General features: G+C 63.1%; 51 protein-coding genes, 1 tRNA gene and 1 pseudogene (1 of these 53 running past the window's edge). 28 read left to right on the top strand and 25 right to left on the bottom strand.

The window, feature by feature from the left end; all coding sequences use genetic code 11:
- Positions 1-326, top strand: the final stretch of a protein-coding gene (locus P9255_RS05065) for an acyl-CoA dehydrogenase family protein (RefSeq protein WP_309765827.1). 850 nt of this gene lie to the left of the window's left edge; only the last 326 of its 1,176 coding nucleotides appear in the window; the start codon falls outside the window, past its left edge; it ends in the stop codon at positions 324-326.
- A gap of 93 nt (positions 327-419) precedes the next feature.
- On the opposite strand, the gene catC is transcribed toward P9255_RS05065, so the two are convergent.
- The 3 genes from catC to P9255_RS05050 all read right to left on the bottom strand — a co-directional run bounded on the left by catC (position 420) and on the right by P9255_RS05050 (position 2,882).
- Entirely contained in the window at positions 420-698 is a 279-nt protein-coding gene (gene catC / locus P9255_RS05060) for a muconolactone Delta-isomerase (protein ID WP_309765826.1), read from the bottom strand.
- Between the two features lie 27 nt (positions 699-725).
- Complete coding sequence (locus P9255_RS05055; RefSeq protein ID WP_309765825.1) at positions 726-1,853, bottom strand: muconate/chloromuconate family cycloisomerase; 1,128 nt, start codon at positions 1,851-1,853, stop codon at positions 726-728.
- Positions 1,854-1,958: 105 nt separating this feature from the next.
- Complete coding sequence (locus P9255_RS05050; RefSeq protein WP_309765824.1) at positions 1,959-2,882, bottom strand: LysR family transcriptional regulator; 924 nt, start codon at positions 2,880-2,882, stop codon at positions 1,959-1,961.
- Between the two features lie 173 nt (positions 2,883-3,055).
- Here P9255_RS05050 and catA point away from each other — a divergent pair, with 173 nt between their 5' ends.
- The 7 genes from catA to dld all read left to right on the top strand — a co-directional run bounded on the left by catA (position 3,056) and on the right by dld (position 10,567).
- Positions 3,056-3,991 carry a catechol 1,2-dioxygenase gene (gene catA, locus P9255_RS05045; RefSeq protein ID WP_309766765.1) on the top strand — a complete coding sequence of 312 codons (936 nt, stop codon included), beginning with the start codon at positions 3,056-3,058 and terminating at the stop codon, positions 3,989-3,991.
- 82 nt (positions 3,992-4,073) lie between these two features.
- Entirely contained in the window at positions 4,074-5,432 is a 1,359-nt protein-coding gene (locus P9255_RS05040; protein WP_309789212.1) for a Rieske 2Fe-2S domain-containing protein, read from the top strand.
- Entirely contained in the window at positions 5,429-5,917 is a 489-nt protein-coding gene (gene benB / locus P9255_RS05035; RefSeq protein ID WP_309765822.1) for a benzoate 1,2-dioxygenase small subunit, read from the top strand. Before P9255_RS05040 ends, benB begins: the two co-directional genes overlap by 4 nt.
- Before the next feature lie 38 nt (positions 5,918-5,955).
- Positions 5,956-6,987, top strand: coding sequence for a benzoate 1,2-dioxygenase electron transfer component BenC (benC, locus tag P9255_RS05030; protein WP_309765821.1), 1,032 nt, complete (start codon positions 5,956-5,958; stop codon positions 6,985-6,987).
- A complete protein-coding gene (gene benD / locus P9255_RS05025) occupies positions 6,974-7,750 on the top strand; it encodes a benzoate diol dehydrogenase BenD (protein WP_309765820.1) in 777 nt (258 codons plus the stop codon). The genes benC and benD overlap by 14 nt, the downstream gene beginning before the upstream one ends.
- Positions 7,751-7,783: 33 nt before the next feature.
- A complete protein-coding gene (locus P9255_RS05020) occupies positions 7,784-8,185 on the top strand; it encodes a RidA family protein (RefSeq protein ID WP_309765819.1) in 402 nt (133 codons plus the stop codon).
- A gap of 645 nt (positions 8,186-8,830) precedes the next feature.
- Complete coding sequence (gene dld / locus P9255_RS05015; protein ID WP_309789211.1) at positions 8,831-10,567, top strand: D-lactate dehydrogenase; 1,737 nt, start codon at positions 8,831-8,833, stop codon at positions 10,565-10,567.
- A gap of 25 nt (positions 10,568-10,592) precedes the next feature.
- Here the strand turns inward: dld and P9255_RS05010 are convergent, their stop codons facing one another.
- Positions 10,593-11,255 carry an HAD family phosphatase gene (locus P9255_RS05010; protein ID WP_309765817.1) on the bottom strand — a complete coding sequence of 221 codons (663 nt, stop codon included), beginning with the start codon at positions 11,253-11,255 and terminating at the stop codon, positions 10,593-10,595.
- A 292-nt stretch (positions 11,256-11,547) separates the two neighbouring features.
- On the opposite strand from P9255_RS05010, the gene P9255_RS05005 reads away from it, so the two are divergent.
- Both P9255_RS05005 and ilvD read left to right on the top strand, forming a co-directional pair.
- Complete coding sequence (locus P9255_RS05005) at positions 11,548-12,819, top strand: MFS transporter (protein WP_309766764.1); 1,272 nt, start codon at positions 11,548-11,550, stop codon at positions 12,817-12,819.
- Between the two features lie 163 nt (positions 12,820-12,982).
- On the top strand, positions 12,983-14,842 hold the full coding sequence (gene ilvD / locus P9255_RS05000; protein WP_309765816.1) for a dihydroxy-acid dehydratase: 1,860 nt from the start codon (positions 12,983-12,985) through the stop codon (positions 14,840-14,842).
- A gap of 245 nt (positions 14,843-15,087) precedes the next feature.
- Here the strand turns inward: ilvD and P9255_RS04995 are convergent, their stop codons facing one another.
- The 3 genes from P9255_RS04995 to P9255_RS04985 are packed head-to-tail and all read right to left on the bottom strand — an operon-like array spanning position 15,088 to position 17,676.
- Positions 15,088-15,732 (bottom strand): response regulator transcription factor, encoded by a 645-nt coding sequence (locus tag P9255_RS04995; RefSeq protein WP_309765815.1) that lies wholly within the window; start codon positions 15,730-15,732, stop codon positions 15,088-15,090.
- Entirely contained in the window at positions 15,713-17,251 is a 1,539-nt protein-coding gene (locus P9255_RS04990; RefSeq protein WP_309765814.1) for an ATP-binding protein, read from the bottom strand. The genes P9255_RS04995 and P9255_RS04990 overlap by 20 nt, the downstream gene beginning before the upstream one ends.
- 38 nt (positions 17,252-17,289) lie before the next feature.
- Positions 17,290-17,676: a response regulator gene (locus P9255_RS04985; RefSeq protein ID WP_309765813.1), complete on the bottom strand. Its 387-nt coding sequence runs from the start codon at positions 17,674-17,676 to the stop codon at positions 17,290-17,292.
- Positions 17,677-18,106: 430 nt separating this feature from the next.
- Here P9255_RS04985 and P9255_RS04980 point away from each other — a divergent pair, with 430 nt between their 5' ends.
- The 4 genes from P9255_RS04980 to P9255_RS04965 all read left to right on the top strand — a co-directional run bounded on the left by P9255_RS04980 (position 18,107) and on the right by P9255_RS04965 (position 21,555).
- Complete coding sequence (locus tag P9255_RS04980) at positions 18,107-18,442, top strand: DUF4148 domain-containing protein (RefSeq protein WP_309765812.1); 336 nt, start codon at positions 18,107-18,109, stop codon at positions 18,440-18,442.
- 70 nt (positions 18,443-18,512) lie between these two features.
- Complete coding sequence (locus tag P9255_RS04975) at positions 18,513-19,298, top strand: alpha/beta hydrolase (RefSeq protein ID WP_309765811.1); 786 nt, start codon at positions 18,513-18,515, stop codon at positions 19,296-19,298.
- Positions 19,299-19,532: 234 nt separating this feature from the next.
- Positions 19,533-20,639 carry a hypothetical protein gene (locus tag P9255_RS04970; RefSeq protein ID WP_309765810.1) on the top strand — a complete coding sequence of 369 codons (1,107 nt, stop codon included), beginning with the start codon at positions 19,533-19,535 and terminating at the stop codon, positions 20,637-20,639.
- Between the two features lie 466 nt (positions 20,640-21,105).
- Entirely contained in the window at positions 21,106-21,555 is a 450-nt protein-coding gene (locus tag P9255_RS04965; protein ID WP_309765809.1) for a monooxygenase family protein, read from the top strand.
- Positions 21,556-21,645: 90 nt separating this feature from the next.
- Here P9255_RS04965 and P9255_RS04960 read toward each other — a convergent pair whose 3' ends face one another.
- Entirely contained in the window at positions 21,646-22,629 is a 984-nt protein-coding gene (locus tag P9255_RS04960) for an FUSC family protein (protein WP_309789210.1), read from the bottom strand.
- A gap of 709 nt (positions 22,630-23,338) precedes the next feature.
- Between P9255_RS04960 and P9255_RS04955 the strand changes: the two genes are divergently transcribed.
- The 6 genes from P9255_RS04955 to P9255_RS04930 all read left to right on the top strand — a co-directional run bounded on the left by P9255_RS04955 (position 23,339) and on the right by P9255_RS04930 (position 29,360).
- Positions 23,339-24,430 carry an ABC transporter ATP-binding protein gene (locus tag P9255_RS04955; RefSeq protein ID WP_309765807.1) on the top strand — a complete coding sequence of 364 codons (1,092 nt, stop codon included), beginning with the start codon at positions 23,339-23,341 and terminating at the stop codon, positions 24,428-24,430.
- Entirely contained in the window at positions 24,417-25,541 is a 1,125-nt protein-coding gene (locus P9255_RS04950) for an ABC transporter ATP-binding protein (protein ID WP_309765806.1), read from the top strand. The genes P9255_RS04955 and P9255_RS04950 overlap by 14 nt, the downstream gene beginning before the upstream one ends.
- Positions 25,538-26,434: a sugar ABC transporter permease gene (locus P9255_RS04945; protein ID WP_309765805.1), complete on the top strand. Its 897-nt coding sequence runs from the start codon at positions 25,538-25,540 to the stop codon at positions 26,432-26,434. The genes P9255_RS04950 and P9255_RS04945 overlap by 4 nt, the downstream gene beginning before the upstream one ends.
- Entirely contained in the window at positions 26,424-27,236 is an 813-nt protein-coding gene (locus tag P9255_RS04940) for a carbohydrate ABC transporter permease (RefSeq protein WP_309789209.1), read from the top strand. Before P9255_RS04945 ends, P9255_RS04940 begins: the two co-directional genes overlap by 11 nt.
- Positions 27,236-27,517 carry a DUF2160 domain-containing protein gene (locus P9255_RS04935; protein WP_309765803.1) on the top strand — a complete coding sequence of 94 codons (282 nt, stop codon included), beginning with the start codon at positions 27,236-27,238 and terminating at the stop codon, positions 27,515-27,517. The genes P9255_RS04940 and P9255_RS04935 overlap by 1 nt, the downstream gene beginning before the upstream one ends.
- A gap of 103 nt (positions 27,518-27,620) precedes the next feature.
- On the top strand, positions 27,621-29,360 hold the full coding sequence (locus P9255_RS04930) for an ABC transporter substrate-binding protein (RefSeq protein WP_309789208.1): 1,740 nt from the start codon (positions 27,621-27,623) through the stop codon (positions 29,358-29,360).
- Positions 29,361-29,495: 135 nt separating this feature from the next.
- Here P9255_RS04930 and P9255_RS04925 read toward each other — a convergent pair whose 3' ends face one another.
- From P9255_RS04925 to P9255_RS04915, 3 genes are all read right to left on the bottom strand, one after another.
- Positions 29,496-30,050, bottom strand: coding sequence for a hypothetical protein (locus P9255_RS04925; RefSeq protein WP_309765801.1), 555 nt, complete (start codon positions 30,048-30,050; stop codon positions 29,496-29,498).
- A 30-nt stretch (positions 30,051-30,080) separates the two neighbouring features.
- Positions 30,081-30,689, bottom strand: coding sequence for a hypothetical protein (locus tag P9255_RS04920; RefSeq protein ID WP_309789207.1), 609 nt, complete (start codon positions 30,687-30,689; stop codon positions 30,081-30,083).
- Positions 30,690-30,755: 66 nt separating this feature from the next.
- A complete protein-coding gene (locus P9255_RS04915) occupies positions 30,756-31,385 on the bottom strand; it encodes a hypothetical protein (RefSeq protein WP_309765799.1) in 630 nt (209 codons plus the stop codon).
- A gap of 370 nt (positions 31,386-31,755) precedes the next feature.
- Here P9255_RS04915 and P9255_RS04910 point away from each other — a divergent pair, with 370 nt between their 5' ends.
- The 4 genes from P9255_RS04910 (at position 31,756) to P9255_RS04900 (ending at position 35,745) form a co-directional block, all read left to right on the top strand.
- Complete coding sequence (locus P9255_RS04910; protein ID WP_309765798.1) at positions 31,756-32,760, top strand: NADP-dependent oxidoreductase; 1,005 nt, start codon at positions 31,756-31,758, stop codon at positions 32,758-32,760.
- A gap of 1,019 nt (positions 32,761-33,779) precedes the next feature.
- Entirely contained in the window at positions 33,780-34,703 is a 924-nt protein-coding gene (locus P9255_RS04905) for an NAD(P)/FAD-dependent oxidoreductase (protein ID WP_309765796.1), read from the top strand.
- Positions 34,704-35,029: 326 nt separating this feature from the next.
- Positions 35,030-35,290 (top strand): DUF4148 domain-containing protein, encoded by a 261-nt coding sequence (locus P9255_RS27270; protein ID WP_404980255.1) that lies wholly within the window; start codon positions 35,030-35,032, stop codon positions 35,288-35,290.
- A gap of 227 nt (positions 35,291-35,517) precedes the next feature.
- Positions 35,518-35,745, top strand: a complete 228-nt coding sequence (locus tag P9255_RS04900; RefSeq protein ID WP_309765795.1) for a hypothetical protein — start codon at positions 35,518-35,520, stop codon at positions 35,743-35,745.
- A 215-nt stretch (positions 35,746-35,960) separates the two neighbouring features.
- Here the strand turns inward: P9255_RS04900 and P9255_RS04895 are convergent.
- The 9 genes from P9255_RS04895 to fdnG form a co-directional block, all read right to left on the bottom strand.
- Positions 35,961-36,056 (bottom strand) — tRNA-Sec (locus P9255_RS04895).
- 109 nt (positions 36,057-36,165) lie between these two features.
- Positions 36,166-36,789, bottom strand: a complete 624-nt coding sequence (locus P9255_RS04890) for a DedA family protein (RefSeq protein ID WP_309765794.1) — start codon at positions 36,787-36,789, stop codon at positions 36,166-36,168.
- Positions 36,790-36,823: 34 nt separating this feature from the next.
- Complete coding sequence (locus P9255_RS04885; RefSeq protein ID WP_309765793.1) at positions 36,824-38,827, bottom strand: VTT domain-containing protein; 2,004 nt, start codon at positions 38,825-38,827, stop codon at positions 36,824-36,826.
- Between the two features lie 38 nt (positions 38,828-38,865).
- The gene (gene selB / locus P9255_RS04880; RefSeq protein WP_309765792.1) at positions 38,866-40,794 is read right to left on the bottom strand and encodes a selenocysteine-specific translation elongation factor; all 1,929 of its coding nucleotides are present in this window, start codon (positions 40,792-40,794) and stop codon (positions 38,866-38,868) included.
- Entirely contained in the window at positions 40,791-42,230 is a 1,440-nt protein-coding gene (gene selA, locus P9255_RS04875; RefSeq protein ID WP_309765791.1) for an L-seryl-tRNA(Sec) selenium transferase, read from the bottom strand. Before selA ends, selB begins: the two co-directional genes overlap by 4 nt.
- Positions 42,227-43,228, bottom strand: a complete 1,002-nt coding sequence (gene fdhE, locus P9255_RS04870) for a formate dehydrogenase accessory protein FdhE (RefSeq protein ID WP_309765790.1) — start codon at positions 43,226-43,228, stop codon at positions 42,227-42,229. Before fdhE ends, selA begins: the two co-directional genes overlap by 4 nt.
- Positions 43,229-43,436: 208 nt before the next feature.
- Positions 43,437-44,087, bottom strand: a complete 651-nt coding sequence (locus P9255_RS04865) for a formate dehydrogenase subunit gamma (RefSeq protein ID WP_309765789.1) — start codon at positions 44,085-44,087, stop codon at positions 43,437-43,439.
- Positions 44,074-45,006 (bottom strand): formate dehydrogenase subunit beta, encoded by a 933-nt coding sequence (gene fdxH, locus P9255_RS04860; protein ID WP_309765788.1) that lies wholly within the window; start codon positions 45,004-45,006, stop codon positions 44,074-44,076. Before fdxH ends, P9255_RS04865 begins: the two co-directional genes overlap by 14 nt.
- A 9-nt stretch (positions 45,007-45,015) precedes the next feature.
- Positions 45,016-48,084, bottom strand: a complete 3,069-nt coding sequence (gene fdnG / locus P9255_RS04855; RefSeq protein ID WP_309765787.1) for a formate dehydrogenase-N subunit alpha — start codon at positions 48,082-48,084, stop codon at positions 45,016-45,018.
- 307 nt (positions 48,085-48,391) lie between these two features.
- Between fdnG and P9255_RS04850 the strand changes: the two genes are divergently transcribed.
- Positions 48,392-49,654, top strand: coding sequence for a YihY/virulence factor BrkB family protein (locus P9255_RS04850; protein ID WP_309765786.1), 1,263 nt, complete (start codon positions 48,392-48,394; stop codon positions 49,652-49,654).
- 51 nt (positions 49,655-49,705) lie between these two features.
- Here P9255_RS04850 and P9255_RS04845 read toward each other — a convergent pair whose 3' ends face one another.
- Positions 49,706-49,930 carry a hypothetical protein gene (locus tag P9255_RS04845; protein WP_309789206.1) on the bottom strand — a complete coding sequence of 75 codons (225 nt, stop codon included), beginning with the start codon at positions 49,928-49,930 and terminating at the stop codon, positions 49,706-49,708.
- Between the two features lie 16 nt (positions 49,931-49,946).
- Here P9255_RS04845 and P9255_RS04840 point away from each other — a divergent pair, with 16 nt between their 5' ends.
- Together P9255_RS04840 and P9255_RS04835 are read left to right on the top strand one after the other, a co-directional pair.
- On the top strand, positions 49,947-51,113 hold the full coding sequence (locus P9255_RS04840; RefSeq protein ID WP_309789205.1) for a porin: 1,167 nt from the start codon (positions 49,947-49,949) through the stop codon (positions 51,111-51,113).
- 208 nt (positions 51,114-51,321) lie between these two features.
- Positions 51,322-52,295 (top strand): annotated as a pseudogene (locus P9255_RS04835) (glycerophosphodiester phosphodiesterase family protein).
- A 6-nt stretch (positions 52,296-52,301) separates the two neighbouring features.
- On the opposite strand, the gene P9255_RS04830 reads toward P9255_RS04835, so the two are convergent.
- Positions 52,302-53,174, bottom strand: a complete 873-nt coding sequence (locus P9255_RS04830) for a proteasome-type protease (protein ID WP_309765784.1) — start codon at positions 53,172-53,174, stop codon at positions 52,302-52,304.
- 183 nt (positions 53,175-53,357) lie between these two features.
- Between P9255_RS04830 and P9255_RS04825 the strand changes: the two genes are divergently transcribed.
- Positions 53,358-54,917, top strand: a complete 1,560-nt coding sequence (locus tag P9255_RS04825) for an exonuclease domain-containing protein (RefSeq protein WP_309765783.1) — start codon at positions 53,358-53,360, stop codon at positions 54,915-54,917.
- A 540-nt stretch (positions 54,918-55,457) separates the two neighbouring features.
- Here P9255_RS04825 and P9255_RS04820 read toward each other — a convergent pair.
- From P9255_RS04820 to P9255_RS04810, 3 genes are read right to left on the bottom strand one after another with little or no spacing between them, the layout of a single operon-like run.
- Positions 55,458-55,970 carry a hypothetical protein gene (locus P9255_RS04820; protein ID WP_309765782.1) on the bottom strand — a complete coding sequence of 171 codons (513 nt, stop codon included), beginning with the start codon at positions 55,968-55,970 and terminating at the stop codon, positions 55,458-55,460.
- Positions 55,971-55,998: 28 nt separating this feature from the next.
- On the bottom strand, positions 55,999-56,547 hold the full coding sequence (locus P9255_RS04815; protein WP_309765781.1) for a hypothetical protein: 549 nt from the start codon (positions 56,545-56,547) through the stop codon (positions 55,999-56,001).
- On the bottom strand, positions 56,544-57,152 hold the full coding sequence (locus P9255_RS04810) for a hypothetical protein (protein WP_309765780.1): 609 nt from the start codon (positions 57,150-57,152) through the stop codon (positions 56,544-56,546). Before P9255_RS04810 ends, P9255_RS04815 begins: the two co-directional genes overlap by 4 nt.
- Between the last annotated feature and the right edge of the window lie 519 nt (positions 57,153-57,671).

Genomic DNA, 57,671 nt, shown 5'->3' with positions numbered 1-57,671 from the left:
AAGGCGCACGCTTGCTCACCGAACGCGCGATGCAGTCTTTCGATGAGGCATGGCAGCGCGGCCTCGCCCTCACCGAAAGCGAACGCGGCGAAGTGGCCGTGGCGGTGGCTGCGTCGAAGGTCGCGGCGGCGCGCGCGGGGCTGGAAGTCGCGAGCCGCATGTTCGACGTGACCGGCGCGCGTTCGACCACGGCGGCGCTGAGCCTCGATCGCTTCTGGCGCAACGTGCGCGTGCATACGCTGCACGATCCCATCGACTACAAGGTGCGCGAGCTCGGCGATTGGGCGCTGAATGGGCGCGTGCCGAAGCCGTCGTTCTACTCGTGATCGCCGGGCTGAACGCGTAGCGATGTACAGCCGAAACCCACAGTCGATGAGTGGGTCAGGTCTCGTTCTGACTCATGGGAAGATTCAGCGCCTTCAGCGAATCGACGAGGGATGATGGGCGAGCGGCGTGACCTGCATCGTCATATACGGGAACAACGGCAAAGCCGACAACACGGTATGCAGTTCGTCGTGCGAGTCAACATCGAACACACTGTAATTCGCGTACTCGCCGACGACCCGATGCAACTGCTGCCACTTCCCTGCCCGCTGCAACGCTTGCGAATAAGCCTTCTCGCGCGCCTTGATTTCCTCGGCCTGCGCAGGCGGCATGTCGTGCGGCAGACGGACGTCCATTCTGACGAGATAAAGCATGTTTTCTCCTCGAGGTAGCACGGTGACTCATGCACGCTTGTCGCGACGATAGAACGCGAGCTTGTCTTCATCGATTTGCAGGCCCAGCCCCGGACCTTCGGGAAGCTGAAGATCGAAGTCGCGATACTGCGGACGAACCGTCACGATGTCATCTTTCAGCAGCAGCGGGCCGAATAGCTCGGTGCCCCACGCCAGTTGCGGGAGTGCGCTGAAACCATGCGCGGATGCGATGGAACCCACGCTGCCTTCGAGCATCGTGCCGCCGTAGAGCAATACGCCCGCTGCATCGGCAACGGCCGCCGTGCGCAGCATGCCGTAGATGCCGCCGGACTTCGCGATCTTCAGCGCGAATACATCGGCGCAGGCTTCCCGCACGAGGTCGAGCGCGTCCTCGGGACCGGTGATGCCCTCGTCCGCCATGATCGGAACGGTGAAACGCGCCGCGAGCCGCGCAAGCGCTCCGCGATGTTCGCGCGGCGTGGGCTGCTCGATCAGGTCGATACCCGCGGCCTCCAGCGCTGCGATACCGAGCGCGGCATCGACCTCGTTCCAGGCCTGATTGACATCGACCGTGACCCGTGCGCGATCCCCCAGTGCGGCTTTGATCTTCGACACGTGCGCCACGTCGTCGCGCACGCTGCGGCGGCCGATCTTCAGCTTGAAGGTATCGTGCCGGCGCTCCGCCAGAAGCACTTCGGCTTCCTCGATGTCGCGGGCGGTATCTCCGCTCGCGAGCGTCCAGAGAACGGGAAGCGTCTTGCGGACCGCACCGCCGAGCAGCGCCGATACGGGCACGCCGAGGCGCTTTCCTTGCGCATCGAGCAACGCGGTCTCGATACCGGACTTGGCGAACCGGTTGCCACGCGCGACCTTGTTCAGCACGAGCATGGCTGCGTTGATGTTGGTCGCGTCCTGTCCGATCAGCGCCGGCGCGAGGTAAGTGTCGATCGTGAGCTTGATGCCTTCGGGACTCTCTTCGCCATACGACAACCCACCGATGGTGGTCGCTTCGCCGATGCCCTCGATGCCATCGCTCGATCGCAGGCGGATGATGACCATCGTTTGCTGCTGCATCGTCGTCATGGAGAGCTTGTGGGCGCGAATGGTCGGAAGATCGACCAGGATCGCTTCGACAGCCGTGATTTGAGCGTTCATACCTGAAATGGCGGAGTCAATGGAGTTGCGCCAGTATTGCGTGGGCATTCACGGCCTGTCCAAGACCATTGACGTCTGATGCGATACCCGCGAGGTATGGCTGGCTCACTGCCCCTTTTCCGTGCGCGCCGTAAAAGGGATTTGCGCTTCCTCGTAGAGCCGATAGATGAGTTCGAGCATCTCCCGCAGGTCGCGCGATTCGTCCATTGCGCGCATGCTCATGATGATCGGCGACACCAGCGTGGGGTCATCGAGCTCTTTATAGCTGACGTCGTCGCGCTTGAGTCCATAGACGCTGCTCGGCACAATAGAAATGCCCTCGCCCGCGGCCACGAGGCCCAGAGCAATCTGAATCTCGCGCACTTCATAAATCTTGCGCGGCTCGAGTCCCCGGTCCTTGAAGGCGGCAAGCACCTGGTCCGCATAACTCGGGCGAGGCGTTTTCGGATAGACGATCAGCGTCTCATTGATGAGATCGCGCAACGCGCACACCGGCCTGGACAGCGCAAGCGGATGGCCTACCGGAAACGCGACGATCATCTTTTCTTCTCTTAGCACCACGCGCCGGATATTGGCGTCTTCAAGCCGAAGGCGGCCAAAGCCGACATCGATTCGCCCGTCCTTGAGGGCTCGCATCTGATCCATCGTCGATAACTCATGCAGACTGAGTTCGACTGTCGGGTTCTCGTCGCGAAAGCGCCGGATGATCTTCGGCAACAGGCCATAGAGCGTAGATGCGACGAAACCGACGGACATGCTGCGCTCGATATTGCCGACTCGCCTCGTCATCGATTCGAGTTCGGCCGTCTGCGCCAGCAATTGCACTGCATGCGCGTAGAAGAACTTGCCTGTCTCCGTGAGCTTGAGCGGCCGCGAGTTTCTTTCGAAGAGCTGCACGCCCAGGATTTCTTCGAGCTGCTGTATTTGCCGGCTGAGCGGCGGCTGCGCGATGTGCAGCCGCTGGGCCGCGCGCGTGAAGTTTCTCTCCTCGGCCACTGCCACAAAGTAACGAAGATGCCGCAGCTCCATACGATACCTCCGGGATATGGCCCGATACTAAATCAGTGTTGGACCGGGCTGTTTGCCGTCCTTTATTCTGCCTTCACGCTTTGTTTCGAGCCCCGACTATACCTTACGAGCATATCGGCATTCGCTTGAAACGAGGGTTAACCCCAGCAAAAGACAGAGACACAGGAGCAGACATGACTGCAAGGGTATTCGACTCGAAAGAAGTGCAGGACCTGTTGAAGGCCGCCGCCAATTTGGGAAGTCAGAACGGCAATGCTCGCGTCAAGCAGATCACGCATCGCTTGCTTAGCGATCTTTTCAAGGCCATCGATGATCTCGACATTACGCCCGACGAAATCTGGGCCGGCGTTCATTACTTCAACAAACTCGGCAAGGACGGCGAGGCCGCGCTTCTCGCGGCCGGCCTCGGCCTCGAAAAGTATCTCGACATTCGCATGGATGCAGCGGACCGCGAGGCCGACATTCACGGCGGCACGCCGCGCACGATCGAAGGTCCGCTGTATGTCGCAGGCGCGCCGGTTCGTGATGGCGTCTCGAAGATCGACATCAACACTGACGGAGACGCGGGTCCGCTCATCATCCGTGGGACGGTGACGGGTCCGGACGGCAAGCCCCTTGCCGATGCGATCGTGGAATGCTGGCACGCCAATTCGAAGGGCTTCTATTCCCATTTCGATCCGACCGGCGCACAGGATGACTTCAACCTTCGCGGCGCGGTGAAGACCGGCGCCAACGGCAAGTATCAATTCCGCACGCTGATGCCGGTTGGTTACGGTTGCCCGCCGCAAGGCGCGACGCAGCAACTGCTCGACGCGATGGCTCGCCACGGCAATCGCCCGGCGCACGTGCATTTCTTCGTGACGAGCGGCAAGACCCGCAAGCTGACCACGCAAATCAACATCGAAGGCGACCCGCTGATCTGGGATGACTTCGCGTATGCGACCCGCGAAGAACTCGTGCCGCATGTGGTCGATAAGACGGGTGGTATCGCACTTGGTCTTAAATCGGATGCGTATAAAGAAATTCAATTCGACATCGCATTGACTTCCCTTGTGCAAGGCAAGGATAACCAGTTGGTCAATCGCCCGCGCGTCGCCGCCGCAGCATAAGGGCGCATCGCAAGACTTCTCGCACGACCTCTTCAAACCGATGCAAGGGCTTCGCTACGAAGCCCGCATAGGGAGACGGCTCATGTCCGCAACATTCGATAAAGCCCGACAGCTCGACGACCTGCTCGCCAATGCCGTGCAGGACGACACGGAAAACGGCGTTTTCCGTTGCCGCCGCGATATCTTCACGAACCCGGATCTGTACGAACTCGAAATGAAGCACATCTTCGAGAAGAACTGGGTGTATCTCGCGCACGAAAGCCAGGTCCCGAACAACAACGATTACTACACCACGTGGATCGGCCGTCAGCCGATCGTCATCACGCGTGACAAGACCGGTGAACTGCATGCGGTCATCAATGCCTGTGCTCATAAAGGCGCAATGCTTTGCCGCCGCAAGCATGGCAATAAGGGCAGCTTCACGTGCCCTTTCCACGGCTGGACCTTCTCGAACGCAGGCAAGCTGCTCAAGGTGAAGGATGAAAAGACCACTGAGTATCCGGTGCAGTTCAACAAGCAAGGCTCGCACGACCTGAAGAAAGTCGCGCGCTTCGAGAACTATCGCGGTTTTCTGTTCGGCAGCCTGAGCGACGACGTGATGCCGCTCGAAGACTATCTCGGCGAAACGAAGATCATCATCGACCAGATCGTTTCACAAGCGCCGGATGGCCTCGAAGTGCTGCGCGGCAGCTCGTCATACATCTACGACGGCAACTGGAAGATGCAGATGGAAAACGGTTGCGACGGCTATCACGTCAGCACCGTCCACTGGAACTACTCGGCGACGATGGGACGCCGCAAGGTCGAAGGCACGAAGGCCGTGGATGCGAACGGCTGGAGCAAATCCGTCGCGGGCGTCTATGGCTTCGAGCACGGACATATCCTGCTGTGGACGAACACGATGAATCCGGAAGTGCGGCCAGTCTATGAGCATCGTGATGAAATCGCGGCACGCGTGGGCGAAGACAAGGCCAAGTACATCGTCAACCAGACGCGCAACCTGTGCCTCTATCCGAACGTGTTCCTGATGGACCAGTTCAGCACGCAGATTCGCGTGGTACGTCCCGTCAGCGTCGATAAAACCGAAGTCAGCATCTTCTGCTTCGCACCTAAAGGCGAGAGCGCAGAGAGCCGCGCTATCCGCATTCGTCAATACGAAGACTTCTTCAACGTCTCGGGCATGGGAACGAGCGACGATCTCGAAGAATTTCGCGCATGTCAGGCCGGTTACGCAAGCACGACATCGATGTGGAACGACATGTCGCGCGGCGCGCCGCTGTGGGTCCACGGTCCCGACGCGAACGCGAAAGGCATGGGCCTGAATCCGCTGATCTCCGGCGAGCGCAGTGAAGACGAAGGCCTCTTCGTGGTTCAGCACGAATACTGGATGCGGGTCATGCGCGACGCGTTGCAAAAGGAACAGGCGGAGGTGGCGGCATGAGCATCGATTATCAGAAGATCTGCAACGCGCTCTATCAGGAAGCGCGTCTTCTCGACGATCGTCAGTGGGACGAGTGGCTCGCCTGCTATACCGATGACGTCACCTACTGGATGCCCGCATGGGACGACGACGACAAGCTGACCGACGACCCGCATAGCCAGATATCGTTGATGTATTACGCGGATCGCGGCGGACTCGAAGATCGCGTGTTCCGCATCAAGACCGAGCGCAGCGGCGCGTCGATGCCGGAACCACGGACCAGTCATAGCGTGACCAATGTCGAAGTGCTGGCTCAACGCGACAATGAAGTGGATGTTCGATACAACTTCAACACGCTCAGTCATCGCTACAAGATCACGGACCAGTTCTTCGGCACCGCTTACGTCACCTTTCGCAGGATCGACGACCGCCTGCTCATATCGAGCAAGAGGATCGCGCTGAAGAACGACTATATCCGCCAGGTGCTCGACGTCTATCACGTCTGATGCCCTTTCCGGGAACGAGACACGAAGCAGGAGGCACTATGTCCAGCTATAACATCGCACTGAATTTCGAAGACGGCGTGACGCGCTTTGTCGAATGCAAGGCCGGCGAGAAGGTTCTCGATGCCGCCTTTCGCGCGAAGATCAATCTGCCGATGGATTGTTCCGACGGCGTATGCGGCACCTGCAAATGCCGCGCCGAAAGCGGCCAATACGATCTCGGCGACGACTATATCGACGACGCGCTGAGCGAAGACGAGAAAGACAGCGGTCTCGTCCTCACCTGCCAGATGGTGCCGCAAAGCGATTGCGTCATCGCGGTGCCCGCATCGTCCACATCTTGCAAGACGGAGCACAACAAGTTCGCTGCAACCGTCACGAAGGTCGAGCAACATCACGATGCCGCCGTGGTTCTCGAACTGGATGTGGACGGCGTTGCGCCGGCTTTCCTCGCTGGCCAGTATGTGAACATCGACGTGCCGGGCAGCGGACAGCATCGCTCCTATTCGTTCTCGTCCGCGCCGGGGGAATCGAAGATCAGCTTTCTGATCAAGAAGATTCCGGGGGGCGTGATGAGCACGTGGCTCGACACCGCGAAGCCGGGCAGCAAGGTCGAGCTGACCGGACCCATCGGCATCTTTTATCTGCGTCCCGTCGAACGGCCGTTATTGTTCCTCGCGGGCGGCACGGGACTGGCCCCGTTCCTCTCGATGCTCGAAGTGCTCGCACGCACGAACCCGCAGCAGAAGGTGCATCTCATCTATGGCGCGACGCGCGACCTCGACCTCGTGATGGTCGAGGCCATCGAGGCATACACGGTGAAGCTGCCGAACTTCACGTTCACGACCGTGGTTGCCGAAGCCGCGTCCAGTCATCCTCGCAAAGGCTGGGTCACGCAGCATATGCCCGCTGAATGCCTGAACGATGGCGATGTCGATGTCTATCTGTGCGGCCCCCCGCCGATGGTCGACGCAGTACGCAAGCATTTCGACGATAACGGCGTGGCGCCGAACAGCTTCCACTACGAGAAATTCACTCCCAATGTCGCGGCGGTGGCTCATGAACATGCATAGGTTCGAAGGCAAGGTAATGGTCGTGACCGGCGCGGCGCAGGGCATCGGCCGCGGCGTTGCGCTGCGTGCGGCGTATGAAGGCGCGAAGGTGCTCTTCGTCGATCGCGCCGACTTCGTCTCCGACGTGGCGGCCGAAGCGGCTGGCGCGGATACGGCAGGCTTCGTCGCAGACCTGGAAACGTACGAGGGCGCAGCCTCGGCGATGGCGTTCGCCATGCAGCGATATGGCCGCATCGACGTTCTCGTCAATGGTGTGGGCGGCGCGATTCGTATGCGGCCCTACGCCGAATTCGAGCCCGCTCAAATCGATGCGGAGATCCGCCGCTCGCTGATGCCGACGCTCTACGCGTGCCATGCAGTCTTGCCGCATATGCTCGCAGAGGGTGGCGGGACCATCGTCAATGTGTCTTCCAATGCGACGCGTGGCATCCGTCGCGTGCCTTACTCGGCGGCTAAAGGCGGGGTCAACGCAATGACGCAATCCCTTGCGATGGAGTACGGCGAGCACAACATCCGCGTCGTTGCTGCGGCGCCGGGTGGAACGCAAGCGCCCGCGCGACGCGTCCCCCGCAACGCGGCAGGAGACAGCGCAGAAGAGAAGGTCTGGATGAGCGAAGCGGTAAAGCAGGTCACCGACTCGACCTTCTTCAAACGCTACGGCACGCTGGACGAGCAAGTCGCGCCAATACTCTTTCTCGCATCCGACGAAGCGGGCTATATCACAGGCGCGGTGCTGCCGGTTGCAGGCGGCGACAACGGTTGAGGCATTGCAGCGAATCAGAGAGGAGACGCCATAGTGAACGAACGCAAAGCCATCGTCCCTGCGGGAATGGAAGCGGTCTACGACAACATTCGCTACGCCCCGGCAGTGAGAGTCGGCCACACGGTGTATGTCTCGGGGCAGATCGGCCGTGACGCCAACATGAAACTGGTGGAAGGACGCGAAGCGCAGATCGTGCAAGCCTTCGAGAATCTCAAGACCGTGCTCGAAGCCGCAGGCGCAACGCTCGCCAATGTCGTCGACATCACCACGTTCCACACCGACATGCGGGATCTCCCGCTCTTCATGCAAGTGCGCGACCGATACCTGAAGGCACGTCCGCTGCCTGCGTGGACCGCCGTGGGGGCGCATATGCTGGGCGGCGCAGGCGGTTATATCGTGGAAATCAAGGCCGTGGCGGTCATCGCTGAACGATGATGGACCGTCGCTTGTTCGATAACCACGACGCCAGCACGCGACTCGCCATGTTGTTGCGATACATGCAGGTGGAACAAATCACATGGCGTGCGTGGAGACACTGCGCGAACGTCACACCCCTCACCCGCGCCTCGACTCCTTCGAGGTCCGCGTCAGACCATCGATGATCCATCGCAGGCAAGCGAATGGCGGTCGGATCGTCGGCCGGACATTGAATGCGCTCGACATTGCATGTGATGCCTGGAACTTGCCGGTTCGTCGTTCCCAAGACTCTGTAGGCACGCGCGCGCCCTCGTCGTGCGGCAAATGAATGCGAAGCCGTGGGGCCTTGTAGACGAAGAACAGCACAGCCGTTTCCACGGATGTTCTCTGTCGCCGCAGTGCCGTAATCGCGGGCCTATCCCCCAAAGACAACGCCGATTCACGTAATATCCAGAAACGGCGCTTTATCTCTTTTCGCTCTCTAACGATCTCGACGAGACGCGCGAAGTCATCTCGCGGGTCATGCAGCGCATGTGTTTCGCGAAGTCCATGTACGAATGCCCGCCATGCTGCGCGAGCCGGACTGACGAAGAGAAAGCGAACTCGTCGCGTTGAGGCGAAAGGCTTCGCTCGCTGCGGTCTCTACAACAGAAACGGTCTTTCATGAACGAACTGATTCAGTCGCTCGGCGACATCGTTGGAAACGCTTACGTCTTTACCGGCGCCACTGAAACGCGCCGCTTCCGGCAAGGGTATCGATACGGCGGCGGCCCGGTGCTCGCCGCGATTCAGCCGGGCACGCTCGTCGAGATGTGGCGGGCGCTGCAGGCGTGTCATCGTGCGAATGTCATCGTCATCTGTCAGGCGGCGAATACCGGGCTCACCGGCGGATCGACGCCTGCGGCTGAAGGCTACGATCGCCCGGTCGTCGTGATCAATACCATGCGCTTGCGCCGGCTCGATCTGATTCGCAACGGCGAGCAGGCGATCTGTCAACCGGGCGTCACGCTCGACCAGCTCGAGAAGCGTTTGAAGCCGCTCAAGCGCGAACCGCATTCGGTGATCGGCTCGAGCTGCATCGGCGCATCCGTAACCGGGGGTGTGTGCAACAACTCGGGCGGTTCGCTGATTCGCCGCGGACCGGCGTTCACGCAGCTTTCGATTCACGCACGCATTACAGCCGACGGCGAGCTGAAGCTGGTCAATCACCTCGAAATCGATCTCGGCGACTCCGCCGAAGCCATCCTCGCCCGTCTCGACGCAGGCGAACTGCCCGACGATATCCCCGCAGCAAACGGGTTGCTCGCTTCCGATCACGAGTACAGCACGCATGTGCGCGACATCGAGGCATCCACTCCCGCGCGCTTCAATGCAGACCCGCGCCGGCTCTACGAAGCATCGGGCTCTGCGGGACACCTCGCGGTGTTCGCACTACGGCTGGATACGTTCCCTGCGGACGAACAGACGCAAGTGTTCTATATCGGCAGCAACGATCCGGCCGAACTCGAAACCATCCGCCGCGACATTCTCGGCGGCTTCAAGAGTCTGCCGATAGCGGGGGAATACATGCACCGCGGCGCGTTCGACATCAGCCGCCGCTATGGCAAGGACATGTTCCTCTACATCCGGACCTTCGGCACCGACAAGGTGCCGCGCGCCTTCGCAGCGAAGAGCCGGTTCGATGGATTCACCGAGAAGGCCCGGCTCGGCAGTGGCATCAGCGATCGCCTGCTGCAGGCATTGAGCCGGCTTTTGCCCGAGCATCTGCCGCGACGGCTGATCGAGTACCGCGACAGATTCGAGCATCACCTGCTGCTCAAGATGGGTAACGACGGCGTGCAGGAAGCGCGCGACTATCTGCAATTGCGGTTTCCCACGCAACAGGGCGACTATTTCGAATGCACGCCCAAGGAAGGCGAAGCGGCGTTTCTGAACCGCTTCACCATCGGCGGCGCGATGGTCCGGTATCGCGCGGTGCATCCGCGAACGGTGGAGGATATCGTCGCGCTCGATATCGCCCTGCCGCGCAATACGACCGACTGGTTCGAACGGCTGCCGCAGCACATCTCGAAGGACATCGAGTATTCCATGTACTGCGGTCATTTCTTCTGCCATGTGCTGCACCAGGAATATCTGGTGAAGAAAGGCGTCGATTGCGACCGCATCAAGGACGAGATCCTCGCGCTGCTGGCTGCGCGCGGCGCCGAGTATCCGGCGGAGCACAACGTCGGGCACCTCTACGAAGCGAAAGCGTCGCTTACGCAGTTCTATGAAGAGCTCGATCCGACCAACTCATTCAATCCCGGCATCGGAAAGACCTCGCGTCTGTTCAAGTGGGGAAAATCCACTTATGGCTGCGCTTGCGAGTCCGATCGTGAGGCTGCGCATCAGACGCAATGAAGCACGGGCCCGTGCGACTGCCTGCCTAGACCCCGGACAGCGAGAACGCCTGCAGCCCGAGCGTCGCCGCCAGTTCACCCGGCGACCGCACGATCTGCGCTTCGGCAGGAAAGAGCGCGGCGGCATCGTCATCGACGGGCCAGCCGATCACTCGCATGTGCGCCGCTATCGCGCCGCCCGCGCCGGTCGGACTGTCTTCGACTGCGACGACCTCTTCCGGCGCGAGACGCAGCAGCCACGCGGCGCGTTCGTATGGCTCCGGGCTCGGCTTGCCGTGACGCACGTCGTTGACGCTGACCGTGATGAGCGACGGCTCCTCGATGCCCAACGCGCGCAGGTTCGCTTCCAGCAACATGCGCGAAGCATTCGATACGATTGCCTGCGTGATGCCCGCCGCCTTCGCCATGCGATACACCTCGAGCGCGCCGGGACGGGGCACGAGCCGGGGCGCGCCGTTCAGATAGGCCCGCGCGCGAAACGCCGACCATTCGCTGAAATCGACGGAAAGCCCGAAGCGCTCGCGAACGAGCGCATGCACTTCGCGCCCGGTCTTGCCGAAAACGAGCGGATGCAATTCATCGCCCGCTTGCACCCCGTGATGGGCGAGCGCCTCGACGAGCGTCGCCAGATGCAGTGACTCGCTCTCGATGAGCGTGCCATCCATGTCCCACAGAATTGCCTTGATCAAAGCGTGATTGTCCTTGTCGTGCGTGCGCCGCAAACGCGTGTGCGTCGAGCGCGTCGTGTCGTGGTAGATGTGCTGCGCCTTCCCCCCCGATGCGATCGCATGTTTCGCGCGGGCGCCGGGATAGCCTAGCCTATCACGGCGCACTCAAACGGACGACACGAGCACGGCAGCGCCGTTTCCAGTCGATAATGCTCGTGGAGTGCCGCTAAAGGCAACGCAAGCTCTTGGATTCGCCTTCGAAAACAGCGCCGCTTCTAACGCGGCAAAACACAGGAGATACTGCATGACTGATATGCCGGGCTTGTCGCTACAAGAGACGGAATCGAGCCGTCGTGCGTGGCGAGTCATCGTGGCCGCATCTATCGGCAATGCGCTCGAATGGTTCGACCTCGTCATATACGGGTTCTTTGCCGTCACGATTTCCAGGCTGTTCTTCCCCGCCGGGAGCGAGACGGTCTCCTTGCTGCTCACGCTCGGTACGTTCGGGGTGTCGTTCTTCATGCGCCCGCTCGGCGCGGTCGTGCTGGGCGTCTATGCGGACAAGGCAGGCCGCAAAGCCGCGTTGACGCTATCCATTCTCTTGATGATGGCCGGCACCCTGCTTATCGCGATCATGCCGACATATGCGACGCTCGGCATCGCGGCGCCGGTCGGCATCGTCCTCGCTCGCATGATTCAAGGTTTCTCGGCGGGAGGCGAATTCGGCAGCGCGACCGCCTTTCTCGCGGAGCACGGTGGTCAGCGGCGCGGGTTCTTCGCGAGCTGGCAAGCGGCCAGTCAGGGACTCACGACGCTGCTCGCAGCACTGGCCGGCACGTGGCTGACGACCGCGCTCACGCCGGAGCAGGTGCTGAGCTGGGGATGGCGACTGCCGTTCTTCCTCGGATTACTGATCGGACCGGTGGCGTACTACATCAGGCGAAATATCGATGAAACGCCCGAGTTCGTCGGCACGGAAACCACCAAGACGCCGCTGGCCGATACGTTCACGGATCAAAGACATCGTCTCGTGCTGGCGATCGGAGCGGTGGTCCTCGGAACGGTGGCGACGTATCTCATTCTCTTCATGCCCACGTATGCGGTCAAGCAACTGGGCCTGCCCGCATCCGCTGCATTCACTGCGACCATCGCAACGGGCGTGATCCAGATGATCGGTGCTCCGTTCTTCGGCCATCTGTCCGACCGTGTCGGCAGGACAAGAATCATGATGGTGGCAGGCGCGGTCTTCCTCGTCTGCGCGTATCCGGTTTTCCGGCTGCTGCACGACTATCCTGCGTTCGGCACCCTGGTCTGGGTCCAGATTTTCTTCGGCTTGGCCAACGCAGCGTATTTCGGCGCACTCCCCGCGTTGCTCAGCGACCTCTTTCCGACGAAGAACCGCACGACGGGAATGTCCGTCGGCTACAACGTGTCGGTGACGGTGTTCGGCGGTTTCGCGCCGTTCATCATTACGTCGCTCATCGGGCTGACGGGGAATCCGCTTGCCCCGAGCTTCTATCTGATCGCGGCGGCGATCGTCAGCCTGTTCGCACTGGTCCATATCAGAAAGCTGGCGCAGGCGTGAGCGGACACGCGGGCGGGGCAGCGCGGCGAGGGAGAATGAACGTAACAGGTATGTGATAATTCCCAACCCGCGCCCGTCCGGCCCACAAGGCCGTCGACACTGCGCGAGGGCCCGTTACCCCTCGTGGCCAGCCTCCCCTCGCGAAACTCGAACAGCAACCACGATGCCTACATACCGTTCCAAAACTTCCACCGCCGGCCGCAACATGGCGGGGGCGCGCTCGCTATGGCGCGCGACCGGCATGAAAGACGAAGACTTCTCGAAGCCGATCATCGCCGTCGTCAATTCGTTCACCCAGTTCGTGCCGGGTCACGTGCATCTGAAAGACCTGGGCCAGCTCGTCGCACGCGAAATCGAGGCGGCGGGCGGCGTCGCCAAGGAGTTCAACACGATCGCGGTCGATGACGGCATCGCGATGGGTCACGACGGCATGCTCTATTCGCTGCCGAGCCGCGAGATCATCGCGGATTCGGTCGAGTACATGGTCAACGCGCATTGCGCCGACGCCATGGTCTGCATCTCCAACTGCGACAAGATCACCCCGGGGATGCTGATGGCCGCGATGCGCCTGAACATCCCTGTCATCTTTGTTTCGGGCGGCCCGATGGAGGCCGGCAAGACGCGCCTCGCCAATCCGAAAACCAAGGCCATCGAACTGAAGAAGCTCGACCTGGTCGATGCCATGGTGATCGCCGCCGACCAGTCATACTCCGACGCCGACGTGGCCGAAGTGGAACGCTCCGCGTGCCCGACATGCGGCTCCTGCTCCGGCATGTTCACGGCCAACTCGATGAACTGCCTCACCGAAGCGCTCGGTCTCTCGCTGCCGGGCAACGGCACCGTGGTCGCGACACACGCGGATCGCGAGCAGCTTTTCAGGCGCGCGGGCCGGGGCATCGTCGAACTGGCGCGCCGCTATTACGAGCACGAAGAGGCGCGTGTGCTGCCGCGCTCGGTCGGCTTCAAGGCTTTCGAGAACGCCATGACGCTCGATATCGCGATGGGCGGCTCGACCAACACCATCCTTCACCTGCTGGCGATCGCCCGCGAGGCCGAGATCGACTTCACGATGGCGGACATCGACCGCCTCTCGCGCACCGTCCCGCAGCTCTGCAAGGTCGCACCGAACACGAACAAGTATCACATCGAGGATGTGCATCGCGCGGGCGGCATCATGGCGATCCTCGGCGAACTCGATCGCGCGGGCAAGCTGCATACGGATGTCCCGACCGTGCACGCGCCGACGCTTGCAGACGCGCTCGCGCAGTGGGACGTCAAGCTGACCGACGACGAAGCCGTCAAGACCTTCTATATGGCGGGACCCGCGGGCGTTCCGACGCAAGTCGCGTTCAGTCAGAGCACGCGCTGGCCGAGCCTCGACACGGATCGAGCCGAGGGCTGCATTCGCTCCTTCGAGCACGCGTTCTCGAAGGAAGGCGGCCTCGCGGTGCTGACGGGCAACATCGCGCTCGATGGCTGCGTCGTCAAGACGGCCGGCGTCGACGAAAGCATTCTCGTGTTCGAAGGCACCGCGCATGTCACGGAATCGCAGGATGAGGCAGTCGAGAACATCCTCAACGACAAGGTCAAGGCGGGCGATGTCGTCATCGTCCGTTACGAAGGTCCGAAAGGCGGACCCGGCATGCAGGAAATGCTTTACCCGACGAGCTATATCAAGTCGAAGGGTCTCGGCAAGGCGTGCGCGCTGCTGACGGACGGGCGTTTCTCGGGCGGCACGTCGGGCCTGTCCATCGGCCACTGCTCGCCGGAAGCGGCGGCGGGCGGCGCAATCGGCCTCGTGCGCGATGGCGACAGGATTCGCATCGACATTCCGAACCGGACGATCGACGTGCTGCTGTCCGACGACGAGCTCGCGCGCCGTCGCCAGGAGCAGGACGCGAAGGGCTGGAAGCCCGCGAAGCCACGTCCGCGCAAGGTGTCGGCGGCGCTCAAGGCGTATGCGAAGCTGGTGATGTCGGCGGATAAGGGCGCGGTGCGCGACTTGTCGTTGCTGGACGACTAGGTTCGCGTTTCGTGCAGACGAAGAAGGCCGCTTTCGCAAGCGGCCTTTTTTGTGCGTGGACGGTTTCTTGCTGGCGCTCGGCCGGAGAATGCCGAGCGCTTCGCGCGTGCGGCGCTGTAGCCGGCCCGTTCGATAACTCGACGCGAAACGGCATCGTGCCGTGTCAGTTCACTACGCGAGCCGCGCGTGTTTTCCCGGCGTGCCGAAACGGCAGTCACAAGCAACCACCGTAACGCCCCGCCCGATCAAGCGCGATCCGGCCCGACGCCCAGCGCCTCCGCCTTGCGAACCAGATCCGCGAGCGACCGGGCCTGCATTTTCTTCATCGCCTGTCCGCGATGGATCTTCACCGTGATCTCGCTCAGCTTCATTTCGGATGCGATCTGCTTGTTCATGAGTCCGGCCACGACGAAGGCCATTACTTCCCGTTCGCGCGGAGTCAGCGATCCATAACACACCCGAAGATCGGCGACGGAGCGGCTCGACTTGCGGCGCTCTTCGTCGCGCGCAAGCGCAGTGGCGACGGCATCGAGCATGTCCTGGTCACGAAATGGCTTCGCGAGGAAGTCCTGCGCGCCCGCCTTCATCGCCTTGACGGTCATCGCGATATCGCCGTGCGCGGTCATGAAAACGATCGGCAAGCCGAGTTCGCTGGCCGCGATCTGCTCCTGCACCGCCAGTCCGCTTTGCCCTCGCAGTCGCACGTCGAGGATCAGGCAGCTCGGCACGTCCTGCATCTCGCACGCGAGAAAGTCTTGCGCCGATGCGAACGTCTGCACCGCGAGCCCCACGGAGCGCAGCAACATGCCGACGGCCTCGCGCATGGAGTCGTCATCGTCGACGACATAGACCATCGCATTGCTCGCGGCGTTATCGAGCCGGCTGCTCATGACATGTCCCCTTATCGACGGGCAGAATGAACTGCAAGGACGCACCGCCTCGTGCGGCAGCCTCGGCCCAGATGCGGCCGCCATGCGCCTCGACGATAGACCGGCAGATCGACAGGCCCATGCCCATGCCATCGGCCTTGGTCGTGAAGAAGGCGTTGAATATGCATCCCGCGCTGTCTTCGCCGATGCCCGGCCCCGAATCCTCGACGGCCACATGAGCATGATCGCCGTCGAAGACGCGCGTGGCAATCAGCAGCCGGCGCGGCGTGGTCTGGGCGGCCATCGCCTGCGTGCCGTTCATGATGACGTTGATGAGCACCTGCTGCAACTGCACGCGATCGCCGCATACGACAGGCGATGGCTCGGCAAGCTGCAGCCGCACTGCCACGCCATGACGGTCGAGTTCGCCGCGCACCAGCTCGAGCGCCTCCTCGACGGTTCCATTCAGCGCGAATGCGGCGGCGGGACCTTCGTGCTTCTTCGCCATCGCGCGGATTCGCTGGATCACGTCGCTCGCGCGTTTCGCATCGCGAATCATCTGCGCAATCGACTGCTTCGCTTCCGCGAGATCCGGCTCCGGCCGATTCAGCCAGCGCAGCGCGGCATCGCCGCACGTGACGATAGCGGCGATCGGCTGCGTCGTTTCGTGCGCAATGGACGCGGCGAGCTCGCCGAGCATCGAGATGCGCGTCACGTGCGCCAGTTCCGCCGTCGAGCGCGCAAGCGCCTCCTGCGCGAGCTTCGTCTCGGTGATATCCATCAGCGCGCCGGCATACTCCCGCTCACCGCTTCGCTGCACCGCATGCGCGACGTAATGCACGTGCTTGATGGCGCCATCGGGCATCCGCAGCCGATGCTCGACATCGATCACGGGCGCGCCGCCTTCCTCGTCGCGGTACGCGTTGCGCACCAGCGCGAGATCGTCGGGATGCGTGCGGGCGAGAATCGCATCGATGGATGGAACTACGTCGCGGGCGTACTGGAAGATGCGATAGGCCTCGTCGGACCACCACATCGTGCCTTCGGGCAAGCGCGTCGCGATGCTCGCCGTGCGGCTCAGGCGCTGGGCGTCGAGAAGGAACGCTTCGGTGCGTTCGAGCGCGCGCTCCGCCTGCTTGCGCTCCTCGACCTGCTCGCGCAGATCGGCGGTGGCGGTCTGATTCCTCAACGCGAGATAAGACGTGGTCGCGATCGCGAGCAGGCTCACCGCGCATCGGGCGATGGCGCCGGTTGACACCGAGTCGTCGTGAGAGAGGACGAAGCCTGCAAGCGTCAGCAGCACGCAGCCCCATGCCGCGCGGACGGTTGCCGTGCGCCCGCCCGACGACGCGACGAGCAGCACGACGACGACATAAAACACGGCTATCGCGATGTCGAGCGGCGTGAGCGCATCGATGAGAAACACCGCGAGGGCAAGCGCACCGGCAAGCGCCCATGCGATTCGCGCATCGCGGCGCGCGATACCGGCCGACTCGTTGTGCCGGCCGCTTGGATCGGCCGGGCTAAGCGGATTAAGCATAGGCAGTCGAATGGCGTTGACTTGACGAACGCGTGCGCTCACTGGGCGTCGGATTGAAAACGTCGCTGCAACGTACTCAGGCAATCGGATACGACGGCGCCGTCCACCGGCTTGCCGAGAAAGCATAGCGCGCCGCCGTCGAGCGCCTGCCTGCGTACCGCATCCGATGCGAACGCGGTGATGAAGATGATCGGCAACGCGAGGCCCAGTTCGCGCAGCCGCTGCTGCAATTGCAGGCCGGTCATGCCGGGCATCTGCACGTCGCTGATGATGCACGCAACTTCGTCGAAATGCCCGAATGCCAGAAACGATTCCGCAGACGGGTACAGATGCACGTCCCAGCCGAGCGAGCGTAACAGGCTCGACGTGGCGGCGCGAACCGATTCGTCGTCGTCGATGACTGAGACCAGTGGAGGGAAGGTCAAGCGCGTGTCCTCGATCATGTGCTGTCGGCGCGGCCCAAACGTGCGGGTCCGCTACTGTGACGCCATCTTAGCGAGCGCGGCGAGCGCGGCAAATCATATGTGCGTATAGGTTTTCTCTTTCGCCGGGCGGCGCTCATACGTTGGTATAGCGGCGTCATGCGTCCGGCTATTGCAACTGATCAAAGGTTCGATAAGCGTCATCCGCGCGCCTCGCGGATCGCACGCCCGGTTATCCCGAAGTACACACGAACTCAACGCCAGCATGGCCGCTCGCGCGCCTTCGTACGATGGGCCGGCAAGCCTCGTCCCACTACATTTCATTCACGGCTGCATCGATGAACACGGTCAGCCGCACGAAGCAACGCCCGACGCACGACAGGCGCTTCGAGGCCCCATCCGGCTCATTCATTTCATTCAAGGAGTGTCACTCATGAAGAAGATCGTCGTTTATCTCGCACTTGCCGCCAGCGCATTCGCCGCACCCGCTCTGAGCTTCGCGCAGTCCAGCGGTCCGCTCACCCGCGCCGAAGTCCGCGCCGATCTGGTGCGCGTCGAGCAGGCCGGTTACAACCCGGCGCTTGCAAGCGATCCGCACTATCCCGACGACATCCAAGCCGCCGAAGCAAAAGTCGCAGCGGAACAGACGGGCGGCGGTTTCGGCGGCGTGCAGCAGCAGCGCACGTCGTCGGGGGCGCCGGCGCGCATGTCGATGAAAGGAACGTGCGTCGGGCCGGCAGGCTTCTGCACGCCCTACTTCGGAAGCTGATTCGTCACGGCCGGGCAGCCGAACCTGTCCGGCCGTCCCTAACCTCTTATATCCGTCGATGGAGTCTCTCGTGAAGTTTCTATCGCATGCAGCTATCGCGCTCGCGGTTGCCGCCGGTTTCGCGTCATCTCCTGCAATCGCCGCTACATCGAGCCCCAGACAGGTCAGGAACATCGTTCTCGTGCATGGCGCGTGGGTCGATGGCTCTGGCTGGAAACCGGTCTACGACATCCTCGTGAAGGATGGGTATCACGTCAGTCTCGTGCAGGAACCGTTGACCTCTCTTGCAGACGATGTGACAGCCACTCGCCGCGTGCTCGACTTGCAGCACGGCCCGACGATCCTCGTCGGCCATAGTTATGGCGGTTCGGTCATCACGGAAGCAGGCGAGCACCCGAATGTCGTCGGTCTCGTTTATGTCGCCGCACATGCGCCTGCTGTCGGCGAGGATGAAAGCGCGCTCGGCAAACAGATGCCGAGTTATACGTCGAAGCAATCGGGCGCCATCGAGAAGACCGCCGATGGCTACACGTATCTCAGTCCCGCCGTGTTCCCGAAAGACTTCGCGGCCGACCTGCCATTAGCCAAAGCCAGGTTCGAATCGCATGCGCAGATGCTGACGGCGGCGGATGTTTTCTCGACGCCGTTGACCGCTGCGGCGTGGACCTCGAAGCCGAGCTGGGGCATCGTCGCGGGCGACGACAAGATTATCAGTCCGGATCTCGAGCGCTGGTATTACGCGCGGGCGCATAGCCACACGACCGTGATTCCCGGCGCGAGTCATTCGGTGTATGAGTCGCGTCCGCGGCAGGTTGCGGCAGTCATCGAGGATGCGGCGCGGCACGCGCAACCATGAGCGATACGTCCGCTCGCGGAGTCGTCGCCTTCGGAGACCCACGGCAGGTGCAGATCGAATGTGTGACTGCTTTAGCTTCGCCATGACCAGCCAGCCCAAGGCCAAGACCCAAACATAAGACGAAATCGCCGCGATAAGTGGAGCAGCGCACAATGGGCCGCCGTCGCATTCGATAACCTCGTGCCTCATCCCCTCGGAGCAGGCGAGTTCACACCACAAACTACGGGGAAAATCATGAAAACACGCATGGCGGTTGCGTTGAGCGTTGTGCTTGCTGCATGTGGCGGCGGCGGGGGCGGTGAAACCAGCGCGACGTCCGCGGCATCGGCCACGCCGGCGTCGAATTCGACTGCCACGACGTGTTCAGGCGGCCCTTTCACGACAGACCCGGCGAAGGCCTGCTCCGATGCGTCCGGCAAGGTCGTCACCGCCTACGTCTACGCGCAGCCGCAGACGGTCATTGCCGATGGCGCCGTCATCTCGACCGACACGACATGGCCCGCGAGCGGTTCGCCGTATTACATCGCCGGCACGATGCACGTTGCCACGGGCGCTACGCTGACGATCCCGGACAATGTCATCGTGGAGGGCATCAGGCCGACGCCGTGCACGTCCGACTGCATCGGGCAGATTCCGACGAAAGGCATCATCAACGTGGCGGGGAAGCTGAATGTCGGTGGCAACGATCAGGTGCAGCTTCTCGGCGTGACCGTCAGCAACGTCGATGCGAACGCGGGCGGCGGGACGGTCAGCATCCAGCATGCGCGTCTCGAAGACGCCTTCGTGCAGATCAGTCCCGCCGCGCCTTTTTCGATGACCTATAGCCAGGCTTATCGTCTCAACGTGACGCCCATCGTTCGCGCAGGCGTCACCACTTACGAGGCGGGCACGAACGGCTACCCAAGCTTCAAGAACTCGACGCTCAGGTACAACACGTTCGTCGATTCGGCCGCCTTCGCCTTCGATCCTTCGGTGATCGTGCAGAACAATCTGTTCATCAACATGGTCGATTCGCTCGTCTTGATCGACGACTTTCCGGTCAGCGGCGCGCCTGCCGGCATCGCGAAGAACAATTCGTTCCTGTTCAAGACGAACTCGCCGAATACGAACCGCATGGTCATTGCGGCGCACGGGACCTACGCTGCATCGACGATGCACACCCTCGACTTCTCGAACAACTTCTGGGGCGTGACGGACAACACGACGATTCAGTCGCGTATCCTCGACAGCACGAATTCGAGCAGTCCGAGATTGCCGAACGTCATCAGCTACGCGCCGGCCGCCGCGAATCCGGACCCGGCGACGCCCGCCGATCCGCAAAGCAACGTGCCGAACGAGTAAGCGAGGGGTGCGAGCGCGGCTGGCCAGCCGCGCGCCTCACTCGACGATGATGGCGGCCGGCGCGGTCAGCGAAGAACCCGAGTTGTCCGTCTCGCGAATTCGCACGACCGCGCCGCGAAGCGCGAGAAGACCGAGGGGCGGCCGGCTTCGGCCGGTTGCGCAAGCGAGCGTGCCGCGGACCGTCTTGACGCCGCACGCGCTCATCGCGGCAACGCGCGCCACACGCGCTGAACGCATCACGTCGAGAGCTGCTATAACGCCGGCATCGACCGTCCCGCGCAGCCGGCGCGCGGAACCTTTCACCCCACGAACCGTTGCATTCGGGGCGGTCGCGCTCGAGAGGCGCTGTCGTGAATGGCTTCGATCATCAGGTTCATCCATGCGGCTCTAGTGGCGCATCTGTCAGCGCAGCTTGCGAGCGGATGATCGGCGACTATGCTTACAGTTCAGAAGCAAAGGAGCCGCCATGCAAACGTCCGTCGTCCGAAGATCCGTCGATCTCAGCGCGTATCCGAATCTCGTCGTCGTGCAATTGGGCTTTCGCGTGCGCCGGTTGCGGGGAATCGCCGCGATACTCGGCATCGGCAAAGGGCTGCGGCAGATCGAATCTAATCCGCCGGATGGATTACTGTCGAGCCAGCAGGTGTTCTTCGCGCTCAACCATATCGGCATTCGTCAATACTGGCGCGATCTCGACAGCCTCGAAGCATTCACTCGCAGCGAGCCTCATTCGCGGTGGTGGCGCGACTTTCTGCGCGACAGCCGCGGCGCGGGCTTCTGGCATGAAACGTACAGCCGGCAGGGAATGGAAGCGGTCTATATCGACATGCCGGCACCCGTGGGCTTCGATCGTTTTGCACCCGAGCGCCAGCCGACCGGTCCCTTCATGAGCGCGCGGCAGCGGATGGGAAATTAGCGATCACGAAGAATCGACTCGCCGCTCGATCCGCGCCGCATTTCCAGGCGATTTCATGACCGACTTGCATCGGCAGCGCGCGCGTTTTCGTTACGCCGTCGCCTGCGGCTCCAGCAAGTCGCTGATGCGTTTCAGATTCGATTCGACCTCTGCCAGCGCGAACGCCAGCGTGGACAGCGCCTGCACCCGCTGCGGACAATGACCGGTCTGCGAGACGCGTTCCATGCAGCGCGACCGGGCGTGGGTCGCGGCATCGTGCAGCGGCGCGAGGAAGTCCCGGCTCGCCGGCAGCGGCGCGTTGTCTCGAAGGTAGGCTGCGAGGTGGTGCAGGTAGTCGCTGCCGTTCTTCCGTACGGCGCTTACCAGCTCGCCCAGTGCGGCGCAGTCTTCCGCCGCGAATGCGCCGCTATGCGACTGGCCAACGCGGTCGAGCAACACGAGTCCGTGCCACAGGGTATGGAAAGCGTCGAGCGCCGCGTTGAGCGTCGGGCCGCGTTCGAAGCGCGCTCGAATTCGCGCTTCGCCACTGATGGCTCTTGCGTCCACGAGGTGACGAAGAAACTGTTCGTGCAACGCATCGACGGCGGCGCGGTCATGATCGCGGGAAAGGATCGGCACCGCCGATAGCAACGCGCGACAGTCGTCGAGCAGCTCGGCCATCACAGCGAACGCGCGGGAGCGCGCCATTTGCGGCACGACGGTCAACGACACCATAATGCCGATTCCCGATCCCAGGATAATCGCGACTGCGCGCGAGAGCGCTTCGAGCGGGCTGTCGGGCGGCTGAAGCGCAAGCGCCGCAGCGACGAAGATGCTGTAGTTGGTCGCGGGGAAAAAGGCCGATGTCAGACACGTCGTCAGGGTGGTCAGCGCGAGCCTGGGCAAGGCGGCTTCAGCAGCAGGGAAACTGTGCAGTGCCGCGAGTCCGACGAGCGTTCCGATAGCAGCGCCGGCCATCTGTCCCATGCCGCTTTTCAGGCTGCGGTCGAAATGCACCTGCAGCGAAAACAGGCTGGCGAAGACGCCCCAGGTGAGGCTCGGAGAGTTCGCGAACCGCAAGCACGCATAAGTCACAGCGCTCGCGATGAGCGACTGAATGCAGATGCGGGTCGGGTCGGACCGGGCAATGCGCCGAACGGAATTGAGGGCTGTCACGCCGTGATAGGCAGCAAGTGTCGTTCCGGTGACCAGAGACGCGGTAAGAGAAGCGGCGCGCGTCGACGAAAAACGCTGCCTTTGCGGAACAAACGCTGTCTTGCGCAAGCGAATTACAGCGAGTGAGTGGAGTGAGCGAATGATGTCGTGCGAGAAGAATCGATAAAAGACCCGAGCGGCCATCGCATTTTTCAAAGTGCGGGCTTACCTGCCGGTTCTCCGCGCTCAGGTTATATGCAGGAGAAACTTATTCGCCTCAAGAGGAGACATCGATTCGCTAAATGTCATGACGCGCGCATTTGCGATGGTTCACGAATCGAAGCCGTAGCGTGCGCCACGGTAATAGGTCAGCAGTAGCCGAAGCCCTGACCCGCCAAAAGCCCTTTCGCTAAATCGCTCCCAACTATTGGACAAGCAGCCTGTCGGCAAGCCGCGAGATGCACCGTTCGCGCGCCATGCCGACGAAGTTCTCTAATTTCATCCGGTCGTAAGGTTAACCCCGATTTAAACCCAAACCAACAAAAGGGACATTCAGGCTGCTGCATGTAATCCAACTGCAACCCGATTGACGCCACCTTAACGCGCCGGCTTCCGCAGCTGGCGTTACGCGCGCCGCGAGGAGGAAGATTTGGTTCTGGAACTGGAGCGAGTCAGTGTCGTTTCTGGCGGGCAACCGTATCTTTACGGCGTGGATTTGCGCCTCGTCCCCGGCGCCATCAATGTGCTGCTCGGACCCACACAAGCAGGCAAGACCACGCTCATGCGCGTAATGGCGGGGCTCGACAGGCCGAGCGACGGCCGAGTGCTCGCCGACGGCCAGGACGTGACAGGCGTCAGCGTTCGCGAGCGCAATCTCGCGATGGTTTATCAGCAGTTCATCAATTACCCGGCGATGACGGTTTTCGAAAACATCGCCTCCCCTTTGCGCCTTCAAAAAATCGACCCTGCCGAAATCCGCCGGCGTACGCAGGAAGTCGCAGCCAAACTCCATATCGAGCATTTGCTGCAGCGGCGGCCAGGCGAACTGTCGGGTGGCCAGCAGCAGCGCTGCGCGCTCGCACGCGCGCTCGTGAAGCGCACGTCCCTGGTATTGCTCGACGAGCCGCTCGTGAATCTCGACTACAAACTGCGCGAGGAGTTGCGCATGGAACTGGCTACGCTTTTCGCCGACGGCAAGACGACCGTCGTGTACGCGACCACCGAACCGCTCGAAGCGCTGCTGCTGGGCGGCTATACGGCAATCGTCGATAAAGGCCGGGTTCTGCAGTTCGGTCCCACGCTCGATGTGTATAACGCACCGGTCAATGTCGCGGCCGCGGCGGTATTCAACGACCCGCCGATGAACATGCTGACGAGCGACTCGGCCAACGGCCGCGCGCGTCTGCCGATCGGCGTTGAGGTTCCGGTCAGAAACGGCTCCGATGCGACCGGCGCATGCCGTATCGGCATTCGGCCTGGACACCTGCGCCTTCGAGCGAAGGCCTCTCATGCGATCGCCGTTCCGTGCCGGCTGGAACTCGCCGAATTGAGCGGCTCCGAAACGTATCTGCACTTGCGCACGCTGACGGGCGCGGTGGACCTGGTTGCGCAGTTGCAGGGCGTGCATCAGATCGCGCTCGGCACGCAGCTCGACGTTTTCATCGACCCTGACGAACTGTTTGTGTTCGGCGCGGATACCCGACTGGTGTCCAGCCCGGAGGCAGCTCATGGCGTGCATTGAGTTTCAGAATCTCGCGCACGCGTACGGACCGAACCCCGCGACGCTCGACGACTACGCGCTTCAACCCATGAGCATGGTCTGGGATGACGGCGGCGCGTATGCGTTGCTCGGGCCATCGGGTTGCGGCAAGACCACGCTGCTCAATATCGTGTCGGGGCTCGTCAAGCCGTCGGAGGGCAAGGTGCTGTTCGACGGACGCGACGTGACGGCGCTCGGCGCACGTCAGCGCAACATCGCCCAGGTGTTCCAGTTCCCCGTGATCTACGACACGATGACCGTATTCGATAACCTCGCGTTCCCGCTGCGCAATCGCAAGGTGTCAGCCGCCGAGGTCACGAAGCGCGTGCACGAAGTCGCGGAAATTCTCGACATGACGCGAGAGCTGCCGAACAAGGCAAGCAATCTGGCCGCCGACGCCAAGCAGAAGATTTCGCTTGGGCGGGGCCTCGTGCGCAAGGACGTCGCGGCGATTCTCTTCGACGAACCGTTGACTGTGATCGACCCCGCGATGAAGTGGATGCTGCGCCGACAGTTGAAGAGAATCCATCAGCAGCTCAAGCTCACGCTGATCTACGTGACGCACGATCAGGTAGAAGCGCTGACTTTCGCCGACGAAGTCGTGGTCATGACAAATGGCCGCGTCGTTCAGAAGGGCGGAGCCGATGCCCTTTTTTTGCGGCCGGATCACGCTTTTGTCGGCTACTTCATCGGCAGTCCCGGCATGAATCTCTGTTCGATCGAGCTCGACGCCGACGGCGCGAGAATCGGCTCGCAGCGCTTGCCGCTCGACGCGGGCACGCTTGCGACGCTGCGCGGCGCGCATCAGCAGGCAAACGGCGCGCTTAAACTGGGGATTCGTCCGGAGTTCGTGCGCCTTTCGCAGCAAGGAGAAGCCGGCGCGGTCAAGGCGCGCGTGCTGCGCGCGCAGCAGCTCGGCAACTATCAGCTAGTTACCGCGGAATGCGACGGCCATGTGTTGAATGCGAAGCTCGAGCCGCATTTGCGGGTTGTCGACGGACCTGCCTGGCTGCATCTCATCGCGCCTGAGACCGTGTTCTTCTGCAACGACGAAAGAATCGAAACACGCATCTCCGAAGGGGCCATGCGATGAACAAGCCCGTCAATCAGAAGGCGTGGTTGCTGGTCATTCCGGTGTTCATCTGCGTCGCGTTCTCCGCAATCCTGCCGCTGATGACAGTGGTGAACTATTCGGTGCAGGACATCATCGGCCCCACGCAGCATGTGTTCGTCGGTACGGAGTGGTTTCGCAACATCATGACTGATCCCGATTTGCGCGAAGCGCTCGGCAGACAGGTTATTTTCTCCGGCTGCGTACTGCTGTTCGAGATTCCATTGGGCGTGGGCGTCGCCCTTGCGATGCCGGCATCGGGATGGCGCGCATCGGCCACGCTCATCGTGCTGGCCATGCCGTTGCTGATTCCATGGAACGTCGTGGGCACGATCTGGCAGATTTTCGGTCGGCCGGATATCGGACTGCTCGGCTACTGGCTCAATAGTCTCGGCTTCGACTACAACTACACCGCGAGTCCCACGGCCGCATGGCTCACCGTGCTCGTGATGGACATCTGGCACTGGACGCCGCTCGTCGCACTGCTGTGCTATGCGGGCTTGCGCGCGATTCCGGACGCCTTCTATCAGGCCGCCGAAATAGATGGCGCAAGCCGCTTCGCGGTGTTTCGCTATATCGAATTGCCCAAGATGCGTGGCGTGCTGATGATCGCCGTGCTGCTGCGCTTCATGGACAGCTTCATGATCTATACCGAGCCGTTCGTGCTGACGGGCGGCGGCCCCGGCGATTCGACAACCTTCCTGAGTCAGTATCTAACGCAAAAAGCGGTCGGCCAGTTCGATCTGGGCCCGGCCGCCGCCTTCTCGCTGATCTATTTCCTGATCATTCTGCTGCTGTGCTTCATTCTCTATAACTGGATGAGCCGCGTAGGCACGGGCGGCCCCGCCGCGCAAGGAGACGACCATGCGGGATAAGCGCCGCTTACTGCGGACGTCGATACTCATTGTCTACATGCTGTTCGCGCTGATTCCGCTCTACTGGATGTTCTCGATCTCTTTGCGCACGAACGAAGAAACCATGTTGACGTTCGCCACGCTCCCGCAGCACGTGACGTTCGAGAACTACAGGGTGATCTTCACCGATCCTTCATGGTACTGGGGCTACATCAATTCGATCATCTACGTGCTGATGAACACGGTGATGTCGGTGCTGGTGGCGCTGCCTGCCGCGTACGCGTTCTCACGCTATCGCTTTCTCGGCGACAAGCACATGTTCTTCTGGCTGCTCACCAACCGCATGACGCCGCCCGCCGTGTTCCTGCTGCCGTTCTTCCAGCTTTATTCGAGCGTCGGCCTGACCGACACGTACATTGCCGTCGCGCTTGCGCACATGCTGTTCAACGTGCCGCTTGCCGTGTGGATTCTCGAAGGCTTCATGTCGGGCGTCTCACGCGAAATCGATGAAACCGCGTACATAGACGGCTATACGTTCCCCGCATTCTTCGTGAAGATCTTCCTGCCGCTCATCAAATCGGGCGTCGGGGTGACGGCTTTCTTCTGCTTCATGTTCAGCTGGGTCGAGCTGCTGCTCGCGCGCACGCTGACTTCGGTCAATGCAAAGCCTATCGCTGCCGTGATGACGCGCACCGTGTCGGCGGCCGGTATGGACTGGGGCGTGCTGTCGGCGGCGGGCGTGCTCACGATCGTTCCCGGCGCGCTGGTGATCTACTTCGTGCGCAACTACATCGCCAAGGGTTTTGCGATGGGGAGAGTGTGATGTTCTCGTGGATGTACTGGACGCCCGAGGTAGCGATCTTCTTCGGCTGCATCGTCGTCATGCTGGGCGGCATGACGGTATGGGAACTGCGCTCGCCGACTCATGAACGCAAGGGCTTTCTGCCTATCGCGACGACTCGCGGCGATCGCCTGTTCATCGGCCTGCTGACTGCCGCGTATATCAATCTTGCGTGGCTGGCGATCAGCGCGGAGGGATCGAGTTCCTGGCCGGCTTTCGCAGCGTCGGTGCTGGTGCTGCTCGCGATCATGTGGAAAGGCTAAGAAGGCCGACGCATGCAATGAAGACTGGCAACTGCCGGTCCCGCTGATGCCCCCAGCGGGCGCCGACAAGATCGAAGGGGCACGGCAGACACAGGAGAAGACCATGCATCAGAGGAGACGGATCGTCGCGCTGGCAGTGGCAAGTATCGTGTCGGGTGCCTTCGCGAGCCAGGCTCTGGCGGGCACGCCCGAGGCGCAGAAATGGGTGGACAGTGAGTTTCAGCCAAGCACGCTTTCGAAACAGCAGCAGATGGACGAGATGAAATGGTTCATCGACACAGCGGCGAAACTCAAAGCGAAAGGCGTCAAGGAAATCCATGTCGTGTCGGAAACCATCGACACGCATACCTACGAATCCAAGACGCTTGCCAACGCCTTTAGTGAGATCACCGGCATTCAGGTGAAGCACGACATCATTCAGGAAGGGGACGTCGTCGAGAAATTGCAGACCTCGATGCAGTCCGGGCAAAGCATTTACGACGGCTGGATTTCGGATTCGGACCTCATCGGCACGCACTATCGCTATGGCGTGATCGTTCCGCTGTCCGACTACATGGCAGGCGAAGGCAAGGAATATACGAACCCCGGTCTCGATCTGAAAGACTTCATCGGCACGAGTTTTACGACTGCGCCGGACAAAAAGCTCTATCAGCTCCCCGACCAGCAGTTCGCCAACCTCTACTGGTTCCGCGCGGACTGGTTTGCACGCAAGGACTTGCAGGACAAGTTCAAGGCGAAATACGGCTACGATCTCGGCGTGCCGGTCAACTGGTCCGCGTATGAAGACATCGCCGAGTTCTTTACGAACGACGTGAAGAACATCGACGGAGAAAAGGTTTACGGCCATATGGACTACGGCAAGAAAGACCCGTCGCTCGGCTGGCGCTTCACGGACGCATGGCTTTCCATGGCGGGCGCAGCCGACAAGGGCATTCCGAACGGCATGCCCGTCGACGAATGGGGCATACGCGTGACGCCGGACGGATGTCATCCGGTGGGCGCGTCGGTGTCGCGCGGCGGCGGAACCAACAGCCCGGCCGCAGTCTACGCTACGACCAAATACATCGACTGGCTAAAGAAATACGCGCCGCCAGAAGCGTCGGGCATGACTTTCAGCGAAGCGGGCCCTGTGCCCGCGCAAGGCCGGATCGCGCAACAGGTATTCTGGTACACCGCGTTCACGGCGTCGATGCTCAAGCCGGGCAACGTCACGAATGCGGACGGCACGCCGAAGTGGCGCATGGCGCCCTCGCCGCACGGCGCTTACTGGAAGGACGGCATGCAGAACGGCTATCAGGACGTCGGCTCGTGGACGTTCTTCAAGTTGACGCCGCCGAACCAGCGCGCTGCAGCGTGGCTATACGCGCAGTTCGTGACGTCTAAGAGCGTGTCGCTCAAGAAGTCGATTGTCGGTTTGACGTTCATTCGCGACTCGGATATTCATAGCGACTACTTCACGAAGAATGCGGACAAGTACGGCGGCTTGATCGAGTTCTATCGCAGCCCGGCGCGCGTCGCGTGGACCCCGACCGGCAACAACGTGCCCGACTATCCGAAGATGGCCCAACTCTGGTGGAAGAACGTCGGCACCGCCGTCGCCGGAGAGAAAACTCCGCAGGCCGCAATGGATAATCTTGCGAAGGAAATGGACCAGGTGTTGTCCCGTTTGCAGCGTGCAGGGATGAAGATTTGCGCGCCGGAGCTGAATCCGCAAAGCGATCCGTCCAAGTGGCTGTCCGACCAGCACGCGCCGTGGAAGGCGCTCGCCAACGAAAAGCCGAAGGGCGAAACAGTGAAATATGAGCAACTGCTGTCCGCGTGGAAGGCGGGCAAGGTGCGGTAAGTTTTCCGATGGCGTCGAGCGCTCTTAAGAACGGGCGGCACTGAATGGTGCCGCCTTTTTTCATGCCTTGCTGACCATGCGCGATGAGGGAGAAGATCATCGACGCGCCTCTGAATTGCGGCCTGCACGTGATCATCACTCTCCGACGTGTAGCGGTTCAGGATAGACATCGGTCAGGCCTAATGAATCACCCACAGCCCATTCAGGCTGCCCGGTCTCATCGACGTAATCGACACAGCGTCCCGAATAATCTATCGAGCGCACGGCTACCACTGTGGACGGTTCGTCCTTCGCAACATACAGAACTGCCTTTCCATCTTTTCGCTCGATCGCAGCCGGCCTCAGTGGTCCAAGCACGTAAGGAATGTACGGCGTTCCCGTGCAGGCCGCGCCGGAGTATGCAGGCGTCACCCCGCTCCACCTGAGCCTGGTGGCGGACTGTGAGCCGTCGGCGGCTTTTTCCAGCGCGAAGCCCACGAAAACCGGCGCACCGTTGATGTTCATGATGACGCCGCCATCGGACACGTCCCCCTTGGGACCATCTGCGATCACGCCTACGAGCTTGCCATTGTTGTCATAGAGCTTCGGAAGCGAGTGGCGTCGCTTGTGGGGCTGGCTTTCATCTGCAGACGTCACGCTTGCCATTGCCGCGAGCAGCGCCATGACGAACCATTTCGATAAGCCACTCATGTTCACCTCACGGTAATCACGTTACTTGTCTCACTCTCCGATTCTAAGAGGCTCGGGATAACGTTGAGTGAGATCGACGATGGTTTCCACAGGCCATGCTCTCGAGGCGAACAACGGTGGCCCATTCGTGCAGGACGCGGGGCTCAGCGGATTCACGCGAGAGGCGAAGCCGATTATCCGGGACTGCGTATCTTGTGCGATGTACAGAGAAGCCGAATTCCCCTTACGGGCGATTGCGCTCGGTCGATACGCACCGCGTTCGTAGTAGATGTAAGGCGTTCCCGTACAGTTATCGCCGGAGTATGCGAGACGCGGATACTGCCATGCGAATTCGCTATTGCTTAGCGGTTGTGTCTGTCCAAAGCCGCCTATTCGCGCGAATCCGGCGAAGACGAACACGCCGTTTATCTTCAGCGCGACCCCGCCGTCATAGTTGAGGCCGGATACATACAAGACGTCGCCGACGAGCGTGCCTCGGGCATCGTAAAGCCTTGCCTTGGGAGCGGAGTGATGGGATCTTTCCTCTTCGTCCCAGCGGTGCCTGTTGCCGTTACCCGGCCAGTCGTGGGCCATCGCATGGACGGCGGGCATGCAGGCAATGAGGAAGAGCACAAACGAGACCAACGGTCGGCGATACACTTGGCCACCTCGTGTCGAAGAAAACACCGCTGCTGAAAGAGCAAAGCAGTCAAACGCGAATCGACGTTACAACCCCACGCGCAGCGGTTCGGGATATCTATCCGACAAATCTATGGAGTTCTCGATTCGCCAGACCTTGTCAACGAATGGCGGGTAACCGCGATAGCAGTTCGTCCCTTCCCAGACCGACACGGTCGTATGGTCTTCGACACGCCCCTCGACAGCGATGTACAACGTGACATGTGCGTCGCGTCGGATAGCAGTCGCCGGCCGCAAAGGGGAGCCGGTGGAGGCGACATAAGGGGTGCCCGTACAGTCGGGGCCGTCATATCGGAGTGCGCCGACGCTCCACGCCATCCGGCTTGCGGATCGCGTGCCGGCATCGCCCGGAAGGCGCTCGAACGGCGCGGCGACGAGCACACCCTCCACGTTCAGCAAGACTGCGCCGCCGTCGCGATCGTCGCTACCGGTGACGATTTCACCGACTAGCCTTCCCCGTGCGTCGTACAGTTTCGGGACGATGCCATGCGCTCCCGAGACACGCGAAGAACTACTGTTGCGCTCGTATTCGTCGGGCTGTCGCAAGCTCGCGCCCTGCGCATGAGCGGTGACAGGCGCCAGCATGGTTGAAGCGCAGACCAGCGTACTCGTCAGCAACTTATGAAAGGATCGCCTGTTCACGATGCCCCCGCTCAACGCCCGCCTTGCTACATGTTATGCGTAACTTCTCTGGCGACCAAGAAAACCGCTGGCGACGCTTGCGATCGAACGCACAACCGAAGCTGCGCGTCGAAAGCACGATCGGTGATTGCGCTTGGGGTCGAGCGCGACACTGCAGCGCCCAGTCGACAGAACAGCGCAAAACGCCGTATCGGGGCCACGCATGCTGATAACGTCTATCATCGGAAACAAGATTCTTTCGTTGACTAGCAAGAGCGTGGCGAGGAGTGCCGTAAGAGACTTCGGCCGTCTGCAAAGTAAATCAACCGGAAAAAGCCGGTGAAAACTCCTCACGCTATGATCGACCGGCGGATGCATGAACCGCCCCTTCCACTGGAGAAAAAGCATGGCAGAAGCACAGCGCAATCGCCAGGTGCTACTTGTGTCCCGGCCTGAACGCGAAGCGACAACATCGAATTTCAAGCTGATTGAAACGCCGCTTGCGCCGTTGCAGGAAGGCGAAGTGCGCGTGCGAAATCACTATCTGTCGCTCGATCCGTACATGCGCGGACGCATGAGCGATGCCAAATCCTATGCCCCTCCGCAACCGTTGAACGAAGTGATGATCGGGGGGACCGTCGGTGAGGTGACTGAGTCGCGCAATCCGTCCTTCCGTGTCGGCGACAAGGTGGCCGGCATGTACGGCTGGCAGGAATACGGCACGTCGGATGGCAAGGAACTGCGTGTCGTCGATGCTTCGCGTGTGCCGCTGTCGGCCTATCTCGGCGCCGTGGGCATGCCAGGGGTCACGGCGTGGCTGGGACTGAACCGCATCATCGAGGCTAAGGCGGGAGAAACCATCGCCGTCAGCGCGGCCAGCGGCGCGGTCGGCAGCGTCGTCGGACAACTGGCGAAGGCTGCGGGCTGCCGGGCAATCGGCATTGCGGGCGGTGCAACGAAGTGTCGCTACGTCGTCGAGACGCTCGGCTTCGACGCCTGTGTGGACTACAAGGCAGGCAAGCTGCACGACGACCTCGAGGCCGCGGCGCCCGATGGCATAGACGGATACTTCGAGAATGTCGGCGGAGACGTGCTCGATGCCGTGCTCGCGCGGATGAACGCCCACGGACGCATCGCGTTGTGCGGCATGATCTCGGGCTACGATGGTCAACCCGTGCCGATCAAGGCGCCGACGCTGCTGCTCCGGCAACGGCTGAAGATTCAGGGTTTCATCGTGACGGAGCAGATGGACGTGTGGCCGCAGGCGCTCAAAGAACTGGGCGAGCGCGTCGCTGCGGGAAAACTTCACTTCCGCGAGACCATCGCGGAGGGCTTGGAGAACGCACCCGAAGCTTTCCTGGGGCTTTTGCGCGGGAAGAATTTCGGCAAGCAACTGGTCAAGTTGATCTAGCTGTTCGGCGACGCGCGCGGGCAGCTTAGCGCGCCGCGTCGGCCTTCGTACGCGGCTAATCCGGGGCTGGCAACGGCATCATCATCGGGCAGTTCGAGTGGCTCGAACACCTTCAGAACCGAATGAACTCTTCTTACTCAAAGAACAGTCATCGCGCCGGCCACTGATGATGAACGTCAGCAAGCAACAGCATCGTGAGCAAACGAGCCGTTGGAACCGCAGCCTTTCGCTTTGAGCGGCGGCTTGTTGCAACACTCATGCGCCCGATTCCGCTCGGGCATTGGAAAGCCGGTGCACTGAAAGTACTCTCGGCTCTCGACAGAGCGAACAGTGATACGCCGCCGGACCTGAGAGGTCAACTCTCAGCGGCGCATCTGCACGCATCCGGACGGCTGCACACGTTGTCATTCATTGGGCTGTCCCTGAGAGGTCGGGCTATCGCCTGGACCGAGTGAGTTTCCGCTTCCGCTGTGTCGCGCTTTGCCAGCATGCTCGGAATCGCGGCGCTGCTCTCTTGCTTCTCTTTGCTCTTTCGTTTCTTGGTCCGGCTGAGTGCCTTCAGTCATAATGCTGTCCTCGCATTTGGTCTGGCGATGCAACAGGCATTGCCTTGACTCGTGATGAGCAATGCACAAGCCTGATTAGGCGATGCGGTGCTAGCGCGTCGCGTGGACGGCGCGCGCCGGGGCACGCGAAATGCTTCGACTAGCGCAGAGCGCAATGCAGCGCTTTCGCAGAGAGGAGCAACGCATCGACGAACGCGAGGGGGCAGGCGTCAATAGCGCCCTTTTCTTGCAGATGGAACTGCCCTGTTCAACTCAAGCCACAGAACCGCTAACAGTTTGTGAGGCAGCAGAATTGAAACATCAAGCGGTTCCACCTGACGCCCGATAAGAACGCATACGCCTTCCAGTCATGACGCGATCACCCGAGCATGCGTGGCCTGCGAACTGCGCCCACTCACCGCTCACGTCGGCATGCAAAGAGCCCGACTATCAAGCCGTTGAACCAGGACACTCATGACGGATTCCATTGTTGATTGTGTCGTCGTCGGTGGCGGGCCGGCCGGACTGACTGCTGCGCTTTATCTCGCGCGATTCAGGCGCTCCACGATGGTCATCGATGCCGGGCAAAGCAGGGCATCGATGATCCCGATCGTGCGCAACCTCGCTGGCTTCGAGGGCGGTATCAGCGGAGAAGAACTTCTCGGGAAAATGCGTCGTCAGATCGCGTGCTACGAAGTATCGGTAGCCGAAGGACGCGTTAATGGAATCAGTGAGACAGACGGCAGGTTCATCGTCCGATACAGCAGCAAGCCGGATTCTTGCGAGCGCAGTGTGATCGCACATCGTGCGCTGGTAGCGTGTGGAATCCGCGACAGGCTCCCGCCGATCGACGAGGCCGTTCGACTGACCCAACGAGGGCTGCTCCGCTTCTGCGCCATATGCGACGGCTTCGAAGCGCAAGGCAAGCGAATTGCAATGCTCGGTCCCGCATCGCGTGCGCTGTCGCATGCCTTGTTTTTCCGCACCTTCTGTCGACAAGTCGCAGTCGTCGCACCTGATCTCGGTGTATTGACGCAAGAAGAATGTGCCACCGCGACGGAGAACGCCATCGATCTGATACCGACAGGTGCGCTGCAATCCCCGGACAGCACCGAGGGAGCACTAAGCGTTGTCTGCCGAAATGGCCGCCGTCACGTATTCGATGCGGTCTATCCGGTGCTCGGCTGCTTCCCGCAAGCAGAGTTATTGAGCGGCCTGAACGTCGAGCGAGACAGCGACGGCATGATCGTGACGGACAAGCAGCAGCGCACGAGCGTGAGCGGTCTGTTCGCTGCGGGGGATGCAGTGAATTCGCTGAATCAGATTTGCGTTGCAGTCGGTGAAGCTGCAATTGCAGCGATGGCGATCCATCGAAGCCTGCCCCCCAACCCGCTGTAAAGGCGCTGCGCGTTCGTATGTATGACGCGGCGGGAGCGCGGCGCTATAGCCATTCCTTTTTCGACCCATTGTGCGTCGAGTACACGCCGGGTCGCAGGCGCAGGTGTCTGTCCGTTCCTCGCAAAATAGTGCTGGTGGATTCGCCGAAAGACATTCTCGACGATGTGCGCTTATAGAGATTCGTCCCGTTTGCGCCCGGTTCGGTGCGGCCAAACCCGGATGCCAGGACGGCGGGCTGCACGAGTCATGTCACGAGGCACGGCGATTGCCTGGTTAGTGAGTGAGCGTGACCCATACGGCGCGACAACTTTGAATCCGGAGACTCGATGCGTGATAGCCAATTCGCCCGCTCGCTTAACGCAGTGCTCACGACTGTTGCAGTTATGTGCGCTGTCGCGGGATGTATCACTGGGGGCGACGCTTCGACGCGATCGCAGGTGCAGAAAGACCTCGCGACGTATCGTTGCGCCGGTTTCGATCCGGTCGCAGACGAGATCACCTATCCGGCTGACGTTGAGCGAGCTGAAGCCCGTGTCAACGCGGGTAAAGGCTGCGTTAGTGACCCGCATCCGGCGGTTCGTCCCTGACACCAATGGTCTTTCCCCGCAGACACGCAAGAGACGAAGCGCCGGCCAGCAATTCATAGTGATGCGAAGTAACTGGCGACGGAGCATGTTTTTCAGAGACAGCAATGGGTAGCGCGTACTTGATCGACCCCTTGGCACGGACTATCACGATAGTCGAGCGTGGAGACAGAACATCTCTTTCACCGGTTCACGCGCTGCTCGGATGTGAAGAGATAGAGCGATACTCCTTGGGCGGCGGCGACCTGCTATATGTCGGCCAGCAGCGGCCTGCGGGCGGCGGCGCATTCGTCTGTCACCTTTACCCGGACACCTCGTTCATCGGACGAGCACTATGGGTCGGCTCGAGCGCCGCAGGCGAAGAGGTCGACCCCGACATGCCGCTCGATGTCGCATCGGAAACGATCGTGTTCGTTAGCGGCGACTACCTCGATCAATCGCCCGGCGATGACCGGTAGCGCAACGGGGTTTGCCACTCGGCCAGGCGGCCGGGCCGCTGCTCTCGCCGAGCGCTCCACCCAGTGTTGATTGGATGCAACTGAACGCCCGAAGGGCAACGGCTGGCTCAAGGGAAACTTTTAGAAGTGGGTGTGTTCGCAAAGCAATAGCTGTCGAAACCGACATTCTTTGCTCAACGCACATAGGGATACCGCTGAAAGACCGCCAAGCCTTATGGCGGAAGGCAGCAGGAGTCGAACCTACCTGGGAGTGTCTGACACCCCCAACTGGGTTTGAAGCCCAGCCGCACCACCGGATACGAATGCCTTCCTCGAGCGCAGAAACGAGGATAAATAACAGCGCGAGCGTCGAATTATAACGGCGTCACGCTTATCGCATGCAGCGACACGCAGCAACATGCAGCGGCACGAGCGCAAGCATCAGCGCACATCGTCACCTGCGCTGTCCCGAGGCGGCCGACGCCGCAGCAAGCGGTACGCGAGGAACAACAACGCCAGCACGACGAGCAGATCGATCATCGTCGCGCCATGCGTCTGAAACTCGACGAGCGCCGCATGCAACTCTCGCTGAAAGAGCGCGCCGCCCAGCAGCCAGAACCCCGCCCACGCGACGATTCCCGCCGCGTCCCAGAGAAAGAACGCGGACGCGGCAATGCGCGTCGTGCCCATCAGCGGCGGAGTGACGAGCCCCAGGCCCGGCACGAACTTCGATACCGCGACGATCGGCACGCCGTACCGCTCGAACATATCGCTTGCCGTGCGCATCCCCGCATCGAACGCATAGGACCGGCGGGACAAAGCCGCCACCAGGCGCCGCCCGTAGAGCCGTCCCGCCGAGAACCAGACGGCATCGCCCGACAAGGCGCCGCTCACCGCCGCCAGCAACACATGCCAGAACGACAGCCGCCCGCTCGCAATCACCGATCCGGCGAACACGAGCAACGGCGCGGACGGCAGCGGCACGCCGAGGCGCGTCAGCAGAACGTTGCCGAACACCGCAGCCGCGCCCCACTGCGTAATCGCCGATGGCGGAATCTGGATCAACCGGCGCCTCCGCCACTCGGGCATCGTTGCACCATCATTTCGGCCTCGACTCGACGAGCATCACCGGCACGCTGCCGCATCCCGCGCTCGACGCAATTTCGATGCCGCGCCACGGCGATGCATCGCCATGATCGATCGCCATCGGATCCATGCGCCGGTCCGGACGCAACACGTTGAACGGCCACGACGGCCGCCGCAGCCGTTCATGCACGATCGAGCCGAGCCAGATCGGCGTCGGCGCCGCGCCCGAATGCTCGCGCACCGCATACGTCGTCGGCCAGAAGCGCAGCACGTCGCGTTGATCGGGTCCGCGCGGCGAGCGCGTGAACACGAGCTTCGACGGCTCGCCGTTGTTCAGGCGCGGCAGCGCGGGCAGCGCGGTCGCCGGCGCATCGGGCGACACCACCGACATCACGCTTTGCATCGTCACGCCGGTCACCTCCTTCCAGCCGCGGCTCGCCAGTTGCGCGCGTATCTGCGCGGGCGTCGCGGCCCATTGCACGGTGATCGGCTCGAGCCGGTCGCCATCGAGACTCGACCGATAGCAGGAGAACCTGCGCCACACCGTATCCATCCATTCGATCGGCGTGACGACGACCGTCGCGGGCGGCTTGCTATGCGCTTCGGTATCGTCGCTCACCTGCAGCGCCACGCTCGCGCACACGACCGTCAGCACCGCCAGCGGCATCAGTGGACGCGGCTTCGGCTTGCCCGGATTGCGCCACACGGCAGTCAGCGCGATCAGAAACACCCAGATCGCGGCGAGCGCGGCGCTGCCGAGCGCATCCGAAATGGTGAAGCGGCCGAAGTAGAGGCCCGCCAGCGCCACGGCGGTGACGATGCCCGATGCCGCCGTCGCGACGAACACGCCCGTCAGCATGCCCACGCGCCGCAGCAGCAAGAACGCCAGAAAGCCGTAAATGACCACCGTCGCCGCGAGATGACTGCTCGGGAACGTGCGGCCGGCAGGCGCGAACGACATCGGCAGCGGCTGATGCGTCGTGAAGCGGATCACCGCCACCAGCACTTGCGAGAACACGACCGCCACGAGCCAGTACGCCACCGTGCGCCAGCGCCGCTCGAGAATCATCCATACGATGACCATCGCGGCCAGCGCGAGCAGCGTCGGCATGCTGCCGAGCGCGGCGGCGGCATCGAGGATGGAGTCGGCCCACGTTGACCGGAACGATTGCAGCAGCCGATAAATCGACGCATCGACCTGCACGAGCGACGATCCGCGTGTCACGTTCGTCAGCACGTAGAAGAAGAGCACCGCCGACGCGAGCAGCAATACCGAGATCACGGCAATCAGCCCGGTCGCCGGATTGCCGGGATCGAGCGCGCGCGAGACGACGCGCGCCGTCACCCCCGGTTTCCGCTCCGCCCACGTCAGCAGCCATTCGCGAGAGGCGACCGTCCATTCCTTCGCATGCCACACGACGACGCGCGCGAGATTGAACACGAGCCACGCGAGCGCCGTCACCGCCACGAGAATGACGACCAGCCGGATCGACACCGCGCCCGCCAGTTCGATCGACGCGCCGAACACGACGCCGGGCAGCACATGCAGCGGCGCCCAGATCAGCGCACTCACGACGTTGACCACGAAGAAGCGCGCGGGCGGCATACCCGAAATCCCGGCGACGACCGGCACGACCGCGCGCATCGGGCCGACGAAGCGCGCGAGCACGACGCTCTTCGCACCGTGGGCCTCGAAGTATCGCTTGCCTGCGGCGAGCGCCCCCGGATGGCGCCGGAACGGCCACATTTGCGCGAGCGTATCGGCGTAGCGGGCGCCGAACCAGAAGCTCACGGCATCGCCGGCTATCGCGCCGAGAATCGCGCAGACCAATACCCAGCCGAGATTCAGCGCGCCCGCGCCGACGAGCGCACCCGCGACGAACATCGCCGTGCTGCCGGGAACGAAAGTGCCGACGAAGGCAAGAGATTCGAGAAACGACGCGAGCAGGACCACCGCGAGCGCCCACTCGGGATGCGCCGACATCAGATGCAGCAACTGGTAGTAGGCATGCTCCATCGTTCGCCTGGCCCGTTGAGCGGACCCGTGCGGCCGGTTCAGGCTGACTCGTGCCAGCGGCTGTCGGCGCGCAACAGGTGCAGGTCGCGGTGAAAACGAGTGTAACCAACCCTGTCGAAGAACTCCAAAACCTGGATCGCGCGCTTGCGGCCGAGCCCGGTCGCATCGCGAAACTCGGCCGCGCCGATTGCGTCGGCCGCGCCGTCGCGCGAGCGGGCGTTCTGCGCCGCGAGCCGCGCCAGTTCAGCGATGGATGCGCGCGAATAGAAGAGATCGCGCACGATCTGGAACAGGTCGCCGCGCCGCGCGAGCTTGCGCAACAGGCGGCGCATCGCGTCCTCGTCGGCGCCGTGTTCGCGAGCGAGGTCGCGCATCCACGGCGGATCGAAACGCCCCCGCTCGATCGACGCCAGCACCGCGCCGGCCAGCGCTTCTTCCGCGGCGTCGAGCGCCACCGTATGCGACGGCAGATGCAGCCACGGCCCGCTGCGCGCGATGGCACCGCTCGCGACGGCATCGTCGATGATCGCGCGCCACAGCGCATCGGGCGCGAGCGGCGCGGCCATGCGGCGAAGGCGCGCGGCGTCCGGGCCCTGCTCGTCGGGGAAGCGTTCATGGAAGGCGGCGAGCGCATCCGTCAGACGCGCGGCGAGCGCGTTCCAGTGCGCGGCGGCAATGAGGAGCGCGTCGTCGTGCAAGGGCACGCGGCGCAAGCCTTCCGGCAGCGCGACGGATTCCGCCGGCATCCCGCACAAGTGTTCGACGAGCGAGCGCGGCAGGCCGTACGGCGACTCGTGGAAGAGCGCATCGGCGCGGGCGGTGTCGAGCCAGTCGGCGAGCGCATCGAGCCACGCGCGGCGTTGCGGCGTGCGACGCTTGCGCGCGGGCGCGAACGGATCGAGCACGCGCCCGCCGCCGACCGTGCGGCTCGCCTGCGCATTACGCGCGATGAAGCGATCGCCCGGCAGCGCGCACACGGGCTGCTCGAAGACGAGCTGCACGCGCGCCGCCTGACCCGCCGCGAGCGTATCGCCGTCGAGCAGCGCGACATGCGCGACGCGATGCGTCGTGCCGAGATGCACGTGCAGCGGCGCCCAGTGCGTGAGCGTGATGCCCGCGTCGGCGAGCAGCGTGAGGTCGACATCGATCCGCTCCGACGCCCGCGCGATCCGCCCATCGACGATCCAGTCGCCACGCGAAAGCGCGTCCTTGTCGATGCCCGCGAGATTGAGCGCGCAGCGCTCGCCCGCGCGGCCCGATTGCGCCGCGCGGTTCTGCGCGTGGATGCCGCGCACGCGCACGGGCTCGCTGCTGTTCGGTCGCGGCGCGAGCGCGAGCATGTCGCCGACGGTCACGCGGCCCGCGAACACCGTCCCCGTCGCGATCGTGCCCTGCCCCGACAGCGTGAACACGCGGTCCACCGCCAGCCGGAAAAAGCCGTCGTCGCGGCGCATCGCCCAGTGAGCGGCGGCGTCGCGCAGATGCGTGTCGAGCGCGGCGACGCCCGCATCGTTCGCGGCGGTGGCGTCGGTATCGAAAAACGGTGCGTCGTGAAGCGGGGTGCCGGCGAGCAGCAAGCGGATCTGCGTGTGGACTTCGCGCACGCGGGCAACATCGACGCGATCGGTCTTCGTCACCGCGACCGCGCCGCGCGTCACGCCGAGCAACTGGAGAATGGCGAGGTGCTCGCGCGTCTGCGGCATCACGCCGTCGTCGGCGGCGATCACGAGCAGCGCGAAGTCGATGCCGCACGCGCCCGCCGCCATCGTATGCACGAGCTTTTCGTGGCCGGGAACGTCGATGAAACCGAGCATGCCGCCGCCGGCGAGCGGCACGTACGCATAACCGAGTTCGATGGAGATGCCGCGCGCCTTCTCTTCCTTCAGCCGATCCGTGTCGACGCCCGACAGCGCGCGCACGAGCGTCGTCTTGCCGTGATCGATATGTCCCGCCGTCCCGACGATCATGCGTCCTCGCCCTGCAACTGCGCGATGAATGCGGCTTCGTCGGTTTCTTCGAGACAACGCAGATCGAGCCACAGCGCGCCATCCGCGATACGCCCGATCACCGGCCGCGGCAATGCACGCAGCTTCTTCTCGATGCGGTTCATGTGACCGCCCGCGCGCTTGCCGTTCGCGAGCCTGACCGTCAGGCCGTAGCTCGGCAACACGTCGACAGGCAACGCGCCGCTGCCGATCTGGCTGAACATCGGCTCGGTCGTGACGATGAACGCATCGCCCGCCATGCGTTGCAGCGCGGGCCGGACGCGTTCCGCGGCGAGGCGCATGCAATCGGCCGGGCGCGTGAGCAGGCGCAGGGTCGTGAGACGCGTCTGCAGCGTTTCCGGCGATCGATACAGCCGCAGCACCGCCTCGAGCGCGGCGAGCGTCAGCTTGCCGACGCGCAGCGCCCGCTTCAACGGATGCTTCTTGATCTTCGCGATCAGCTCTTTGCGCCCGACGATCAGGCCCGCCTGCGGGCCGCCGAGCAGCTTGTCGCCGCTGAAGGTGACGAGGTCCGCGCCCGCCTCGACGGTTTCGCGCACGGTCGCCTCGCGCGGCAGGCCCCATTGCGTCAGATCGACGAGCGTGCCGCTGCCCAGATCGACCGCGACGGGCACGCCGCGTTCTCGCGCGAGCGGCGCGAGTTCCGCAGTGGTGACTTCCCTCGTGAAGCCGCTCATCGCATAGTTGCTGCAGTGGACCTTCATCAGCAGCGCGGTTCTCGCGTTGATCGCTTCTTCGTAATCCTTCGGATGCGTGCGATTCGTCGTGCCGACTTCGCGCAGCTTCGCGCCGGCGCGGCTCATGATGTCGGGAATGCGGAACGCGCCGCCGATCTCCACCAGTTCGCCGCGCGACACGATGACTTCCTTGCGGGGCGCGAGCGCCGACAGCGTCAGGAGCACCGCCGCCGCGTTGTTGTTGACGACGGTCGCGGCCTCCGCGCCGGTCAGTTCGCAGATCAGATCGTTGATGAGGTCGTCGCGGTCGCCGCGCGCGCCGGTATCGAGATCGAACTCCAGGTTCGCCGGACGCGTGAGGACGTCGGCCACCGCGCGCACGGCTTCATCGGGCAACAGCGCGCGGCCGAGGTTCGTGTGCAGCACGGTGCCGGTCAGATTGAACACGCTCTTGACGCGGCTTTGCGCATGCTTCGCGAGCCGCAGACTGACCGCGTGGCCGAGCATCGTCTCGGTGAGGGCATCGACGGATGCGCGGCCGGCTTGCGCATCGGCACGCCAGGCGTCGAGCGTCGCGCGCAGCATCGCGAGCGTCTGCGTGCGCCCGTAATCGGCGATGAGCGGCTCGAACACCGCCGACGCCAGCACGCGCTCCACCGATGGCACACGCGCCATCAGCGCGCGCAATTCGCCTCCGTCGCCGCCGGTGACATCGCTCATCGGTCGTGTTCCGCTTCGTCCGCAGCGCGCGTCTGCTCCGGCCACAGCCACGGATGCGGCGACGCGCGCTGGAAACCGGCATCGCTCATCAGCAGGTCGAGCGTGAGGCTCGCGAGGTCATCGGCGAAGGGCTCGAAGTCGTAGGCCTTGTCCTGATAGCCGATCTTGCGGTAGGTGCCGCATTCGTCGCACGACTCGGCCTTGAGCGGCGCGTTCCGCGCGCGTTCGGCTTTCGCCTGTTCGTCCTCGGCGGATGGTTCGGCGGCGTCCATCGCGTGATAGGCGATGCCCTTCGTCGAATCGCAATTCGAGCACTTCGCGCGGACGACGTGCCATTCGGTCGTGCACAGGCCGCATTGCACGTAGCGATACCCGTCGTGCGTGCCGCCGATGCGCACCACGCTCGCGACCGGCATCGTGCCGCAGACGGGGCAGACGCCGGGCGCGTCCACATACGGCACGTCGCTCGCTGCGATGCGGCTCGCGACATCGGTCCACAACACCTGCAGCGCCGCCATGATGAACGGCGCGCCGGCAGGCTCGATGTCCGCGAAACGCAGCGCGAGGATGGCGTCGGCCTGGGCGTCGAGCGCGGCGGCTTCGGTCGTGCGCAGACGCGCGACGAGCTGCGCAAGCGCGGGCGTGAGCGCGCCCGCCGTCTCGATGCGATCGAGCAGCATGAACAGCACGTCGCGCCAGGCGGGATCGCGCGCATCGGTGAGCGCGGGAACGATGGGCATCGAATGCCGCTGATTGAGCTCGATGGTTTCACGCGACGGCATCGGCGCGGTGAAATCGGCGAGCACGCGTTGCTGCGCATCGGCGAGCGCGGCCATCAGGCGCAGATAACCCGCGATGGGATTGCTTGCATCGGCGAGCTGGCGCAGGCGCGTGGCGCGCGCGCTGAACACCGTCGCGCGTTCCGGCATGCGCAGCCGGGGAATGGCCGACGGATCGAGCGATTCGATCTTGCCGGCTTCGAGTATGCGTTGAACCACTTGGGTGTGTCCTCAGAGTGCCTGGCGCGGCGCGGCATCGGCCACGCGCTTGTCGGCCAAGCATATCAGCTAAATCGAACGCGATCAGACCACGGAAAACGCAGCTCTGGCTGATCGCGGAGATGAACGATCCCGCAAAAAAAGAACCGCTCGTCTGAGTTGAAGCACGAGCGGTTCAGTTGACTTCCTCGGCGTCGGGATCAGACGCCTACTTCCCGATGATCTCCCTGAACCACCGCGGATGGTGCTTGCGCGCCCATCCATAGGTGACCGTGCCGCGCACCATCGCGCTGATCGAGCCTTTGATCCACAGTCCCGCATAGATGTGGATGATGATGGACAGGATCAGCACGAAGGCCGTCGCCGCGTGGACTACCGCCGCGAGACGAATCACCGTGATCGGGAAATAGAACGCGAAGTACGCGCGCCAGATCACGACACCCGACGCCAGCAGCAGCAGGAGACTCACGACCATCACGTAGAACACGAGCTTCTGACCGGCGTTGTACTTGCCGATCTCGGGCAGGCGGTCTTCGCGATTGGCAAGCACGTCGTCGATCTGCTTCATCCACTGGACGTCGCTCTTGTCCATGCGGTTGTGATGCCACACGCGCAACGCCAGCACGAGGAACGACAGGAACATCACGCAGCCGATGAACGGATGCAGGATGCGCGTCCACTGCCCGCCGCCGAGCACGGCATAGAGCCATGCCATCGACGGATGAAACATCGCGAGCCCGGACAGCGCGAGCAGAACGAAGCTGATCGCGGTGATCCAGTGGTTCGTGCGCTCGTTCGGCGTGTAACGCACGATCAGGCGGTTGCCCCGCACGTCGCGCAATTCGCTATCGTGTTTCATTCGAACGCTCCCTTTCCTTGCGTGCATCGTCGGCTTCGCGCTGAGCTTCGGCTTCCTCTTCCGCCGTCACTTCGTTCGGACCGACACGCGTGTAATGGAAGAATCCGGCGAGCGCGGCGAGCGCCATGCCCGCGACCGCGAGCGGCTTCGTCACACCCTTCCAGACCGACACGAGCGGACTGATCTTCGGATTCTCGGCGAGCCCGTGATACAGCCCCGGCTGATCCGCATGATGCAGCACGTACATCACATGCGTGCCGCCGACGCCCGCCGGGTTGTACAGACCCGCGTTCTCGAAGCCGCGCTCCTTCAGGTCTTCCACGCGAGTCTCCGCCTGCTCGATCATGTCCGCCTTGGTGCCGAACATGATCGCGCCGGTCGGACACGTCTTGACGCACGCGGGCTCCTGACCGACCGCCACGCGATCCGAACACAACGTGCACTTGTAGGCGCGGTTGTCTTCCTTCGAGATGCGCGGAATGTTGAACGGGCAGCCGGTCACGCAATAGCCGCAGCCGATGCAGTTTTCCTCGTGGAAATCCACGATGCCGTTCGTGTACTGAACGATCGCGCCCGGCGACGGGCACGCCTTCAGACAGCCCGGGTCCTCGCAGTGCATGCAGCCGTCCTTGCGGATCAGCCATTCGAGGTCGCCCTTCGGGTTCTCGTACTCCGTGAAACGCATCACCGTCCACGAGTGTTCGGTGAGATCGCGCGGGTTGTCGTAGACGCCGGTCGTATGACCGACGTCGTCGCGCAAGTCGTTCCACTCCATGCACGCCGTCTGGCAGGCCTTGCAGCCGATGCACTTGGACACGTCGATCAGCTTGGCGACGGTGCCCGTTACCGGCTCCCGGATCTGCGGCGGCGGCGTGGTGGTGGCGGAGACGCGCTTGATATCGAGCGATTGCAGAGCCATCTCTCCCCCTTAAGCCTTTTCGACCTTCACGAGGAACGACTTGAACTCCGGCGTCTGCGAGTTCCCGTCGCCCACGGAAGGCGTCAGCGTGTTGACGAGATAACCCGGCTGCGTCAGGCCCTTGAAGCCCCAGTGCAGCGGCAGGCCGACGGTTTGCACCTTCTTCCCCTCCACGGTCAGTGGTTTGATGCGCTTGGTGACGAGCGCCACCGCGACGATGTGCCCGCGATTGCTCGACACCTTCACGCGGTCGCCCGCGACGACGCCGACTTCCTTCGCCAGGTCCTCGCCGATCTCCACGAACTGCTGCGGCTGCACGATCGCATTGAGCTTCACGTGCTTGGTCCAGTAGTGGAAATGCTCGGTCAGGCGATACGTCGTGGCGGTATGCGGGAACTTGTCCGCCGTGCCGAACTGCGCCCGGTCGTCCGGGAACACGCGGGCGGCCGGATTGCTCGTGGCCATCTTGTTGTCCGGGAAGAACGGGTTGTAGCCGAGCGGCGTCTCGAACGGCTCGTAGTGCGCCGGGAAGGGTCCTTCGTTCATGCCGTCGCGGGCGAAGAAACGCGCCACGCCTTCCGGATTCATGATGAACGGATTCATCCCGTTTTCGGGCGGCTCGTCGACCTTGAAGTCCGGTACGTCCGCGCCCGACCACGTCTTGCCGTTCCAGCCGATCAGCTTGCGCGACGGATCGAACGGCTTGCCGTTCACATCGCACGATGCGCGGTTGTACAGCACCCGGCGATTGACCGGCCACGCCCATGCCCAGTTCAGCGTCTGGCCGATGCCCGTCGGGTCGGAGTTGTCGCGGCGGCCCATCTGATTGCCGGCCTGCGTCCACGCGCCGCAATAGATCCAGCAGCCGCTCGCGGTCGATCCGTCGTCGCGCAGTTGCGCGAAGCTCGAGAGCTGCTCGCCCTTCTTCGCCAGCACCTTCGTCTTGTCGGCGACATCGGTGACGTCGGCGAGCGCGCGGCCGTTGAATTCCATCGCGAGTTCTTCGGGCGTCGGACTCTCCGGATCGGAGTACGGCCACGTCATCTTCAGGATCGGATCGGCATACGCGCCGCCGTTTTCCCGATACGCCTCTCGCAGGCGCAGCCACAGACCCGACATGATCTCGATGTCGCTGCGCGCTTCGCCCGGCGGCTGCGCGCCCTGCCAGTGCCACTGCAGCACGCGCGACGAACTCACGAGCGAGCCGCGCTCTTCCGCGAAGCACGTCGTCGGCAGACGGAACACTTCCGTCTGAATCTGCGACGCATCGACGTCGTTGAACTCGCCGTGGTTCTTCCAGAACTCGGAGGTTTCCGTCGCGAGCGGGTCCATGACGACGAGATACTTCAGCTTCGACAGGCCGAGGCCGATCTTCGCCTTGTTCGGCGCGGCGGCGAGCGGGTTGAAGCCCTGACAGAAGTAGCCGTTCATCTTCCCTGCGGCCATCAGTTCGAAGGCTTGCAGCAAGTCATAGGACTTGTCGAGCTTCGGCAGGAAATCGAAACCGAAGTTGTTCTCGGCGGTCGCGTTGTCGCCCCACCAGGACTTCATGAAGCTTACATGGAACGCGCGATAGTTCTTCCAGTAGCTGAGCTGGTTAGGCCGCAGCGGCTGGGTCGCGCGCTTCGTGATGTACTCCTCGTAGTCCTGCTCGGCTTCCATCGGCAGCGTCATGTAGCCGGGCAGCAGGTTCGACATCAGGCCGAGGTCGGTCAGCCCCTGGATGTTCGAGTGCCCGCGCAGCGCGTTCATGCCGCCGCCCGCAATGCCGATGTTGCCGAGCAGAAGCTGGACCATCGCGCCCGTGCGGATCATCTGCGCGCCGACCGAGTGATGCGTCCAGCCGAGCGCGTAGAGGATCGTGCCGGCGCGATTGGTCGCGGCGGTCGACGCCAGCATCTCGCAGACCTTCAGGAACTTGTCGGTCGGCGTGCCGCACACCTTCGTCACCATTTCCGGCGTGTAGGCGGCGTAGTGCTGCTTCATCAGGTTGTAGACGCAGCGCGGATGCTGCAAGGTCGGATCCACCTTCACGAAGCCGTCGTCGCCGCGCTCGTAGTCCCAGCTCGTCTTGTCGTACTTGCGCTTTTCGGCGTCGTAGCCGGAGAACACGCCGTCCTTGAACGCGAAGTCCTCGCGCACGATGAACGACATGTCCGTGTAGTTCTTCACGTACTCGTGCTGGATCTTGTCGTGCGTCAGCAGATAGTTGATGACGCCGCCAAGGAAGGTAATGTCCGTGCCGGTACGGATCGGCGCGTAGAAATCCGCAACCGATGCCGTGCGCGTGAAGCGCGGATCGACAACGATCAGCCGCGCCTTCCTGTGCGCCTTCGCCTCGGTCACCCATTTGAAACCGCACGGGTGCGCCTCGGCCGAGTTGCCGCCCATGACCAGAATCACGTCCGCGTTCTTGATGTCGACCCAATGGTTCGTCATCGCTCCACGGCCAAACGTCGGGGCAAGACCTGCCACCGTCGGGCCATGTCAGACACGCGCCTGATTGTCGAATGCGAGCATGCCAAGACTGCGGACAGTCTTGTGCGTCAGATAACCGACTTCATTGCTGCCCGCCGACGCCGCGAGAAAACCCGTGCTGAGCCAGCGGTTGACCGTCTTGCCGTCCGGCGTCTTCTCGACGAAGTTCGCGTCGCGGTCCGCCTTCATCAGCTTCGCGATGCGGTCGAGCGCCTCGTCCCATGACATGCGCTTCCACTCGTTCGAGCCCGGCGCGCGATACTCCGGATGCAGCAGCCGGCTCGGGCTGTGGATGAAGTCGATGAGCGATGCGCCCTTCGGGCACAGCGTGCCGCGATTGACCGGATGGTCCGGGTCGCCTTCGATATGGATGATGCTGGCCTTCGCGTTCTTGGCGTTGTCGCCCAGGCCGTACATCAGGATGCCGCAGCCTACCGAGCAATACGGGCAGGTGTTGCGGGTTTCAGTGGTGCGCGACAGTTTGTATTGGCGGACTTCGGCGAGCGCGGGTGCCGGAGAGAAGCCCAGTGCAGCCAGGCTCGATCCGGCGAGCGTGCTCGCGGAGACCTTGAGGAACTGTCGCCGTGACATTTGCGGCATGATTGCCTCGGCGCGTCGTATTAGTGGGGTGGTCTGGATTATAGGTACGCGATACGGCCCCCGATGCTTCGCCTTACGTGGGGATTTCACCGGGAAAGCCGACCGTTTCTTTGCCGCGACGCACGGCGCGTGCGTCTCGAATTGCGGCAAAGGCGGGATCATATCAATGAACTTAAGCGAACGCTTAGGTCCGCGTTGCTGCGGATTGGAACGAAACCTGCTCGATCGGTTGCATTTACCGCAAGCGGGCGGCAGCGCGACGCCGGACCCTTGCCGATACTGACCCGATGCCGCCGAGAGGACCGCGATGAGCTCCGTTTCCACGCAAAAAATAGAGGCAGCCGTCAGGAAAGATGCGTCGTGGGCGCTCAATGCGCTCAAGCAGTTTTCCGAGAACCGCTGCGCCGCGATGGCCGCGAGCATCGCGTTCTACTCGGCCTTTTCGCTCGCGCCGACGCTCGTCATGGTTATCGCCGTCGCGGGCTGGGTGTTCGGACCGGAAGCCGCGCGCGGACAGCTGTTCCATCAGGTCAACGGGCTGATCGGCGATCAGGCGGCGGCGGGCGTGCAGAGCATCGTCGAGAACGCGCATCGCAGCGGCGGCACGGGAATCGCCGCGATCATCTCGTTCGTGCTGCTGGCCGTGGGCGCATCCGCGACATTTTCATCGCTGAATACGGCGCTCAACATCGTCTGGCCGCTGACGGGCGAGCAACGCTCGAGCGTCATGGCGATGGTTCGCGTGCGGCTCGTGTCGTTCGGGCTCGTCCTGGGCGTCGCGTTCCTCCTGATCGTCTCGCTCGTGCTCGATACGGCGATTCAGGCGGTCGGCATGTGGCTGTGGGGCGATTCGCCGTTCGTCATCATCGGCGATATCGTGCAACTGGTCGTGGGCCTCGCGATTCTGTCTGTCGCGTTTGGCGCGCTGCTCAAGTTTCTGCCGGACGCGCCCGTTCAATGGCGCGATGCGCTCGTCGGCGGGCTCGTCGCGGCGCTGCTGTTCTCCGCCGGGAAAAAGCTTTTCGCGTTCTATCTCACGCACGCGGGCACGGCGAGCGCGTTCGGCGCGGCCGGATCGCTCGCGGTGCTGCTGATGTGGCTCTACTTCTCGGCGGCGGTGCTGTTGCTCGGCGCGGAGTTTTCGGCGGCGCGGGCGCGGATGCACGATCCGCGCGGCCCCGGCGGCGTTCAGAGCGGCGCTCGCGTGCCGCCCGGCAGCCGCGCGAAGATCGGCTCGATGCTCGCGGGGTCGACGCGCGTCGGCGTACCGGCGGCTGCGGAGCAAGCTCTGCCGCGACCCGTTGCCGCCCCTGGCGCATCCGCGGACCCCGCACCCCGGCGCGACAAAGCATCGGCGATGGCGCGGGCGCTGGAAGTGTCGCGCAGAATCGCGCGGGCCGAATCGACGGCGACGCGCGCGACCGCTATCGCGATGGTCGGCGCGGGCCGCAAGGCGTCGAATGCGAACGCGGCGGTGAAACGGCACCCGTGGCGCGCGGTGCTCGTCGCGGCGAGCGCGGGCATGGCGGTCGCACTGCTTTCGAAGCGGGATGGGCCGCCGAGAAAATGACGAATCGCTAAAGCCGGATCGCGCGTTCGCCGTTTATCACTGAAATCGTTATCAATCGATGGCGGGAAGAAATACCGCCCGACCGTCGGGGAAACTCCCGCGGAACTTTCCATCGCTGTGACTGTCGTCGCGAAAACAACTGCCGAATTGCCGCAGATCGTTCGTGGGCGGGCGTTCGGCAACGGTGTCTGTTTTTCGAGACACTCTATTTTTTTCATTTTTTAAGTTACGAAACGTTGCGTTATTCTCTGCGCCGGTAACAACGATATTAATCATTGGCGTGGAGAATTCGATGAAACGATTCGCACTGACGTCCCTCTCGCTGGCCTTGCTCGGCGCAGCTGGCGCAGCACAGGCACAAACGAGCGTGACGCTGTATGGCGTGATCGATACCGGCCTGGCCTATGTGATCCACGCCAATCCGGCTGGCGACCATCTGTTCGGCATGGTCAACGGCACGCTGTCCGGTCCGCGCTGGGGCTTGAAGGGTCAGGAAGATCTGGGCGGCGGTCTGAAGGCGCTGTTCCAGTTGGAAAGCGGCTTCGATCCGGGCACGGGCCGTCTGAACCAGGGTGGCCGCGAATTCGGTCGTCAGGCATTCGTCGGTTTGAGCGGCAACCAGTGGGGTACGGTCACGCTGGGTCGTCAATATGACCCGTCGGTCGACATGGTTCAGGGCCTCACGGCTGACAACTACTGGGGCGCAGCGTTCGCCACCCCGGGCGACGTCGACAACTACGACAACAGCCTGCGCGTGAGCAACGCCGTCAAGTACGTTTCGCCGGTGTTCTCGGGCTTCCAGTTCGAAGGCATCTACGGTTTCAGCAACCTGGCGGGCACCACCGGCCAGGGCCAGACCTGGGGCGGCGCGGTCACGTATAACAACGGTCCGTTCGGCCTCGCAGGCAGCTACCTGTACGTGAACAACCCGAGCGCAAACCGCGCGACCGGCTGGAACAGCCCGTCGTCGGATTCGCTGTTCAACAGCGTCATCAACAGCGGCTACTCGACGGCTCACGCGATCGGCATCGCACGCGGCGCCGGCCAGTACGTGTTCGGCCCGTTCACGGTCGGCGCATCGTACAGCTTCGCGCAGTACAAGAACGACGGCAACTCGCTGTTCCAGACGCAAGAGAAGTTCAACGTCGGCAACGCGTTCGTGAACTTCCAGCTGACGCCGGCTACGCTGCTGGGCCTCGGCTACACGTACACGCACGCAAGCGGCGACACGTCGGCGAACTACCACCAGGTCAGCCTGGGCGCCGACTACGCCCTGTCGAAGCGCACCGACGTCTACGCTGTCGGCGCGTACCAGCACGCAAGCGGCACGCAGCGCGTGACGAACGCGGACGGCACGACGTCAACGGTCGGCGCAACGGCTTCGATCAGCGACTTCGGCTTCGACAGCGGCCGCAGCCACCAGGAACTCGTCCTGATCGGCCTGCGCCACAAGTTCTAAGAAGAACCGACAACCGCCAGACGCGGCACGCGAGTGCCGCGTCAGCGGACAGCAGCACCTCGAACAGCCATCGGTTTCCGATGGCTGTTTTTTTTGCGCCTTCCATCTCGCTTGCGATGATTTGCCGCTCGCAACCGTTCAGGCGAGCCGAGCCGCGCGAGCCCCTGCACAATGACTCGCTCGATCCTCGTGCTGCGGAGTGTTCCGGATGGCTTCACGTGCGCTTGCTTCACTCTGGCATTGCGCCATCGCCGCACTCATGTCCGGCTGTGCGTCTCAGGCTCTCACGCCTCCTTCCGGCCCTCGTCTGCCGATGATCGTCGCGCATCGCGGCGGCGCGGCCGATTTCCCGGAGAACACCTTGCTCGCGATCAGCGGCGCGCTGGAACATCGTGCCGACGCGATCTGGCTCTCCGTCCAGCTCACGCGCGATGGCGTGCCGGTGCTGTATCGCCCGGCGTATTTATCGGCGAATACGGACGGCGAAGGGGCGGTCGCGAACATGGACTTCACGGCACTTGCCCGGCTGAACGCGGGCTTCGGCTTTGCACGCATCGATGCCAGCGGCGCGAAGACGTATCCGTACCGCGCGCATCCGCTGCGCATTCCGACGCTCGCCGAGGCGCTCGCCGCCATTCCGCCGTCAACGCAGGTCATGCTCGACATGAAAGCTTGCCCGCCGACCGGCAGGCGGCGGCCGTGGCCCGCGTGCTCGATGAGGCGAACGCGTGGAATCGCGCGCTGCTGTATTCGACCGATGCGGCGTATCAGACGGCGTTTGCGGCGTACCCTCACGCGCGCCTGTTCGAATCGCGCGATACGACCCGCAGCCGGCTTGCCGGCGTCGCGCTGGCGCATGACTGCAACGCGCCGCCGCCCGGCACATGGGCCGCGTTCGAGTGGGCGAGAGAAATGGAGCTGGTCGAGGCGTTCACGCTGGGCGAAGCACGTTCGCCGGTGAATGCGAAGCTATGGACGCCGCAAGCGATGGCCTGCTTCCGCGCGCGCGGCGAGACGCATGTCATGGCGATCGGCGTCGGCGATGCGCGGGCTTATCGCGCTGCCGCGTGTCTTGGCATTGACGCGGTCATGGTGGATTCCCCGCGCACGATGCAGGCGATCAGAGCGCGCATCGCCGGGACGCTGCAATGCGCGGACGGCGCTTCTGAAGCACGTTTCTGAAGCGCGTTAGTCCTGCGGCGCGTTGCCCGGCGCCTCGACGTCCTGTGCGAGCGTCTGAGCGGGCGCATCCGACCCGCCGGGCGGCAGATCGCCGATGACGAGCCGCGGCACCGTTGCGCGCGTCTCGCGCGGACGCAGCGGCACGTCGGCGAGATCGGTCCACGATGGGTTCGGAATCTCCCCGAAAAGCTGCCGCAGCCGCTCGCCCCAACTGCGGTTGATCATCTGGTAGTAGGCGCTGTTGTTGTCGAGCGTGGCGAAGCGCGTGACGCGCAGCGAATCCTTCTCGTAGACGAGCAGATCGAGCGGCAGACCGACGGAGAGATTCGAGCGCAAGGTCGAATCCATCGAGATGAGCGCGCATTTGGCGGCTTCGTCGAGCGGGGATGCGGGCGTGATGACGCGATCGATGATCGGCTTGCCGTACTTCGATTCGCCGATCTGAAAATACGGCGACACGCGCGTCGATTCGATGAAATTTCCGGCCGCGTAGACCATGAACATGCGCGGGCCCTGCCCCTCGATCTGCCCGCCGAGGATGAAGCTGCAATTGAAGTCGACGCTGAATTCCGCGAGCGACATGGCGTCGCGCCGATGCACCTCGCGCACCGCGTCCCCGACGATGCGCGCGGCCTCGGCCATCGTCGCGCAGTTGTAGAGCGTTGGCGCGTCGGGGCCAGTGGGCTCGGCGAGCAGTTGCGTCACGGCCTGCGTCAGCGCGAGATTGCCTGCTGCGAGCAGCACGATCACGCGTTCCCCCGGCTGCTCGAAAACGGCCATCTTGCGAGCGGCGCTGACGTGGTCAACACCGGCGTTGGTGCGCGTGTCCGACAGGAACACGAGGCCCTCGTCCACGCACATGCCCACGCAGTAAGTCATGTCGATATACCTAGAAAATCAGAAAGCAGGGTGCCATTGTATCGATCACGCGGGCGCATCGCAGCGCGCGTGTTCGAACCGGAAATAACGGCAGATACGAGCGTACGCTTGAGCGACGCATGCGTTTGTGCAATTCGCGCTAGACTCGCCGCTCATTCGCGTTTTATGTCTCCGTCGCCGTTCATGCAAGAAGATTCCCTCGCCGATGCCCTCCTCGCCGGACTTGCGCGCCCGATCGTGTTCGTCGATCTGGAGACGACGGGCAGCGATGCGACCGCCGATCGCATCACCGAGATCGGCGTGGTGGAAGCCAGCACGGCGGGCATCGAGCGCTGGAGCGTGCTCGTCGATCCGGGCATGCCGGTGCCGCCGTTCGTCGCGCGTCTGACCGGCATCGACGATGCGATGCTGCGCGGCCAGCCGAGCTTCGAATCGCTCGCGCCCGCGCTGGCCGAGCGGCTGCATGGCAAGCTTTTCGTCGCGCATAACGCGCGCTTCGACTACGGCTTTCTGAAGAACGAGTTCCGCCGCGCGGGCATCGCGTTTCGCGCGGATACGCTTTGCACGGTGCGGCTGTCGCGCGCGCTGTTTCCTTCTGTCGAGCGGCATGGGCTGGATGCGCTCATCGCGCGGCTGAATCTCGCGCCGCAAGGACGCCACCGTGCGCTCGCCGATGCCGATCTGCTCTGGCAGTTCTGGCAGAAGATTCACGAACTGTATTCGCAGGAACTCGTCGATGCGGCCGTGAAGGCGCTCGTCAGGCGCGCGAGTCTGCCGGCCGCGCTGCCCGAAGGCGCGCTGGATGCGCTGCCGTCATCGCCCGGCGTGTATCTCTTTCATGGCGATGACGACGTGCCGCTGTACGTCGGCAAAAGCATCAACCTGAAGCAGCGCGTCGGGGCGCATTTTTCGGGCGATCATCGGCTGGCGAAGGATCTGTCGATATCGCAGGCTATACGGCGGATCGAATGTCGTGAGACCGTCGGGGAGCTGGGCGCGCTGCTGCTGGAAGCGAAGCTCGTGAAGGAGTTGCAGCCGGTGCACAATCGGCTGCTGAAGCGCGCATCGGCGACGTGTGCCTGGCAATGGCTGCCCGGTGCGCCTGCGCCGACGCTGTTGCGTGCGAGCAAGCGGGATTTGTCGCGCGAGCCGCATTTGTTCGGCGTGTTCGCGTCGCGTGCGAAGGCACACGCGTTCATGCGTCATCTTGCCGATGAACACCGGCTCTGTCCGGCGACGCTTTGCATCGAAAAGGCGCCGCCGGGGCGGATGCGCGGGTGCTTCGGGTATCAGGTCAGGCGTTGTCTGGGCGCGTGTGCCGGTGCGGAATCGCTTGCGGATCATGCAGCGCGGGCGCTGGATGCGCTGGAACGCGCGCGCGTGGTGCGATGGCCGCATGATGGTCCGGTTGCGATTGCGGAACGCGATGCGGAGACGGGGCGCGAGGCCTGGCACGTGATCGATCGATGGTGTTATGTGGGGACGTGCGGCGGGCGCGAGGAGATTGCCGGACTGCTTGCGGATGCGCCCGAATTGCGGCCTTTCGATGCGGATGTTTATGCGTTGATTGGGAAGCGCATCGCGTCGGGAGAACTCGAATGGATTGCTTGCGATGCGCGGCCTGCGTTTAGTCTTGTGGTGCAGGAGGCGGTTGCGGCGTCCGAGAAGCGCGCGGTTGGGCGGCGGCGAGTGGGCGTGAAGGCGGGCGTCGCGGATGTGGGGCAGCTTGGGTTGCTTGGGTAGGCAATGGGGCGGTTGGGTAGGAAAGGGGGGGGGCCGAAGGGCGCTTGCAGTGTGAGCATCATCGGCCGAGCCTCCAATGCAAACGGCAGCAGACCGTTGCCCGCCAGCACGTATGGCAGCCCGAAGCAACGGATCAGCCATGGGAAAAAGCGCGCCCGCGTGTGGCGCACGCCAGCTTTGCATCGTCGTGTTCATGCGCGCGATAACCGTAGCCGTTCATCATCCCGCGCCGTGGCTGACGGCGGCCGCAGGCCGACGACCGACCGAAGTTCCTTTAGGGACGGCAGGCGCCGAGGAACCGGGCTCAGTATTAGCTAACGCTCGGCCGGTACGGATGTACCAGCCGCTGGAAATAGCCCAGGCGTATTCACACGCAAGACAAGATCGCCCTTGGCGCACTTGAAACGATACAGCGCGAGATTGCCCATCCATCGCGTCAACAACAACGTCGTGCCGCGGGCTTTGGCTGTGCCAGCCAAGCATTGCAGCGACGCGTCTTCGCGCATCTGTTGCTTGAGCGCTCATGACATCTTGGTTCGCTTACCTGCCATTCGTCGTGCACGCGATGATCCACTTCATCTCTCGAAGTCGTAAGCTCTCGCGACGCGTGAGACGGCCCACCGCATCGCGCAGATAACGATGCTCGATCTGCGCCGATGTTCCCGCCGCCCAGCGCGTGGCCGTCACACCGCCGCGTGCGTCGTAGTCGGTCTGCTGGCGCTGGCCATCGAGATTGATCTGCTCGATCAGCCGGTCGCCCGCGTCGTAGCCGAAGCCGTATCGCTCGCCGTTCTCGTTGACCAGCGCGGTGAGCCGGCCATAGGCGTCGTATTCGAACGCGACCTTGCGGCCTGCCGCATCCAGCCGCTCGACGACGCGGCCCTGTGCATCGCGGATGTAACGCGTGTGCTGATTCAGCGCGTCAGTGCGCGCAACCAGTTGACCCGCAGCATCGAGCGTGAAACGGTCTTGCGCGCCAGCTGCCCGTCCTCTGTCCAGCTCAGATGGCGCTCGCCGCCGCGCGCATCGGTGATGCGCGTGACCTGCCCCCACGCATCGTGGTCCAGCACGGTGCGCTGCATCAGCGGATCGAGTTCCAGCACGCCGTTGCCGCGTTCGTCGTACGCGTATCGCCAGACGTGGCCGGCCGCATCGACTTCCTGCACCGGCAGCGCCCACACCGGATGCCATTCGGTTGCTCGACGCGGCCCAGCGGATCGGTGCTGGACATGAGCCGCCCGGCGTCGTCGTATGACCAGCGCCACACGCCGCCTTGCGCATCGGTCATCGCGAGCAACTGACGCTCGTCGTTCCACTCGAAGCTGCTCACCTGCCCGAGTGCGTCCTCGTAACGCGTCACCTGATGCAGCGCGTCCCACTCGCGCACGCTCTCGCGCCCGAGCGTGTCGCGCACCGTCATCCGGCGCGCGTTCACATCGTAGTCGAGCCAGTAGTGATCGCCGCTATCGGTCCAGTGCTCGGTGACGCGCCTTTCCTCGCCGTCCGGGCCGTCGAAGCGGCCCCAGCGATAGTGGCACTCGCCGCAGGCCGGGCACTGATTGCGATCGCCGGTGAGGCGACGGCGCGACGCACGTAGCGCGGCCGCAACCGGTTCAGTCGGCTGGTTCATGCTGTCTCCTGCGGCGATTCAGTGTCCTGCGCTTCGGCGGCGCTCACGACGATGCCCGCCTCGTGCAGCCGCTCGTCGATGCGCGCGAACGCTTGATCGAAAGCGCCGCCGCTGGTGCGCGTGCCCAACAGCGCGGTCGAGAGAATCGCCGTATGGCTCGCGACCGTGGCGCGATGCACGCCGCACCGCTGCGCCACATCGACGGCGGCCTCGTGCGTGTGCGTCAACAGGTTGGCGACTAGCGCCTGACGCAGCTTCAGGTTCGGCGTGCAGCCGCTGAAGAGCTGGGCGGTGTGCGCGACCACTAGCGCGAGCGCACGCGCCCATTCAGGATTCGGATAGTGGCCGGCGCAACAACGACGCCGGCAGCACACGCTCTCGCGCGGCGCATAGCGCACGGTGAGCAGCGCCTGATAGATCGGCGATAGCCGCTCCAGCTGGCGGCGGATGCGCGCGGCTTGCGCGCAGGCGTCCTCGCCCAGCAGCGTCGTCTCACTGACGACGTGCTGGTGCAGTTGCGCGAGCGAAGAAGCGCCGCCGCGTTCGACACTGAGACGGAGCGTGTCGCGCAGTGCGCGGGCGGTGTCGGTGTAGTGCGATTGCATGGCGGATCGGAAGCGTGGGGCCGTAAACGATGAAACCCGCCGACATGTCACATGTGGCGGGTTCCAGGCACACCGGTAGAGCTTCCGATTAATCCCGCATATTAGACTTCAAATGTCGGTTGTCAAGCATGCCTTAGGAAACTTTCGTGCGAGGGACGCGCGAGGTAAGCTGAACGTGCAACCAGCCTGCCGCGCCCTTGGCACGCCTTTTTTGTAGGCCACTTCGCGCTCAGTCCCGCCTGGCGGGCTACTGCGGCATTCCCAACACCTGAAAGAACGGCTAGCAGCGGAGTTTTCAGCCCCGAAACGCGTACCTTTGCGGTACCCCACGCCGTTCAATCCTCGGTTTATCCCCCGTCCGAACGCAGAAATGTCAACCGAGCTGGCAGACATTGTCGGTTCTGGCGCCGTCGTCACGGCCGGGCGGGCGCGTCTTTCGCGTGGCGCATGAGACATAAAACACGGTGACGAACTTCCCACCAGTGGACAACCTCCGCCCCACACCCCGCACTCGCCCAA

Source organism: Caballeronia sp. LZ019 (assembly GCF_031450825.1).
Classification (GTDB): Bacteria; Pseudomonadota; Gammaproteobacteria; order Burkholderiales; family Burkholderiaceae; genus Caballeronia.
This window is presented reverse-complemented; position numbering and strand designations above follow the sequence as displayed.

Excerpts from the sequence above, each read along its gene's own strand:
- catC (WP_309765826.1), bottom strand. The coding sequence starts at position 698 with ATGCTTTATCTCGTCAGAATGGACGTCCGTCTGCCGCACGACATGCCG.
- P9255_RS05055 (WP_309765825.1), bottom strand. The coding sequence starts at position 1,853 with ATGAACGCTCAAATCACGGCTGTCGAAGCGATCCTGGTCGATCTTCCG.
- P9255_RS05050 (WP_309765824.1), bottom strand. The coding sequence starts at position 2,882 with ATGGAGCTGCGGCATCTTCGTTACTTTGTGGCAGTGGCCGAGGAGAGA.
- catA (WP_309766765.1), top strand. The coding sequence starts at position 3,056 with ATGACTGCAAGGGTATTCGACTCGAAAGAAGTGCAGGACCTGTTGAAG.
- P9255_RS05040 (WP_309789212.1), top strand. The coding sequence starts at position 4,074 with ATGTCCGCAACATTCGATAAAGCCCGACAGCTCGACGACCTGCTCGCC.
- benB (WP_309765822.1), top strand. The coding sequence starts at position 5,429 with ATGAGCATCGATTATCAGAAGATCTGCAACGCGCTCTATCAGGAAGCG.
- benC (WP_309765821.1), top strand. The coding sequence starts at position 5,956 with ATGTCCAGCTATAACATCGCACTGAATTTCGAAGACGGCGTGACGCGC.
- benD (WP_309765820.1), top strand. The coding sequence starts at position 6,974 with ATGAACATGCATAGGTTCGAAGGCAAGGTAATGGTCGTGACCGGCGCG.
- dld (WP_309789211.1), top strand. The coding sequence starts at position 8,831 with ATGAACGAACTGATTCAGTCGCTCGGCGACATCGTTGGAAACGCTTAC.
- P9255_RS05005 (WP_309766764.1), top strand. The coding sequence starts at position 11,548 with ATGCCGGGCTTGTCGCTACAAGAGACGGAATCGAGCCGTCGTGCGTGG.
- ilvD (WP_309765816.1), top strand. The coding sequence starts at position 12,983 with ATGCCTACATACCGTTCCAAAACTTCCACCGCCGGCCGCAACATGGCG.
- P9255_RS04995 (WP_309765815.1), bottom strand. The coding sequence starts at position 15,732 with ATGAGCAGCCGGCTCGATAACGCCGCGAGCAATGCGATGGTCTATGTC.
- P9255_RS04990 (WP_309765814.1), bottom strand. The coding sequence starts at position 17,251 with ATGCTTAATCCGCTTAGCCCGGCCGATCCAAGCGGCCGGCACAACGAG.
- P9255_RS04980 (WP_309765812.1), top strand. The coding sequence starts at position 18,107 with ATGAAGAAGATCGTCGTTTATCTCGCACTTGCCGCCAGCGCATTCGCC.
- P9255_RS04970 (WP_309765810.1), top strand. The coding sequence starts at position 19,533 with ATGAAAACACGCATGGCGGTTGCGTTGAGCGTTGTGCTTGCTGCATGT.
- P9255_RS04965 (WP_309765809.1), top strand. The coding sequence starts at position 21,106 with ATGCAAACGTCCGTCGTCCGAAGATCCGTCGATCTCAGCGCGTATCCG.
- P9255_RS04950 (WP_309765806.1), top strand. The coding sequence starts at position 24,417 with ATGGCGTGCATTGAGTTTCAGAATCTCGCGCACGCGTACGGACCGAAC.
- P9255_RS04945 (WP_309765805.1), top strand. The coding sequence starts at position 25,538 with ATGAACAAGCCCGTCAATCAGAAGGCGTGGTTGCTGGTCATTCCGGTG.
- P9255_RS04940 (WP_309789209.1), top strand. The coding sequence starts at position 26,424 with ATGCGGGATAAGCGCCGCTTACTGCGGACGTCGATACTCATTGTCTAC.
- P9255_RS04935 (WP_309765803.1), top strand. The coding sequence starts at position 27,236 with ATGTTCTCGTGGATGTACTGGACGCCCGAGGTAGCGATCTTCTTCGGC.
- P9255_RS04930 (WP_309789208.1), top strand. The coding sequence starts at position 27,621 with ATGCATCAGAGGAGACGGATCGTCGCGCTGGCAGTGGCAAGTATCGTG.
- P9255_RS04925 (WP_309765801.1), bottom strand. The coding sequence starts at position 30,050 with ATGAGTGGCTTATCGAAATGGTTCGTCATGGCGCTGCTCGCGGCAATG.
- P9255_RS04910 (WP_309765798.1), top strand. The coding sequence starts at position 31,756 with ATGGCAGAAGCACAGCGCAATCGCCAGGTGCTACTTGTGTCCCGGCCT.
- P9255_RS04905 (WP_309765796.1), top strand. The coding sequence starts at position 33,780 with ATGACGGATTCCATTGTTGATTGTGTCGTCGTCGGTGGCGGGCCGGCC.
- P9255_RS27270 (WP_404980255.1), top strand. The coding sequence starts at position 35,030 with ATGCGTGATAGCCAATTCGCCCGCTCGCTTAACGCAGTGCTCACGACT.
- P9255_RS04885 (WP_309765793.1), bottom strand. The coding sequence starts at position 38,827 with ATGGAGCATGCCTACTACCAGTTGCTGCATCTGATGTCGGCGCATCCC.
- selB (WP_309765792.1), bottom strand. The coding sequence starts at position 40,794 with ATGATCGTCGGGACGGCGGGACATATCGATCACGGCAAGACGACGCTC.
- selA (WP_309765791.1), bottom strand. The coding sequence starts at position 42,230 with ATGAGCGATGTCACCGGCGGCGACGGAGGCGAATTGCGCGCGCTGATG.
- P9255_RS04865 (WP_309765789.1), bottom strand. The coding sequence starts at position 44,087 with ATGAAACACGATAGCGAATTGCGCGACGTGCGGGGCAACCGCCTGATC.
- fdxH (WP_309765788.1), bottom strand. The coding sequence starts at position 45,006 with ATGGCTCTGCAATCGCTCGATATCAAGCGCGTCTCCGCCACCACCACG.
- P9255_RS04850 (WP_309765786.1), top strand. The coding sequence starts at position 48,392 with ATGAGCTCCGTTTCCACGCAAAAAATAGAGGCAGCCGTCAGGAAAGAT.
- P9255_RS04845 (WP_309789206.1), bottom strand. The coding sequence starts at position 49,930 with ATGATTAATATCGTTGTTACCGGCGCAGAGAATAACGCAACGTTTCGT.
- P9255_RS04840 (WP_309789205.1), top strand. The coding sequence starts at position 49,947 with ATGAAACGATTCGCACTGACGTCCCTCTCGCTGGCCTTGCTCGGCGCA.
- P9255_RS04830 (WP_309765784.1), bottom strand. The coding sequence starts at position 53,174 with ATGACTTACTGCGTGGGCATGTGCGTGGACGAGGGCCTCGTGTTCCTG.
- P9255_RS04825 (WP_309765783.1), top strand. The coding sequence starts at position 53,358 with ATGCAAGAAGATTCCCTCGCCGATGCCCTCCTCGCCGGACTTGCGCGC.
- P9255_RS04815 (WP_309765781.1), bottom strand. The coding sequence starts at position 56,547 with ATGAACCAGCCGACTGAACCGGTTGCGGCCGCGCTACGTGCGTCGCGC.
- P9255_RS04810 (WP_309765780.1), bottom strand. The coding sequence starts at position 57,152 with ATGCAATCGCACTACACCGACACCGCCCGCGCACTGCGCGACACGCTC.